The 56,380-nt window shown below is 64.7% G+C and carries 52 protein-coding genes and 1 tRNA gene; 26 read left to right on the plus strand and 27 right to left on the minus strand.

What is annotated here, in order from left to right; all coding sequences use genetic code 11:
• Positions 1-182 precede the first annotated feature (182 nt).
• Positions 183-1,271 carry a TRAP transporter substrate-binding protein gene (locus J2R76_RS32460; protein ID WP_076827474.1) on the minus strand — a complete coding sequence of 363 codons (1,089 nt, stop codon included), beginning with the start codon at positions 1,269-1,271 and terminating at the stop codon, positions 183-185.
• Between the two features lie 308 nt (positions 1,272-1,579).
• Between J2R76_RS32460 and J2R76_RS32465 the strand changes: the two genes are divergently transcribed.
• Positions 1,580-2,665 carry an NAD-dependent epimerase/dehydratase family protein gene (locus tag J2R76_RS32465; RefSeq protein ID WP_253625372.1) on the plus strand — a complete coding sequence of 362 codons (1,086 nt, stop codon included), beginning with the start codon at positions 1,580-1,582 and terminating at the stop codon, positions 2,663-2,665.
• 212 nt (positions 2,666-2,877) lie between these two features.
• On the opposite strand, the gene J2R76_RS32470 is transcribed toward J2R76_RS32465, so the two are convergent.
• From J2R76_RS32470 to J2R76_RS32490, 5 genes are all read right to left on the minus strand, one after another.
• Positions 2,878-4,185 (minus strand): NAD(P)H-dependent oxidoreductase, encoded by a 1,308-nt coding sequence (locus J2R76_RS32470; protein WP_253625373.1) that lies wholly within the window; start codon positions 4,183-4,185, stop codon positions 2,878-2,880.
• 127 nt (positions 4,186-4,312) lie between these two features.
• Complete coding sequence (locus J2R76_RS32475; protein ID WP_050425629.1) at positions 4,313-5,113, minus strand: phytanoyl-CoA dioxygenase family protein; 801 nt, start codon at positions 5,111-5,113, stop codon at positions 4,313-4,315.
• Between the two features lie 47 nt (positions 5,114-5,160).
• Positions 5,161-5,835: a GntR family transcriptional regulator gene (locus tag J2R76_RS32480; RefSeq protein ID WP_057017850.1), complete on the minus strand. Its 675-nt coding sequence runs from the start codon at positions 5,833-5,835 to the stop codon at positions 5,161-5,163.
• A gap of 258 nt (positions 5,836-6,093) precedes the next feature.
• Positions 6,094-7,344: a M20/M25/M40 family metallo-hydrolase gene (locus J2R76_RS32485; protein WP_253625374.1), complete on the minus strand. Its 1,251-nt coding sequence runs from the start codon at positions 7,342-7,344 to the stop codon at positions 6,094-6,096.
• Between the two features lie 64 nt (positions 7,345-7,408).
• Entirely contained in the window at positions 7,409-8,275 is an 867-nt protein-coding gene (locus tag J2R76_RS32490; protein ID WP_253625375.1) for a sigma-70 family RNA polymerase sigma factor, read from the minus strand.
• A gap of 110 nt (positions 8,276-8,385) precedes the next feature.
• On the opposite strand from J2R76_RS32490, the gene J2R76_RS32495 reads away from it, so the two are divergent.
• Positions 8,386-8,841 (plus strand): carboxymuconolactone decarboxylase family protein, encoded by a 456-nt coding sequence (locus tag J2R76_RS32495; RefSeq protein ID WP_028341912.1) that lies wholly within the window; start codon positions 8,386-8,388, stop codon positions 8,839-8,841.
• 169 nt (positions 8,842-9,010) lie between these two features.
• On the opposite strand, the gene J2R76_RS32500 is transcribed toward J2R76_RS32495, so the two are convergent.
• On the minus strand, positions 9,011-9,820 hold the full coding sequence (locus J2R76_RS32500) for an alpha/beta fold hydrolase (RefSeq protein ID WP_253625376.1): 810 nt from the start codon (positions 9,818-9,820) through the stop codon (positions 9,011-9,013).
• A gap of 144 nt (positions 9,821-9,964) precedes the next feature.
• On the opposite strand from J2R76_RS32500, the gene J2R76_RS32505 reads away from it, so the two are divergent.
• A complete protein-coding gene (locus tag J2R76_RS32505) occupies positions 9,965-10,507 on the plus strand; it encodes a methylated-DNA--[protein]-cysteine S-methyltransferase (RefSeq protein WP_057017846.1) in 543 nt (180 codons plus the stop codon).
• A gap of 230 nt (positions 10,508-10,737) precedes the next feature.
• Here the strand turns inward: J2R76_RS32505 and J2R76_RS32510 are convergent, their stop codons facing one another.
• The 5 genes from J2R76_RS32510 to J2R76_RS32530 all read right to left on the minus strand — a co-directional run bounded on the left by J2R76_RS32510 (position 10,738) and on the right by J2R76_RS32530 (position 14,491).
• A complete protein-coding gene (locus tag J2R76_RS32510) occupies positions 10,738-11,607 on the minus strand; it encodes an MBL fold metallo-hydrolase (protein WP_057017845.1) in 870 nt (289 codons plus the stop codon).
• A 72-nt stretch (positions 11,608-11,679) separates the two neighbouring features.
• Positions 11,680-11,853 carry a hypothetical protein gene (locus tag J2R76_RS32515; protein ID WP_156436273.1) on the minus strand — a complete coding sequence of 58 codons (174 nt, stop codon included), beginning with the start codon at positions 11,851-11,853 and terminating at the stop codon, positions 11,680-11,682.
• Positions 11,854-11,886: 33 nt separating this feature from the next.
• Positions 11,887-12,501, minus strand: a complete 615-nt coding sequence (locus tag J2R76_RS32520) for a glutathione S-transferase family protein (RefSeq protein ID WP_057017844.1) — start codon at positions 12,499-12,501, stop codon at positions 11,887-11,889.
• Positions 12,502-12,659: 158 nt separating this feature from the next.
• The gene (locus J2R76_RS32525) at positions 12,660-13,502 is read right to left on the minus strand and encodes a fumarylacetoacetate hydrolase family protein (RefSeq protein WP_057017882.1); all 843 of its coding nucleotides are present in this window, start codon (positions 13,500-13,502) and stop codon (positions 12,660-12,662) included.
• Between the two features lie 140 nt (positions 13,503-13,642).
• A complete protein-coding gene (locus tag J2R76_RS32530; protein ID WP_253625377.1) occupies positions 13,643-14,491 on the minus strand; it encodes an MBL fold metallo-hydrolase in 849 nt (282 codons plus the stop codon).
• Between the two features lie 118 nt (positions 14,492-14,609).
• Between J2R76_RS32530 and J2R76_RS32535 the strand changes: the two genes are divergently transcribed.
• Entirely contained in the window at positions 14,610-15,023 is a 414-nt protein-coding gene (locus J2R76_RS32535; RefSeq protein ID WP_253625378.1) for a DUF3775 domain-containing protein, read from the plus strand.
• 182 nt (positions 15,024-15,205) lie between these two features.
• On the opposite strand, the gene J2R76_RS32540 is transcribed toward J2R76_RS32535, so the two are convergent.
• From J2R76_RS32540 to J2R76_RS32550, 3 genes are all read right to left on the minus strand, one after another.
• Positions 15,206-16,195: an NADPH:quinone reductase gene (locus J2R76_RS32540; RefSeq protein ID WP_076828120.1), complete on the minus strand. Its 990-nt coding sequence runs from the start codon at positions 16,193-16,195 to the stop codon at positions 15,206-15,208.
• Positions 16,192-16,974, minus strand: coding sequence for an SDR family oxidoreductase (locus J2R76_RS32545; protein ID WP_057017840.1), 783 nt, complete (start codon positions 16,972-16,974; stop codon positions 16,192-16,194). Before J2R76_RS32545 ends, J2R76_RS32540 begins: the two co-directional genes overlap by 4 nt.
• Before the next feature lie 133 nt (positions 16,975-17,107).
• Positions 17,108-17,623 carry a CvpA family protein gene (locus J2R76_RS32550; RefSeq protein WP_253625379.1) on the minus strand — a complete coding sequence of 172 codons (516 nt, stop codon included), beginning with the start codon at positions 17,621-17,623 and terminating at the stop codon, positions 17,108-17,110.
• A gap of 110 nt (positions 17,624-17,733) precedes the next feature.
• On the opposite strand from J2R76_RS32550, the gene J2R76_RS32555 reads away from it, so the two are divergent.
• A complete protein-coding gene (locus J2R76_RS32555; RefSeq protein ID WP_057017838.1) occupies positions 17,734-18,495 on the plus strand; it encodes an SDR family NAD(P)-dependent oxidoreductase in 762 nt (253 codons plus the stop codon).
• 312 nt (positions 18,496-18,807) lie between these two features.
• On the opposite strand, the gene J2R76_RS32560 is transcribed toward J2R76_RS32555, so the two are convergent.
• The gene (locus tag J2R76_RS32560; RefSeq protein ID WP_253625380.1) at positions 18,808-20,415 is read right to left on the minus strand and encodes a GMC family oxidoreductase; all 1,608 of its coding nucleotides are present in this window, start codon (positions 20,413-20,415) and stop codon (positions 18,808-18,810) included.
• A gap of 124 nt (positions 20,416-20,539) precedes the next feature.
• Entirely contained in the window at positions 20,540-21,973 is a 1,434-nt protein-coding gene (locus J2R76_RS32565) for a coniferyl aldehyde dehydrogenase (protein ID WP_253625381.1), read from the minus strand.
• Between the two features lie 318 nt (positions 21,974-22,291).
• Here J2R76_RS32565 and J2R76_RS32570 point away from each other — a divergent pair.
• A tRNA-Met gene (locus tag J2R76_RS32570) sits at positions 22,292-22,368 on the plus strand.
• Positions 22,369-22,501: 133 nt separating this feature from the next.
• Here the strand turns inward: J2R76_RS32570 and J2R76_RS32575 are convergent.
• Positions 22,502-23,104, minus strand: coding sequence for a hypothetical protein (locus tag J2R76_RS32575; RefSeq protein WP_253625382.1), 603 nt, complete (start codon positions 23,102-23,104; stop codon positions 22,502-22,504).
• Positions 23,105-23,110: 6 nt separating this feature from the next.
• Here J2R76_RS32575 and J2R76_RS32580 point away from each other — a divergent pair, with 6 nt between their 5' ends.
• Positions 23,111-23,980: a hypothetical protein gene (locus J2R76_RS32580; protein ID WP_076828113.1), complete on the plus strand. Its 870-nt coding sequence runs from the start codon at positions 23,111-23,113 to the stop codon at positions 23,978-23,980.
• 161 nt (positions 23,981-24,141) lie between these two features.
• On the opposite strand, the gene J2R76_RS32585 is transcribed toward J2R76_RS32580, so the two are convergent.
• The gene (locus J2R76_RS32585; protein ID WP_076828111.1) at positions 24,142-25,656 is read right to left on the minus strand and encodes an ATP-binding protein; all 1,515 of its coding nucleotides are present in this window, start codon (positions 25,654-25,656) and stop codon (positions 24,142-24,144) included.
• Positions 25,657-26,419: 763 nt separating this feature from the next.
• Here J2R76_RS32585 and J2R76_RS32590 point away from each other — a divergent pair.
• On the plus strand, positions 26,420-27,709 hold the full coding sequence (locus J2R76_RS32590) for an MFS transporter (RefSeq protein WP_076828109.1): 1,290 nt from the start codon (positions 26,420-26,422) through the stop codon (positions 27,707-27,709).
• 44 nt (positions 27,710-27,753) lie between these two features.
• On the opposite strand, the gene J2R76_RS32595 is transcribed toward J2R76_RS32590, so the two are convergent.
• The 3 genes from J2R76_RS32595 to J2R76_RS32605 all read right to left on the minus strand — a co-directional run bounded on the left by J2R76_RS32595 (position 27,754) and on the right by J2R76_RS32605 (position 31,171).
• Positions 27,754-28,944 carry an OpgC domain-containing protein gene (locus J2R76_RS32595; protein ID WP_076828107.1) on the minus strand — a complete coding sequence of 397 codons (1,191 nt, stop codon included), beginning with the start codon at positions 28,942-28,944 and terminating at the stop codon, positions 27,754-27,756.
• A 283-nt stretch (positions 28,945-29,227) separates the two neighbouring features.
• A complete protein-coding gene (locus J2R76_RS32600) occupies positions 29,228-29,842 on the minus strand; it encodes a TetR/AcrR family transcriptional regulator (protein WP_076828126.1) in 615 nt (204 codons plus the stop codon).
• A 156-nt stretch (positions 29,843-29,998) separates the two neighbouring features.
• The gene (locus tag J2R76_RS32605; protein WP_076828105.1) at positions 29,999-31,171 is read right to left on the minus strand and encodes an acyl-CoA dehydrogenase family protein; all 1,173 of its coding nucleotides are present in this window, start codon (positions 31,169-31,171) and stop codon (positions 29,999-30,001) included.
• A 222-nt stretch (positions 31,172-31,393) separates the two neighbouring features.
• On the opposite strand from J2R76_RS32605, the gene J2R76_RS32610 reads away from it, so the two are divergent.
• A complete protein-coding gene (locus J2R76_RS32610; protein WP_305884432.1) occupies positions 31,394-31,678 on the plus strand; it encodes an AMP-binding protein in 285 nt (94 codons plus the stop codon).
• Positions 31,679-31,790: 112 nt separating this feature from the next.
• Positions 31,791-32,885 (plus strand): asparaginase, encoded by a 1,095-nt coding sequence (locus tag J2R76_RS32615; RefSeq protein ID WP_194295354.1) that lies wholly within the window; start codon positions 31,791-31,793, stop codon positions 32,883-32,885.
• Here J2R76_RS32615 and J2R76_RS32620 read toward each other — a convergent pair.
• A complete protein-coding gene (locus J2R76_RS32620; protein ID WP_244558823.1) occupies positions 32,845-33,396 on the minus strand; it encodes a sigma factor-like helix-turn-helix DNA-binding protein in 552 nt (183 codons plus the stop codon). The genes J2R76_RS32615 and J2R76_RS32620 overlap by 41 nt on opposite strands.
• Positions 33,397-33,580: 184 nt before the next feature.
• Here J2R76_RS32620 and J2R76_RS32625 point away from each other — a divergent pair, with 184 nt between their 5' ends.
• The 5 genes from J2R76_RS32625 to J2R76_RS32645 all read left to right on the plus strand — a co-directional run bounded on the left by J2R76_RS32625 (position 33,581) and on the right by J2R76_RS32645 (position 40,169).
• Positions 33,581-34,561, plus strand: coding sequence for a helix-turn-helix domain-containing protein (locus J2R76_RS32625; RefSeq protein ID WP_076828101.1), 981 nt, complete (start codon positions 33,581-33,583; stop codon positions 34,559-34,561).
• Positions 34,562-34,621: 60 nt separating this feature from the next.
• Positions 34,622-35,428, plus strand: coding sequence for an MBL fold metallo-hydrolase (locus J2R76_RS32630; RefSeq protein ID WP_076828099.1), 807 nt, complete (start codon positions 34,622-34,624; stop codon positions 35,426-35,428).
• Between the two features lie 91 nt (positions 35,429-35,519).
• The gene (htpG, locus tag J2R76_RS32635; protein WP_076828097.1) at positions 35,520-37,382 is read left to right on the plus strand and encodes a molecular chaperone HtpG; all 1,863 of its coding nucleotides are present in this window, start codon (positions 35,520-35,522) and stop codon (positions 37,380-37,382) included.
• A gap of 261 nt (positions 37,383-37,643) precedes the next feature.
• The gene (gene zigA, locus J2R76_RS32640; protein ID WP_253625383.1) at positions 37,644-38,849 is read left to right on the plus strand and encodes a zinc metallochaperone GTPase ZigA; all 1,206 of its coding nucleotides are present in this window, start codon (positions 37,644-37,646) and stop codon (positions 38,847-38,849) included.
• A gap of 171 nt (positions 38,850-39,020) precedes the next feature.
• The gene (locus tag J2R76_RS32645; RefSeq protein ID WP_253625384.1) at positions 39,021-40,169 is read left to right on the plus strand and encodes a DUF3095 domain-containing protein; all 1,149 of its coding nucleotides are present in this window, start codon (positions 39,021-39,023) and stop codon (positions 40,167-40,169) included.
• 246 nt (positions 40,170-40,415) lie between these two features.
• On the opposite strand, the gene J2R76_RS32650 is transcribed toward J2R76_RS32645, so the two are convergent.
• The 3 genes from J2R76_RS32650 to J2R76_RS32660 all read right to left on the minus strand — a co-directional run bounded on the left by J2R76_RS32650 (position 40,416) and on the right by J2R76_RS32660 (position 43,171).
• Positions 40,416-40,859 (minus strand): DUF2147 domain-containing protein, encoded by a 444-nt coding sequence (locus J2R76_RS32650; protein ID WP_057018115.1) that lies wholly within the window; start codon positions 40,857-40,859, stop codon positions 40,416-40,418.
• A gap of 259 nt (positions 40,860-41,118) precedes the next feature.
• Positions 41,119-42,504, minus strand: a complete 1,386-nt coding sequence (locus J2R76_RS32655) for an MATE family efflux transporter (protein WP_253625385.1) — start codon at positions 42,502-42,504, stop codon at positions 41,119-41,121.
• A 136-nt stretch (positions 42,505-42,640) separates the two neighbouring features.
• A complete protein-coding gene (locus J2R76_RS32660; RefSeq protein ID WP_076828015.1) occupies positions 42,641-43,171 on the minus strand; it encodes a GNAT family N-acetyltransferase in 531 nt (176 codons plus the stop codon).
• A gap of 139 nt (positions 43,172-43,310) precedes the next feature.
• Here J2R76_RS32660 and J2R76_RS32665 point away from each other — a divergent pair, with 139 nt between their 5' ends.
• The 3 genes from J2R76_RS32665 to J2R76_RS32675 all read left to right on the plus strand — a co-directional run bounded on the left by J2R76_RS32665 (position 43,311) and on the right by J2R76_RS32675 (position 45,813).
• Positions 43,311-43,910 (plus strand): superoxide dismutase, encoded by a 600-nt coding sequence (locus tag J2R76_RS32665; protein ID WP_016846956.1) that lies wholly within the window; start codon positions 43,311-43,313, stop codon positions 43,908-43,910.
• Between the two features lie 241 nt (positions 43,911-44,151).
• Entirely contained in the window at positions 44,152-44,538 is a 387-nt protein-coding gene (crcB, locus tag J2R76_RS32670) for a fluoride efflux transporter CrcB (RefSeq protein WP_076828042.1), read from the plus strand.
• 171 nt (positions 44,539-44,709) lie between these two features.
• A complete protein-coding gene (locus J2R76_RS32675; protein ID WP_076824845.1) occupies positions 44,710-45,813 on the plus strand; it encodes an IS4 family transposase in 1,104 nt (367 codons plus the stop codon).
• Between the two features lie 313 nt (positions 45,814-46,126).
• On the opposite strand, the gene J2R76_RS32680 is transcribed toward J2R76_RS32675, so the two are convergent.
• A protein-coding gene (locus J2R76_RS32680; protein ID WP_139481326.1) for an IS5 family transposase occupies positions 46,127-46,890 on the minus strand; the annotation gives its coding sequence in 2 pieces (ribosomal slippage) (positions 46,127-46,552 and positions 46,555-46,890; 762 coding nt in all).
• A 419-nt stretch (positions 46,891-47,309) separates the two neighbouring features.
• Between J2R76_RS32680 and tolQ the strand changes: the two genes are divergently transcribed.
• From tolQ to ybgF, 8 genes are all read left to right on the plus strand, one after another.
• A complete protein-coding gene (gene tolQ, locus J2R76_RS32685; RefSeq protein WP_016846954.1) occupies positions 47,310-48,023 on the plus strand; it encodes a protein TolQ in 714 nt (237 codons plus the stop codon).
• 34 nt (positions 48,024-48,057) lie between these two features.
• Positions 48,058-48,525, plus strand: a complete 468-nt coding sequence (locus tag J2R76_RS32690; RefSeq protein WP_016846953.1) for a biopolymer transporter ExbD — start codon at positions 48,058-48,060, stop codon at positions 48,523-48,525.
• Between the two features lie 30 nt (positions 48,526-48,555).
• Positions 48,556-49,488 (plus strand): cell envelope integrity protein TolA, encoded by a 933-nt coding sequence (locus J2R76_RS32695; RefSeq protein ID WP_057018118.1) that lies wholly within the window; start codon positions 48,556-48,558, stop codon positions 49,486-49,488.
• Positions 49,489-49,560: 72 nt separating this feature from the next.
• Positions 49,561-50,886 (plus strand): Tol-Pal system beta propeller repeat protein TolB, encoded by a 1,326-nt coding sequence (gene tolB, locus J2R76_RS32700; RefSeq protein ID WP_028340643.1) that lies wholly within the window; start codon positions 49,561-49,563, stop codon positions 50,884-50,886.
• A gap of 184 nt (positions 50,887-51,070) precedes the next feature.
• Positions 51,071-53,395, plus strand: a complete 2,325-nt coding sequence (locus J2R76_RS32705; RefSeq protein WP_253625386.1) for a bifunctional diguanylate cyclase/phosphodiesterase — start codon at positions 51,071-51,073, stop codon at positions 53,393-53,395.
• 172 nt (positions 53,396-53,567) lie between these two features.
• Complete coding sequence (locus J2R76_RS32710; RefSeq protein ID WP_057018120.1) at positions 53,568-54,302, plus strand: hypothetical protein; 735 nt, start codon at positions 53,568-53,570, stop codon at positions 54,300-54,302.
• Between the two features lie 272 nt (positions 54,303-54,574).
• Positions 54,575-55,057 (plus strand): peptidoglycan-associated lipoprotein Pal, encoded by a 483-nt coding sequence (gene pal, locus J2R76_RS32715; protein WP_016846948.1) that lies wholly within the window; start codon positions 54,575-54,577, stop codon positions 55,055-55,057.
• Between the two features lie 250 nt (positions 55,058-55,307).
• Positions 55,308-56,348 carry a tol-pal system protein YbgF gene (gene ybgF, locus J2R76_RS32720; RefSeq protein ID WP_168855424.1) on the plus strand — a complete coding sequence of 347 codons (1,041 nt, stop codon included), beginning with the start codon at positions 55,308-55,310 and terminating at the stop codon, positions 56,346-56,348.
• Positions 56,349-56,380 lie beyond the last annotated feature (32 nt).

The raw sequence follows: 56,380 nt of genomic DNA on the forward strand, positions 1-56,380 counted from the left end.
GGCACAAGATGAACGAAATAATAAGCGCTGCTCCAGCCCCGTCATTGCGAGCCAACGGGTCGCGCGAACGCGCGCCCGATGACAGGCTCCGCGAAGCAATCCATCTCATCGCAAGCGGAGAAATGGATTGCTTCGTCGCTATCGCTCCTCGCAATGACGGCAGTGTAAAGCCATCGTCCGGTTCAGGTGCGCGTGCGCATCCGCATCATGAAGCTGTCGAACGAGAGCTCGGCGACCTGCATCCAGGCCAGCGATTCGTTGCGGTAAGCGGCCAGGCTCGCATGCATCCTGCCGAAATGCGGATTGCTCTTGGAAAGATCCGCGTAGATCTCGTTGGCCGCGTTGTAGCAGGCTTCCAGCACCTCCTGCGGGAATGGCCGCAACTGCGCGCCGGCCACGATCAGGCGCTTCAGCGCCGGCGGGTTGACCGCATCATATTTGCCGGTCACCCAGGTGAAGGTGTCCTCGGAGGCGGCCTGGATCGCGGCCTGATAGTGCTTCGGCAGCGCGTTCCACTTGTCCTTGTTCATCACATTGTGGCCCTGGCCGGTACCTTCCCACCAGCCGGGGTAGTAGTAGAACTTCGCGACCTTGACGAAGCCGAGCTTCTCGTCGTCATACGGCCCGACCCATTCAGCGGCGTCGATGGTGCCTTTTTCCAGCGCCGGATAGATGTCGCCGCCGGCGATCTGCTGCGGCACCCCGCCGACCTTGGCGATGATGGTGCCGGCGAAGCCGCCGACCCGGAATTTCAAGCCCTGGAAATCCGCCATCGACTTGATCTCCTTCCTGAACCAGCCGCCCATCTGGGCGCCGGTCGAGCCGGTCGGAATGCCGATGCAGTTGAATTCTGCGAGCAGATTGTTGAGCAGGTCGGTGCCGCCGCCCCATTGCAGCCAGGAAATGTGCTGGCGCGTGTTGAGGCCGAACGGCAGCGACGTGCCGAAGGTGAAGGCGGGATTCTTGCCCCAGTAGTAATACAGCGCGGTGTTGCCCATCTCGACCGTGCCGTTGGAGACGGCGTCCAGCACCTGCAGGCCGGGGACGATCTCGCCGGCGGCGAACGGCTGGATCTGGAAGCGGTTGTCGGTGATCTCGGCGACGCGCTTGCAGAAGAATTCACAGCCGCCATAGAGCGTATCGAGCGCCTTCGGCCAGCTCGCCGCGAGCCGCCACCTGACCTCCGGCATCGATTGCGCGACCGCGGGCGCGGCGACCGCCGTCGCAGCCAGCCCGACGCCGCCTGCCTTCAAGAATTCACGACGTTTCATGCGTATCCCTCCTGTGTGCCGATACCTCGACAAGGGGAACGATCTTGGTGCCGTCTTTCTTCGCCGATCGATCGACATTCTGTGATGAATGTGTCCGGTGGCCCTCGACGGGCTCTTGTTGTGGAAATCCGAGTTTCCGGTTCCGCCGGTCAGGATGATCGTTTGCCGGAGGAAATCAAGCGCCTGCCTTCGTTGCAGGTGCGAAGGACAATCGGCGCTGTCGGTCTCATCCGATACCCGCCGCGATGGCTGCCGGCCCTGCCGCGATCTGCTACGCAGGGCGGGTGGGTTGATGGGAGTTCAAGGACATGGCCAACAAGAAAATCGTGGTTGCCGGCGCAACCGGCCTCGTGGGCAACGCCGCCTTGCGACACTTCGGCGCATCCGACGATTGCGAGCGCATTGCGCTGTCGCGCCGCAAGCCACGCGATCTCTATGGCGCGCGGCATGTGCGAATCGATCTCACCAGCGCGGAGGATTGCCGTCGCGCCGCGGCGGAGCTCGGCGGCGCAACGCACCTGATCTACGCCGCGCTCTATGAGGCGCCCAGCCTGGTTGATGGCTGGCGCGATGCCGGCCAGATCGAAACCAACGACCGGATGCTGCGCAATTTGATGGGCGTGCTCGAACCCGTCGCGCCCGATCTCAAGCATGTCGCGCTGCTGCAGGGCACCAAGGCCTATGGCGTGCATGTCCGGCCGCTCACGGTGCCGGCGCGCGAGGGCCGTTCCGAGATGTACGAGCAGCCGAATTTTTATTGGGCGCAGGAGAATTTCCTGCGCGAGCTGCAGCGGGGCAAGAGCTGGCACTGGAGCATCCTGCGCCCGGTCCTGATCATCGGCGAAGCCATGGGCGGAGCGATGGATCTGATCCCGCCGCTCGGCGTCTATGCGGCGGTGCTGCGCGCGCAGGGCAGGCCGCTGGATTATCCCGGCGGCGCGCCGCGCGTCGCGCAGGCGGTCGATGTCGATCTGCTGGCACGCGCGATCGCCTGGTCGGGCGGCGCCGAGGCCGCGCGCAATGAAGCCTTCAACGTCACCAATGGCGACGTCTTCACCTGGGAAAATATCTGGCCGGCGGTATCGGATGCGCTCGAGATGACGCCGGGCCGGCACGTGCCGCTGTCGCTGGCGCAGGAATATCCGAAATGGATCGCGCCGTGGGACGAATTGCGCAGGACGCACGACCTGATCGCGCCCGGCCTGGAGGAGTTCGTCGGCCTGTCCTTCCAATATGCCGATTACAGCATGCGCTACGGACAGACTGAATCGGGTCCGCCGTCGATCGTCTCGACGGTGAAGATCAACCAGGCCGGCTTCACCGAGATGATGGATACGGAAGCGATGTTCCGGAAGTGGTTCAGGCTGGCGAAGGCGAGCCGGCTGCTGCCGTAGTCATTGAGCCGCGCTCCATCTTCTCCCTCTTCCCGTTCTTACGGGGAGAGGGTTGGGGTGAGGGGCATCCATCCGGCGAGCACTTCGCCGCTTGTTGAGCAGTTTGCCTCGCCCCTCACCCGGATCACACCGGACGATGCTTCGCATCGCCGGGGCGACCCGACCTCTCCCCGCAAAGGGGGAGAGGTGATGGACGTCCCGTCGTTCGAGCGTCAGCGCGAAAACGCCTGCTCCATCGCCTTGCGCGTCTTGATCGTATCGTTGCTCTCGTCGACCTCGACATCGCTCCAGCGCACGACAGCGCCATAGGCGACGTCGTTCTTCAGCTTCACCCGATGCGCAAGCCCGATCGGCAATGCGCCGGCGGCGAGGCTGGCGGCGGCCGGCATCAGCTTGCCCCACACGGTGTAGCCGCCTTCGCCGTCGAGCATCTCGCCGGCGCGCAGATTGCGCTTGGCCACCGCTGCGACGTCGCCGCGGAAGCCGCGCGGTTGCCCGGTCGGCTCGTTGCGCAGCGCTGCCGACAGCACGGAGATGTTCAGCTCGAGTCCGATCAGATGATACGGCTTGTACATCGCCGCATAGCGGCCGGAGGCGTCGGTCTTGAGGCCGTACTGCTTGAAGCAATCGGCGGCATAATCGTTGGGCGCCTCCAGCACCACATAGACGCCCCAGCGCAGATCACGGAACACCGGACGGCCGTCGCGCTCCAGCGACGACACCACTTCGACGATGCCGGATTTCTCCAGCACGCCGCCCTTGTCGCGCGGCCGCATCACATGCGGCAGGTCGTCGACGCCGCAGGGCGGAAACAGCAATCCCTCCGACGGCACGTCGAGGGTGCAGGCGTTGGCGATCGCCGCCATCTCGATCGCGGATTTGGTGCCGTCGAGGAAGGAGTTGAACATCTGGGGATTCATGCCGGCGGATTGCGCCTCGCCGGCGGTGAGCCCGTAATGCTGCCACACACCGTCCGGCGTGACGTCGTGATAGGCCGGCAGGTACTTTGTGCCCTTGCCGGCGGCGACGACGCGGAAGCCTGTCGCGCGGGCCCAGTCGACCATCTCGGCTGTCAGCGCCGGCTGGTCGCCATAGGCCAGCGAATAGACCACGCCGGCCTTGCGTGCCTCCTCGGCGAGCAGCGGCCCCGCCAGCACATCGGCCTCGACATTGACCATCACGACATGTTTGCCGGCGGCAATCGCCGCGCGGGCATGGCGGATGCCGACGGCGGGATTGCCGGTCGCTTCCACCACGACATCGAATGCGCCGCCGGCGATCGCACGCGCGCCGTCGTCGGTGAAGGTGGTGGCGCTGATCCGCGCGTCGTCCCAGCCGACCGTGCGGCACGCCTCGCGGGCCCGGTCACGGTCGAGATCGACGATCACGGGCACCTCAAGCCCCGGCGTGTGCGGCACCTGCGACAGGAACATCGAGCCGAATTTTCCGGCGCCGATCAGGACGACGCGCACCGGCTTGCCGGCGGCGGCGCGGGTTTTGAGGAGGTGATGCAGGTTCATGATGCTTTCCAAAGGGTCGTTCCGGGGCGCGTGAAACGCGAACCCGGAACCTCGAGATTCCCCGATGCGCAATTGCGCATCTGCGGTTCGACGCTAACGCACCGCCCCGGAATGACGGTCGAAGACTTTACTCCGCCGCCTGCCGCGGTGCACGAGCGAGCCGCAGCAGCGCGTCGTCGGCGACGGTCTGGATCGGCGTGAAGTCGCGGTGCGCGATGTAGTCGGGCCGCGTCGGGGTGCGGATGTAATTCGAGACCGCGTTCAGCGTCAGGTAGACGATCTTGCGCGGGTAGGGCGTGATGTTGCCGCTCGATCCGTGCACCAGATTGCCGTGGAACATCAGCATGCCGCCGGGCTTGCCGGTCGGCGCGACGATGCCGCCCTGCTTCACCAGGCGGGTCACGGTTTCCTCGTCCAGCGTCCACAGCGGATAGGATGTGGTTTCGAGATCGTGCGAGGCTTTCAGATCGCCCGCGGTCTGGCTCTGCGGCACCAGCATCAAGGGGCCGTTGATCGGCATCACCTCGTCGAGGAAGATCGCGATGTTCATCGCGCGCGGCTCCGGCATGCCGTCATCGCGCTTCCAGGTGCCGTAGTCCTGGTGCCACTGCCAGACGTCGCCGGTGAAGGCCGCCTTCGCGTTGATCTTGAACTGATGCATGTAGACCTTCTCGCCGAACAGCTGCTCGATGGGATCGATCATGCGCGGATGCGCGCCGAGGGTGCCGAACGCCTCATTGTAGAGATGCGCGGCGAAGGCCGTGCGCGGCGCGCCGCTCTTCTCGCGCCACACCTCGGGGCGGTTGGCGTCATAGATCGAGACTGCTTCGCGCGCGAGGAAGTCGACCTCTTCCTGGCTGAACAGCTCGGGCAGGAACAGCCAGCCTTCGCGATGGAAAAATTCGACCTGCTCTTGGGTCAGTTTCATGGTGCTTTCCTCCTGTTGTTATTGTCATCCGGGGCGATGCGTGAACGTCACGCCGCCACGTCGATTGCCCTCAGCTTCTCCTCGGTCATCCGTCCTGCCGTCTGCGCATGCGCCAGCGCCGCGGCTTCTGCCGCTGCGGCATTGCCGGAAAAAACATGCGCGGCGATGGTCTCGTGCTCGGTCCAGGCGCTGCCGCGGTAATCGAGCTCGGCGAGCACGGTCGCCATCGAGCGGCGCATATGCGGCCATTGCGGCGCGATCATCTCCTCGATCGCGGAATTGCCGGCGAGGCGATAGATCGCGCTGTGGAAATCGACGTCGAGTGCGATCAGGCGCGCCAGCGGCGTGCCGTCGTCGATCGCGCGTCCGGCTTCGAGCGCGGCTTCGAGTTGCGCGCGTGCCGCGGCATCTTCCTTTACACGCGTAGCGGCAAGCCGTGCCGCCAGCGCATCGATGGCGCCGCGGACTTCATAGAGTTCGCGGATGCGCTGCGGATCGAGCTGCGTCACCTCGAAGCCGCGTTTGCCGCTCTCCGCGACAAGGCCCTGGCGATGCAACAGATGCAGGGCGTGCGAAATCGGCTGGCGCGAGACGCCGAGCCGATCGGCAAGTTCGTTCTGGGTGATGCGCTGGCCAGGCAGCAGCGTGCGGTCGATGATCGCTTCGAGCAATCGTCCGTAGACCTGGTCGATGAGGTTTGGAAGCGGGTCCAACGGGATCATACCGACTGTTCAGTTTGGAATACGGAATTCCGTGTTCGAAAATGAGGTTACTGCGGGTTGGGGGAGCGGTCAAGGCTCCGGTTTGCGACCACGCTAAGCGATTGAGAATGGGCCGGTTTTTGACCGGGCCGCGCTGCGACAGCCGTCCCAACGTCGTGATGGCCGGGCTTGGGTCGGCCGTCCGCGTCCTTCTTGATGCCGGGACCAGAGCGGCGGATGCCCGGGACAAGCCCGGGCATGACGAGTTTTTCGGAAACGCTACTTCGCCTTGCCCAGCTCCATCAGCGTCCGCGTCATCAGATAGAGCCGCGGCACGATCGAGTTGGTGTCGATGTATTCGTCGCGCGCGTGATAGCCCCAGCCGGCGAGGCCGAAGCTTTCGACCACGACGGCCTTGCCGCTGCGCGCGGCGTAGCCGGCGTCGGTCGCGCCGCCGGTCATTTCCGCGATGTCGAGCGTGCGCCCGAGCTCGGTGTAGATCGCCTGTCCCTGCCTGGCGAGCGCGCGGCCGCGATCATCGGCGACGAACGGCGGACGGCCCGCGACGACCTTCACGGTCACCTCGGTGTCCGCGATCAGTCTGTTCTTCACCTTCTCGTCGAGCGCGGCCTGCAGCTTTTGCACGCCGTCGGGAATGGTGAGGCGGATGTCGGCGCCGGCGGTGGCATGATCGGGGATCTGGTTGCGCACAGTGCCGGCCTTCGCGGTGGTCCAGTTCAGCTGCGTGCCCGGAATCGATTTCGCGATGTCCTGGGTCTGCAGCAATTGATGCGCGAGCTCGATCAGCGCGTTGCGGCCGAGCTGCGGCGCCGCGCCGGCATGCGAGGCCTTGCCTTTCACATCGATCGTGCCGGTGGCGGTGCCGCTGGCGCCGAGCAGCAGGCTCTCGTTCTTGGCCACCGGCGGCGCCACCGTCGGCTCGCAGGACAGCACCACGTCGTGCTGGTCGGCGAGCTCGGCGATGATCTCGCCGGAGCCGATCGAGCCGACCTCCTCATCCGGATTGAACGACACCGTGAGCTTGGCGTAATCGCGCCAGCCCGCATCGTTCAGGATCTTGAGCGCATGCAGGATGACGGCGATGCCGCCCTTGTCGTCGGCAATGCCGGGTCCGTAGATCCTGTTGCCGTCGACCTTGTAGGGCTGGGTGTCGAGGATGCCGTGCTCATACACCGTATCCATATGCGCGATCAGCATCAGCTTCTTCGTGCCGCTGCCCTCAAAGCTGCCGATCACCATGTCGGCGCCGGCGCCCTTCGTGGTCTTGCGCCGCTCGGTCTTGGCGCCGAGCGCCTTCAGCCGTGCCTCGGTGTAGTCGGCCATCTTCTTCAGGCCTTCGACATCGCCGGAGCCCGACTCGATCAGCACCATGTCGTGCAGGCTCTCGATCACGGCCGGCTGGGCCTGCTCGGCGGCCGCACGCAGCTTCTCGTCTGCGGCGGCAAAGGCGGAGGAGGAGGCAAGGGCGAGCAGGCCGGCCGACGCGAGCAATTTGATGGATAGTTTCATGATTGTCCTCCCTGCGCAGATGCAGGGAGACACTAGCATTGCGACTTTGCTGCCTCCAGCTGTGTCAGCTGCGCTCAAGCACCTCGACATCGAAGGTCTCGATCTCCGAGACGTCGGCGGTCGCATCGATCGCCGCGATCCGGTCACCTGAGATCGTGACCTGCAGCACGACGCGGAGCGCGCCGCCGAAGATGACGGCAACGCCGATCCCGCCGTCGACCAGCGCGGGCCTCGCCGCCTGCGCGCGTCCCTTGAAGCTTTCGGCAACCGCTGCGGCGCCGCGGATGACGGGCAGCGAGCCGAGCCGCTGCGCAGCCTGATCGGCGCGCACCACGACGTCGGGCGCCAGCACGGCCAGCAGTCCTTCGAAATCGCCGTTGCGGGACGCCGCAAGAAAGGCCTCGACGATGCCGCGCTGCCGGCTGAGATCGGCATCCGGTGCGGGCGGCGTGCCCTGCACGCGACGCCTGGCGCGGCTGGCGAGCTGCCGCGCGGCGGCCGGCGTGCGCCCGACGATCGGCGCGATCTCCTCGAACGGTACCGCGAACATGTCGTGCAGCACGAAAGCCAGCCGCTCGGCCGGCGCCAGCGTTTCCAGCACCACGAGTAGCGCGGCGCCGACGGAATCGGCCATCTCGGTCTCGCGCTCGGACGGATTGTCCGCGATCGGCTCCGGCACATGTGGGCCGATCGGCTCCTCGCGGCGCGATTTGCGCGAGCGCAGCATGTCGAGACAGATGCGCGCGATCACCGTGGTCAGCCAGCCCCCGAGATTGTCGACCGCCGCCGTGTCGGTGCGGCCGAGCCGCAGCCAGGTTTCCTGCACGGCATCGTCGACTTCGGCGGTCGAGCCCAGCATGCGATAGGCCACCGCCCGCAGGCGCGGCCGGTTGGCCTCGAACTGCTCGGTGAGAGAATTTTTCTCGTCCATCGGTCACATTCCCTTTGTCCGCTCCGTCATGGCCATGACGAACGAAACTGCGCCGATGTGACAACAGATCGGCACGGCGCCGTCAAAAGGCAATTCAGGAGAATGACATGATGAAAGCCCGCATGAACCACCCGGTGATGGTTGTTCCCGAGGCCATGAAGGCGCTGCAGGCGCTGAGCGAGAGCACCAAGCCAGCTCTGCCGGAAAAGCTGCTGGAACTGGTGCATCTGCGCGCCAGCCAGATCAATGGCTGCAGCGTCTGCGTCGATATGCACCCAAAGCTCGCCCGGCGTGCCGGCGAGACCGACGAGCGGCTGTTCGCGGTCGGTGCCTGGCGCGACGCGCCGTATTTCACCGAGGCCGAGCGCGCCGCGCTGGCGCTGACCGAAGCGGTGACCCGGCTCAGCGACCGCGAGGATCCGGTGACGGACGCGGTGTGGGACGAGGCCGCCAAGCACTTCGACGAGCAGCAGCTCGCGTCCCTGGTGCTGGGTATCGCGGCGATCAACGTCTGGAACCGGCTCAACGTCGCGGTGCGCCAGCCGGTCGGCGCCTGGAAGGTGTGAGAGAGTAGCTTTCTTACTTCGCCTCTCCCCTTGTGGGAGAGGCCGCCACCGATGCGTCGCATCGGTGGCGGGTGAGGGGTCTGCCTCCGCGGAGAGAACCCCTCACCCGGCACGATGCCGCTGCGCACCATCGCGCCACCCTCTCCCACAAGGGGAAAGGGTGCACCGCTTACGCGGAGAGAAACTCCAGCACGATCTCGCAGTAGCGCTGCGGGGCCTGCTCGAACATCGGATGGGTGGTGCCCGGGATCATCTCGGTGCGCGAACCCTTCACATTGGCGGCGAGCGCGTGCAGCACCTTCGGCAGCACGCCCTTGGTGTTGGCGCCGCCGATGAACAGCGTCGGCGTCTTGATCGCTTCCGCGTCCGCCTTCGAGAATGGCGGGCGTTGGTCGCGGGTCTGGCCGATCAGCGTGGTCGCATTGTCGCGCAACAGCTGCTTGGAGGTTGCCGGAATCCGCTTCCACGCGCCGGGGCCTTCGAGCGCGTCCATGAAGATCTGCAAGCCGCCGTCGATGTCGCCCTTGGCGATTTCCGCCGCGCATGCCGCGAAGCGTGCTGCCAGCGGCGAGGGGCCCGGCTTGAAATCGGGATCGAGGGTCTCGTCGAGCTCGCCGCCCGGCTCGGCGAGGATCAGCTTGCGCAACAGGTCGGGCCGCCGCTGCGCGGCACGGAAGCAGATATGGCCGCCGCGGGAATGCCCCATCAGGTCGACCGGTCTGGTGTCGAATTTTTCGATAAAGGCGATCACGTCGTCGACGTGCTGCGCGATCGAATAGGTGTCGCCGATGCCGTCCCAATGCGCCGGGAAGAAATGCCGCAGGCTGACCGCGATCACGCGGTGCCGCCGCGTCAGCGGGCCGAGCACCGCCGACCAGATCCGGAAGTCGCACAGCGAGCCGTGCACGCAGATCAGCGGCGGGCCCTCTCCGACATCGAGATAGGGCATGTCGAAACCGTTGACGTGGAGGCTGTGCATTTTGGGCTCGCGGAGAGGCAGGAGATGTTGTTGATTTGGCCGAAGTTCCCACGGAATTCGGGTGGATAGCAACATTCTCCAAGCCTAGATTCCGGATCAACGGCAGGCTCACGCGAGAGCTGAAGGGAACATCTGGAGCGAGCCATGACCGGCCAGCATTTTGCAATCTTCGAGACCATGATCGGCGCCTGTGGCGTCGTCTGGGGCGAGCACGGCGTTACCGGGGTGCAGCTGCCGATGGGCACCGAGGAGAAGACCCGCAAGCGGATCTTCCAGCGCAACGGCGAGGTCACCGAGGCGGCGCCGCCGGCCGAGGTGCAGCACGCGATCGACGGCATGATCGAGCTGCTCGCCGGCAAGCCGAACGACCTTGCCGACATTGTGCTCGATCTCGACGGCGTGCCGGAATTCAACCGCGGCGTCTACGACATCGCGCGGAAGATCCCGCCGGGCAAGACCGTAACCTATGGCGATATCGCCAAGCAGCTCGGCGGGGTCGAGCTGTCACGCGATGTCGGCCAGGCGCTCGGCCGCAACCCGTGCCCGATCGTGGTGCCTTGCCACCGCGTGCTGGCGGCGGGCAACAAGCCGGGCGGCTTCTCGGCCAATGGCGGCGTCGTCACCAAGCTGAAGATGCTGCAGATCGAAGGCGCGATCGTGAACCACACGCCGAGCTTGTTTGATTGAGGTGCACGCTCTTCTTATCCTCCCCTGGAGGGGAGGATCGGTTCGCATGAAATGCGAACCGAGGTGGGGTGAAGGTCTCTCGTAACGGGCGCTGCCCGCGTTGAGAGATCACCCCACCCCGTCTCACATTGCGCTGCGCCTGATGTGAGCCACCCAGAGAGCGAGCTACGCTCGTCTCGACCCCTCCAGGGGAGGGTGGCAGGGTGCGACTATCGCGAGTTTGGCTCACGTCACACCGTTTCGCACACAAACCCGCTGCCCTTCCGCCTGATCTTGCCAATCGACGGCGAGGGGAAATGCGCGGGGCAGCACAGCGTGTCGGTGTCGCAATAACGCTCCAGGAAGCCGCGCCGCGTCTTCGCGGCTTGCGCCTGGTCGACATCGAACTTCGCCGACAGCTCCGGATAATGCGTCTGGATCGGCGAGTGCATCAGATCGCCCGAAAAGACCGCAGCGTCCTTGCCGCGGCCGAAGGCGAAGGCGACGTGGCCCGGCGTGTGGCCGGGCGTCGGCAGGATGCGAGCATGGTCGCCGATCGCAAAGTCATGGCCGACGATCTCGGCGCGCTTGGCCTCGACCACCGGCAGCACGCTGTCCACGAAAGGCGGGACTTCCGCCTTCGCGTTGCTCTCGGTCCAGTAGTCGAACTCGGCCTTGTCGAACACGTAGCGCGCGTTTGGAAAGGTCGGCACCCAGCGGCCGTTCTCCAGCCGCGTGTTCCAGCCGACGTGATCGACATGCAGATGCGTGCACATCACATAGTCGATGTCAGCGACGGAGAAGCCGGCTGACGCCAGACTGCGCAGATAGTTGTCGTCGGTCTTCATATTCCATTTCGGCCGCGCCGGCCGCGGCTTGTCGTTGCCGATGCAGCTGTCGATCAGGATGGTATGGTGCGGTGTCTTCACGACGTAGGACTGGAACGCCAGGATCAAGGTGTCGCTGTCGTCGAGCGCACCGGTGGCCTGCATCCAGCCGCGGTTCTCGGCGAGCACGTCCGGCGTCAGTCCGGGCAGCATGTCGTGCGCGGGCAGGAACGTGGTCTCCTGCTCGACGATGCGATGAATGGTGAGATCGCCGGCGGCAAACTTCAGGCTCATGGTGATTCCTTGGCGTTGGCGCTTTCGAGCGAGGTGGAGTCCGGTTCGCGTGAAGAAGCGCGCAGGAAAGTTCTAGTGCGCGTCGCGCACGGCGGGAATGATGATGTTGGCAAGGATATCCATCGCCGCAAGGCCTTCCTTCGGCTGGCCGTACCGGGCTGCCGCCGTCATCATCACAAGGTCGAGATCGGAGCCGGGCCGGCGATGCACAAGACCTGCGCCGGGAGGTGAGAGGCGGGGAGGCATTCGCGCGTCACATGCTCCCCGCTGTTGCCGTGGTCACGCCGCCGGCGGCGCCGAGATCTTCACCGACGGCCGCTCCAGCATTTTCTGGTAGAACGCGTCGAGCTTGGGATAGGCCTTGCGCCAGCCGCAATCGGCGAAGCGGAAATCGGCATAGCCGAGCACACAAACGAGGCCGATCTGCGCGATGTCGAACGACGCGCCATCGAGAACATCCGGCCGGTTCTCGAACCGCGCCATGCCGGCCCAGGCCCTGTTCCAGTGATCGTCGTGCCAGGCCTGCCACAGCGAGCCCTGCGGCCGCACCATTTTCTCGTAGCGGCACAGCAGCATGGAATCGAGCATGCCGTTGAGCAGGGAGTGATCGGTCTTCAGCTTCCAGCGCCGCGGGCCGTAGCCCGGGATCAGTCGGCCGCCGCCGAGCTCGTTGAGATATTCGACGATGACGTAGGAATCGAGGATGACGTCGCCATGGTCGAGGATCAGCACCGGCAGTTTCTTCAGCGGCGAGATCTTGGAGTATTCGTCGTTGGCCGTGCCGGGCGCGACGGTCGCCGGCACCAGCTCGATCTTGTCGATCAGGCCAAGCTCGATCGCCGCGATGCGCACCTTGCGGGCGAACGGGGAGGCGGGAGAGAAGGTGAGTTTCATGGAGATGACCTCTTTACGAACACACAGTCGTCATCCTGAGAGACCGTGAATGTATGACTCTCGATGACGCAACATACTCGATGTCGTCCCGGCCTAGTGCGCAATTGCGCACGGGAGCCGGGACGACGAGGGGAGAGATTGCGCTGTATCCCCGAAAACTACGCCCCAACGATTTCCTGGCGCTGCTCGCCGAGGCCTTCGATGCCGAGCGTCACGACGTCGCCGACGTTGAGATATTGCGGCGGTTTCATGCCGGTGCCGACGCCGGGCGGGGTGCCGGTCGTGACGATGTCGCCGGGCAGCAGCGTCATGAACTGCGAGACGTAGGAGATGCACTTCGCCATCGTGAAGATCATGGTCGAGGTCGTGCCGGTCTGGCGGCGCTGGCCGTTGACGTCGAGCCACATCGACAGCTTCTGCACGTCGGCGATTTCATCCTTGGTGACGAGCCACGGGCCGACCGGGCCGAACGTGTCGTGCGACTTGCCCTTGGTCCACTGTCCGAGGCGCTCGATCTGGAAGTTGCGCTCGGAGACGTCGTTGCAGATGCAGTAGCCGGCGACGTGGTTCAGCGCGTCGGCCTCCGAGACATATTTGGCGCGGGTGCCGATGATGGCGGCGATCTCGACTTCCCAGTCGAGCTTGGTCGAACCGCGCGGCTTCTCGACCGGATCGTTGGGACCGGACAGCGCGGTGTTGGCCTTCAGGAAGAAGATCGGCTCGGACGGGATCGGGTTGCCGGTTTCCTTGGCGTGGTCGGAATAATTCAGGCCGATCGCGACGAATTTGGAGATGCCGGTGACGGGGGCGCCCAAGCGCGGCTTGCCGGCGACGGCGGGCAGGGAGGCGGGATCGAGGGCAGCAAGCTTCTTCAGCGATTCCGGCGTGTAGGCATCGCCGGTCAGGTCCTTCAGATGGGCCGAGAGGTCGCGGAGCTGGCCGGATTTGTCGATCAGACCGGGCTTTTCCGCACCCTTTTCGCCATAACGAACAAGCTTCATGTTGATCACTCCCTACGATGTCCTGAGGATTGTTACTGGTATACCTCGACACGCTTCATGGAACAGCGCGCCGGGAAATTCAACCGCCCTGAGCGCGCTGCATTGCTGCCAAGCCTTATTTCAAGGCCATTTCGGTCCAATCAGCCCAGCGCGATAAACCTGAACGCGTCGCCGTCGCGCTTGATGTGGCCGGCATTGAAATGCCCGCCGATCACCAGCGTCGACGTATCGGCAAAGCGCGCGAACAATTCGCGCCGCGTCGCGGCCGATTGCTGCTGGTCGGAGTCCGCGGTCGACGACCAGTCGAGGTGGTACATCTGGCAGGGATGATGCGCGACATCGCCGGTTAGCAGCCCTTCCTCGCCGCCGGACCTGATGTGGATGCTCATATGGCCGGGGCTGTGTCCGGGCGTCGGGATCAGCGTGATCTCCTCGGTCAGCCGGTGATCGCTCGGCACCAGTTCGGCCTTGCCGGCATCCGCGATCGGCTTCACGGAATCGGCGAACACGGCGGCATGCGCGGGATCGTCGCTATGGTCGCGCCAGTGCTCGTATTCGGTCTTGCCGAACACGTAGCGCGCCTTGGCGAAGGTCGGGACCCATTTACCGCCGACGAGTTTGGTGTTCCAGCCGACATGGTCGACATGCAGATGCGTGCACAGCACGGTGTCGATGCTGTCTGGGGCAAATCCGGCTGTGGTCAGTTTTTCCAGGAACGGATCGCTGCGGTTGTTCCAGGTCGGCACGTTGCGGCCCTGTTTGTCGTTGCCGAGCCCGGTGTCGACGATGATGCGGTGCTCCGGCGTTTCCACCAGCAGCGAATGGATCGACATCTTCAGCCGGCCGTCCTCGTTGGCGAAATGCGGGATCAGCCAGGGCAGGCTCTGGATCTCTTCCCGGCCGGCCAGCGGCAGGATGAAGCGGGTGCTGCCGACCGTCTCGAGCTCGACGACTTTCGTGATCCTGACCTTGCCTACGGTCCAGTGCATGCGGCGTGTCCTCTATTTTTTTGTTGCTCTTGCCGGACCATGCGGGTTTCCGCACGCCGGCGCAATGGATCAAGTCGGCGCCTCCTGCGTTACCGCCTCGTTGACGAAGGAGTGTGCAATGCCGGAACTCGCAATCTCCCCTGAAAAGGTCGGCTTCTTGATCGAGAAGGCGCGGGAATTCGACGTCAAGGAGGGGCTCGTCGATCCCGACTCCGGCTCGAACGGCGCCGACGACGACATGATCGATGTGCTGGAGGATGACGGCACCGATCCGGTGGCGCGCGAGATCACCGGCTTCATCAACGCGCTCAGCGAGGACGAGCAGGTCGACCTCGTCGCCCTGATGCGGCTCGGCCGCGGCGACGGCACGATCGAGGAATGGGCCGATCTGCGCCGCGAGGCGGCGCGCGGACGCACCGGCCATGTCGCCAACTATCTGTTGGGCGAGCCGATGCTCGGCGATCTCCTGGCTGAAGGACTCGACGAGTTTGGCCTGGGGCCGAGCGGCGAACGCATCACGCCGATCCACTAAGGATGCGGCTCCTTGCTTACCTCGCCCCGCTTGCGGGGAGAGGTCGGAATTCAAGCGTAGCTTGAATTCCGGGTGAGGGGGGCCTCCGCAATCTTTGCCTTCACCGTCTTTGCGGTGACAGCCCCTCACCCCAACCCTCTCCCCGTAAGAACGGGGAGAGGGAGCAGGAAGGAGAAACCGTGCTAACGCGCGCAGTCGACGATCACGGTGCCGATCTTGTCGCCCTTCTCGACGGCGAGATGGGCGTCGGCGGTCTCGGCGAGCGCGAATTGCCCGGCGATATTGTGCACGCGGGTGCCCGACGCCAGCCATTTGGTGATGTCGGCCTGCGCGGCCGCGAGCAGCGGCGGCGGCAGCGCGAACAGCACCAGCGAGCGCACGGTGATGCATTTCTCCATTAATTCGCGCACCGGCAGCGTGGGGGTGCGGTTGCCGTTGGTGGCGTAGACCGCGATCGTCGAGTTCATGGCCATGATCTTCAGCGTGGTCGCGAGATTGCCGCCGAAATCGACGTCGATCACGCGGTCGACACCGCGGTTCTCGGTGAAGGCCATCACCTTCGAGACGACGTCCTCGGTCCGGTAGTTGACGACGGTGTCCGCGCCGGCGAGCCGTGCCTCGACGTCCTTGACCTGCGAACTGACGGTCGCAATCACGCGCGCGCCGCCCCATTTTGCCAATTGCACGGCGTAGTGGCCGACCGCGCCGGCGCCGCCGGTAACCAGCACCGTCTGCCCCGAGATCGGGCCGTCGGCGAACAGCGCGCACCACGCCGTCATGCAGGGGATGCCGAGCGTAGCTCCAGCTGCGAACGACACGTCCTGCGGCAGCGGCGTCACCAGGTAATCGGCCAGCGTGATGTATTCGGCCGCGGTGCCGAAGGCGCGGCCGTTGCGCTGGCCGTTGAACAGCCAGACGCGGTCGCCGACGGCAAAGCGCGTGACGCCTTCACCGACCTGGTCGATGATCCCGGCACCGTCGCTGTTCGGGATCACGCGCGGGAACTCCATCGCGCGATAGTTGCCGCTGCGGCGGCCGACATCGGCCGGGTTGACGCCGGACGCCTCGAGGCGAACCCGGACTTCACCGGGACCAGCCTCGGGCGTCGGCATCTCGCCGACGGTAAGCACCGTCGGCGCCGCGCCGGTCCGTTCGTACCAAACAGCTCTCACAACGTGCCTGGGAAGGCGCCGCCATCGAGCAGCAGGTTCTGCCCGGTGATGAAGCCGGCCTTGGCCCCGCACAGGAATGCGCAGGCATAGCCGAATTCGTCGGGATCGCCGAAGCGGCCGGCAGGGTTCAGCTTGGCACGCTCGGCCAGCACCTGCTCGGCCGAGATGCCGCGCTTCTCGGCCTCGGGCTTCGCGGTGCCGCGCAGGCGGTCGGTCTCGAACGGGCCCGGCAGCAGGCCGTTGATGGTGACGTTGTTGATCACGGTCTTGCGCGACAGGCCGGCGACGAAGCCGGTGAGGCCGGCGCGGGCGCCGTTGGACAGGCCGAGGATCTCGATCGGCGCCTTCACCGCCGCCGAGGTGATGTTGACGATGCGGCCGAACTTGCGCGCCATCATGCCGTCGACGGTCGCCTTGATCAGCTCGATCGGCGTCAGCATGTTGGCGTCGATCGCCTTGATCCAGTCGTCGCGGGTCCAGTTGCGGAAATCGCCCGGCGGCGGGCCGCCGGCATTGTTGATCAGGATGTCGGGCTCGGGGCAGGCCTTGAGCACGGCTTCGCGTCCCGCCGCCGTCGTGATGTCGCCGACGATCTCGGTGACGGTGACGCCGGGGTGCGCCTTGCGGATTTCGTCGGCGGTCTGCTTCAGCGCCTCGGCGCCGCGCGCCGTCAGGGTAACGTGCACCCCCTCATTGGCGAGCGCGATCGCGCAGGCGCGGCCCAGTCCCTTGCTCGATGCGCAGACGATGGCACGGCGGCCTTTGATTCCAAGATCCACGGTTCACTCCCTGTGATGTCGGTCGGTTTGTAAAGGTTTGATGGCACCAGTCTAGCGAAGCTCGGCGGCGCCGATAAGGGACGTGCAATGCATAAGTGCATGCCGGGCAGGAACAGTGCGGTGGGCCGGCGCCCTAGATGCGTTGCTCGCGCCGCAGCCGCTCGATCGCCATGGTGGCCTCGGGCGGCAGCGAGCGGAATCCGGCCTGTCCGGCCGCGGAGAACAACGGCCGCAATTGCGATCCGTTGAGGAATTGCGGCTGTCTGGCGAGCGGCACCAGCTGATCGAACACCAGCACCAGCGTGGTCACGACGAGGCCGACCCTGATGGCGCCGAGCAGCGCGCCGCCGAGGCGGTCGCCGATCCCGATCTCCGCGCCGATGGTGTCGTCGAGCATCGTCCGCGCCATCTTTCCGAGGATGACGCCAATCAGGAGAAAGAGGCCGAACAGCAGCACGCCATTGGGCGGAAACGGCGACGACGGCAGCGTCGCGATGTGGGGCCCGATCATCGCCAACGCGGCGACTGCAAGCGGCATGGCGACGAGATAGGCCAGGATAGTGACCGCGCTGCGCAACAGGCCGGTCGTGAAGCCGGTCACCACTGCGAACACCGATCCGAGGATGACGGCAAGGTCGAAGAGATTCATGGATGAGGAATTCCTGCCCCAATCTCCTACTGTCCCCTGGTTGATCAAGCCTGCTTACATCAGGGACAATTGTCGCTATCACTCGTCCGCTTCAATCCGGGAACCTGTCGATGTCCGACCTATTCGATGTCAGTAAAGAAATCATCCTCATCACCGGCGCCTCGCAGGGGCTCGGGCGGCAATTCGCCCGCGTGCTGGCGGCACATGGCGCCGCGGTGGTGCTGGCCGCGCGCCAGACCGCGAAGCTGAAAAGCCTCGAGGAGGAGATCAAGGCTAAGGGCGGCCGCGCTGCCGCGGTGCAGATGGACGTCGCGGATATTTCCGGCATCGCGCAAGCGCTCGACGCCGCGGAAGCCGCGCTCGGTCCGGTCACGGTCCTGATCAACAATGCCGGCATCGCGATCGAGAAGCTGTCGACCGAGCAGACCGAGGCGGATTGGGACGCCGTGATCAGCGCTAATCTGAAGGGCGCCTACTTCCTCGCGACCGAACTTGCGCGGCGCATGATGGCGCGCAAGCAGCCGGGCAATATCATCAACGTCGCGTCCGTGCTCGGACAAGGCGTGCTCAAGGCCGTGTCGCCCTATGCGATCTCCAAAGCCGGTATGATCCAGGGCACCAAGGCGATGGCGCTGGAGCTTGCCGGCAACAACATCCGGGTCAACGCGCTGGCGCCGGGCTATATCGATACCGAGATGAACCATGATTTCTGGTCGACGCCGGCGGGCGAGCGGCTTGCCAAGCGCATTCCACAGCGCCGGGTCGGCGCCGAGTCCGATCTCGACGGCGCGATCATGCTGCTGGCCTCGAACGCCTCGCGCTACATGACCGGGACGGTGGTGACGGTGGATGGCGGGTTCTTGCTGAACTAACTTTGTAGCCCGGATGAAGCGCAGCGAAATCCGGGGAGCATGCGTGAAGGTCCCGGATTACGCTTCGCTTCATCCGGGCTACGATTGCAACGCATCAGGTCACGAGCACGGCCCGAGGCAGTCGGGCGCGGTTTCTGGATAATAGAAGAATGCCGCTGATTTGCCCGACGAGTCAAGTCGCCGTGTCGAAGCCGGCAGCCCCCCGGCTCCTTTGCATGGGGTTGTTTTCGATATTTTGGCAATGCGGCCCTGCGACGGCAGCCTCATAGGGGGGCAAAGGCGCTCTTGCGCCGTGCCCACCCTACGCATTGGTCACCCCGCCCGCATCTCCGCCCTGATCATGTCGGCCGCCTTCTCGCCGATCATGATGGTCGGTGCATTGGTGTTGCCGCCTATCAGGGTCGGCATGATCGAGGCGTCGACTACGCGCAGGCCTTCGAGCCCGTGCACGCGCAGCTTCGGATCGACCACCGCGAGCGGATCGCCGGTGCCCATCTTGCAGGTGCCGACCGGGTGATAGACTGTGTCGACGCGCTCGCGCAGGATGCTGCGGATATCGTCGTCGGTGCGCACGTTGGATGTGAAGACGTCCTTCTGCTGCAGGGCGCGCAGCGCCGGCGCCTCCATCAGCCGTCGTGTGGTCTTGTAGCCCTCGACCATCGATTCGAGATCGGCCTCCTCGCCGAGGAAGTTGGGGTCGATCAGCGGCGCCTGCATCGGGTCGCTGCCGGCTAGCGCGACGCTGCCGCGGCTCTTCGGCCGCAGCAGGCAGACATGGCAGGAGAAGCCGGTGCCGCCGTGGCGCTTGCGGCCGTGGTCGTCGACCATCGCCATGCCGAAATGCAGCTGGATGTCGGGGATGTCGAGATCGGGCCGCGTCTTCAGGAAGCCGCCGCATTCGGCGAAGTTCGAGGTGAGGGGGCCGCGGCGCTCGCGCCGATATTGCATGATGGCGCGGACGAGCCGCGGCATGCCCTTCAGCGAGATGCCGGCGAAGTTCGGATTGTCGGACATGTAGCCGAAGATGAAATCGGGATGGTCCTGCAGGTTTTGGCCGACGCCGGGCAGATGATGCACGCTGGCGAGGCCGTGCTTGCCGAGCGCTGCGGCATCGCCGACGCCCGACAGCATCAACAGCTGCGGCGACTGGAACGCGCCGGCGGCAAGCAGGACTTCGCGCCGCGCGCGGATTTGCTTCAGCTCCTTGCCCTGGCGGTATTCGACGCCGACCGCGCGCTTGCCCTCGAACAGGATGCGCGTTGCGTGCGCATTGGTCTCGACGCGAAGGTTGGGACGCCTGCCGATATGCGGATGCACATAGGCGCGTGCCGCGCTCCAGCGCTCGCCGTTGCGTTGCGTCACCTGGTAGATGCCGAGGCCCTCATGGTCCTCGGCATTGAAATCCTCGCGGATGCGGAATTGCGCCTCCTGCGCCGCCTGCAGGAAGGTCTGCTGGATCGGATTGCCGGAGCGCAGCTTGTTGACGGCGAGCGGGCCGCCCTTGCCGTGATACTCGCCGTCGAAATCGGAATTGTCTTCCGAGCGCTTGAAATAGGGCAGCACGTCGGCGAACGCCCAGCCGGCATTGCCGAGCGCGGCCCAGTGGTCGTAATCGGCGCGATGGCCGCGAATGTAGACCATGGCGTTGATCGCCGAGGAGCCGCCGAGCCCCTTGCCGCGCGGCTGATAGCCGATGCGGCCGTTGAGGCCTTTCTGCGGCACGGTGTTGAAGGCCCAGTTGTTGACGGTGCCCGCGACCATCAGCACCAGGGCGCCCGGCGTGGTGACGACCCAATTGTCATTGGTGCCGCCGGCGTCGAGCAGCGCCACCGACGTCGCCGGATCCTCCGACAGCCGCCCCGCCACCGCGCAGCCGCCGGAGCCCGCGCCCACCACCACGAAATCGAATGTGTCAGTCACGTTTCCCCCATTCCTTATTTGTCATTCCGGGGCGATGCGTTAGCATCGAACCCGGAATCTCGAGGTTCCCCGATGCGCAATTGCGCATCTGTGGTTCGCTTCGCGCCCCGGAACGACAGCACTTCTACGACAACATCCGCATCAGCTTCTCCAGCCGCGCGACCTTCGCGCCATAGGGCGGATAGAGATCGGCAAGCCGGTTGAAGCGCGAGCGGTAGAACACCGGCTTGAACTTGGTCAGCGTCTTAAACCCCCACTCGCCGTGATAGGCGCCGGTGCCGGAGGCGCCGACGCCGCCCATCGGTTGATAGGCCTGCGCGAAGTGGAACAGGCAGTCATTGACGGTGACGCCGCCGGACACCGTGCGCGCCAGCACCGCATCGCGGGCGGCGCTGTCGGTGCCGAACCAGTACAGCGCCAGCGGGCGATCGCGGCTGTTGACGAAGGCGATCGCTTCCGTCGCATCGCGCACGCCGATGACCGGCAACAGCGGCCCGAAGATCTCCTCCTGCATCACCATCATGTCCGGCGTCGCGTCAACGATCACGGTCGGCGGAAATTTGCGCCTCGCCTTCCACTCGCGGTCGTTCGGCGCTGCCGGCTGCATGATGGTCGCGCCTTTCGCGGCGGCGTCGGCGACCAGCCCCTCGAGGCGTGCATAGTGCCGATCCGAGACGATCGACGTGTAATCGGCGTTATCGGGATCGGTACCGAACATGTGCTGCATGTGACCCTGTAGCCGCATCGCGAAGGGTTGCACCGAGGCCTGCGGCACCAGCGCGTAATCGGGCGCGATGCAGGTTTGGCCGGCATTGAGCAGCTTGCCATAGGCGATGCGCTGCGCGGCTTCGTCGATGTCGGCGGAGCCGTCGACGATCACGGGCGACTTGCCGCCGAGCTCGAGCGTCACCGGCGTCAAATTGCGGCCACAGGCTTCGGCCACCAGCTGGCCGACGCGGGTCGAGCCGGTGAAAATCAGATGATCGAACGGCAGCGCGGCAAACGCCCTTGCGATTTCGTCGTCGATATCGGTGACCGCGAGCTCGGTGACATCGAATTTTTTTGCGATCGTCTCCATCAGCAACCCGGCAAAGCGCGGCACCAGCTCGCTCGGCTTGATGATGGCGCGGTTGCCGGCCGCGATCGCGGCGACCGCGGGCGCCAGGGTCAGCTGCAGCGGATAATTCCACGGCGCGATGATGCCGACCACGCCGAGCGGCTGCGGCATCAGCCGGTTCTTGGCCGGCGCGAACTGCACCGTGGTCGGGACCTTCCGCGGCGCCATCCAGCCCTTGAGGTGCCTGGCCGCGTGCCTGATCTCGCCGAGCACCAGCATGGTCTCGGCGATCGCGGTCTCGACGGTAGAGCGGTGGCCGAAATCGGCCGAGATCGCCGCCTCGAATCGCGTCTCATTCTCGGTCAGCGCGGCGCGCAGGCGGCGCAGCCGGTCGAGCCGTGCCTGCAATGTCGGCGCCGGCTCGCTGCGCGACAGCTCGAACTGGCGATGAAAGGCCTCCTCAAGCGCATGCAGCCCCGGGCTCTTCAATGGCCGGTCCATGGCATTTCCCCCTCGGATGACGCATTCTTGACTGATTTGTTGCGCGCCAAGCTCCGCTTTTGCGCGCGGTCTGGCAAGGCCCGGTTCCCGGCAGCAAATCCTGCCGGGATAAGCCGGCGATTTCGACGTCACAAAATCCTCAAAAACCCGCATCCGGGGCTTTCCAAACCGGGCTCACGTTGATACATACGCCCCGCACCCGATGGCCTCGGCCCGGGTCGCCTTCTCAGGAAGCCCCCGGACGGATCGATCGGCGCCGTTGAAAAGCGTTGGCCGGCCGGCTCAGGCACCCTTTCTGCAAGGCACGCAACGGTTTAACGCGGGGTGGAGCAGCCCGGTAGCTCGTCAGGCTCATAACCTGAAGGTCATAGGTTCAAATCCTATCCCCGCAACCAAAGTCCGGACCAACCGGTTCCGATAAAATGGCCCGCATCTCGCGGGCCATTTTTGCTTTAGGAGGACGATCGGGCCGCGTGTCGTCGACCGATTAGGCGCAGATCACGGCATTTCCGCAACACGGGCCGCTCCCTAGACGATGAAATGGAATTCGTGCCACGCACTCCAGCTGATGCCATCGCTGGCGCGAACCCAGAGGTCGTCAGGCACGGTGCCGCCCTGGAATGTCGTGCTCGCAATTTGAGCCGCGCTGACGTTGATGGCGGTGCCGGTGGGCTGCGCATTCCCGCCAATGCTCCAGTGGCCGCTGCTTGCCGACGGCGTCGAATCCCAGAGTTGATATTGTGCGATACTGTCGCCGTCGGCATCCGCGACTGAAAACAGGGTTAAGGCGGCCACGCTCTGGTTGGCCGTCGCGTGGAAGTCGGACGCGGTCACCAACGGAGCGCTGTCAACCGGCGCGGTGACGTGAAACTCCTTCCACGCGCCCCAGGCAAAGCCGTCGTAAGCCCTCACCCAGAGATCGTCCGAACCCGAGCCGCTTTGAAAGCTTGTGCTCGAAAGCTGGGCTGCCGTGACATTGATGGCGGCATTGGTGCCTTGGGCGACTCCTCCGACAACCCAGTGCCCGCTGCTCGCATCCGCCGTCGAATCCCACACCTGATAGTTTGTGATGGTGTCGGCAGCGATACGATCACCCAGTACGCCTTCTGGGACACCGGCGGGAACGGCCATTGGGTTGTGAACGGTGTCGCCCAGGCCGCCAACTCCGAGATCGATGTGAGCGCGGCCAACCTGTCACAGGTGAGCTACGTCTTCGGCCCCGGTGGCTCGCCATCGGATACGCTCTGGGTTAAGGCCAATGACGGCAGCATGTGGAGCGCCTGGAAGAGCTTCACGGCCACCGCAACGAACCAGGCGCCGACAGTCTCGGTCTCGAACGTGACGACAGTCTCGGGGCAGGTCTTCGCGGCTTCGAGCCTGGTCAGCGCGACGGACGCGGATGGCGATACCATCACGAAATATGCGTTGTGGGATTCCAACACGAACGGGCGTTGGAATGTCAACGGCGTGAACCAGTCTGCGAATACAGAGATCGACGTCACTTCGGCACAACTTGCCCAGACGACCTATCAGGCCGGTTCCGGCACCGACCAGCTCTGGATCCGGGCCTATGATGGCAGTGCGTGGGGTGTCTGGCAGCCTTTCAACGTAACGGGAGAGAGCCCCAGCACTGCCACCATCGCAGCGGGTACCACCCTGGAATTGACGGGGGCTTCGAACGCCGCCGTTACGTTCCTGGGCAGCACGGGGACGCTGAAGCTCGACAATTCCGCGAGCTTCACCGGAACTGTCGCCGGGATGTCCGGTTCGGACACGATCGATTTCGCGAATATCAATTTCGCGAACGTTCAAACGCCGACCTTCAGCGGAAACGCCTCGGGCGGAACGCTCACGGTGACGGACGGCACTGTCACCGCCAGCATTGCGCTGCTGGGCAACTACATGGCTTCCACATTCACGGCCTCGAGCGACGGCCATGGCGGTACCTCGGTTGTCGATCCGCCGGCGATGCAGGTCAGTCAGCTTGCGCAGCCGCAGCATGCGTAAGGGCTTGAGATAGGCGGCTGTGGAGGGCCTGTTGCGGGCCCTCCGCGACCAAGATCCCTCAACCGGCAAAGATGAAAAGGCCCGCCTCCTGGCGGGCCTTTTTCCAGTCTTGCAGCGCTTCCGCGATGCCGCTCAACACTTAACGCCTGCTCAGCACCTGATCACAGCGACGAGCCGTTACAGGCTGCTTCGACCGCCTGGTCGTCCACATTCGGGTCGGCCGCGGCGGTGGCCCAGGCGAGCTCGACGAGGGTCACGATCCGCCGGCCGGCACCGTCGAGCTGGCAGACGATCAGGCCTTGTTCTTCGATGTAGGTCAGAAGATGCCGGGCACGGCGCAGCGAATGCGTGCCGTAGGCGCGGGCGATCGCGGCATCGCTCGGGCACGGCCAGCCCTCTTTCGCGGCGCGCGCGATCATCATGAAGACGCCCTGCATGTCCTCGGGCAGCAACGCGGCGCGCAGCGAGACGTCCTGCCAGGCGTCGTCCTCCGCGACATCGGCGCCGAGCCCGGCGCGGGCCCGCGTCAGCATCCGGCGGAAATCGGTCAGCTCCGGCACAACGGCACCGAGACCCTCGATCCGGCAGCGGACCACGAACTCCTGATAGAGCACGCCGATGGCGCGAAAGCCTGCGTCGGGCTCGGCGAGGATAGCGCGCAGGATACGGTCCAACCGTTCACGCCGCTCGGCCAATTGCTCGGCGCTCGGCGGCGGCTCCGCAGCTTCGGGATCTGGCTCCGGTGCCGGCTGCTTGGCGGCCATCAACTGGCTGAGCAGGTCCGGCGACGGCGTCCGGCGCTGCGGCCGCACCGCTTCCGGCGGCGGAGCGGCGAGGATGATCGCGCGTGCGTCCTCCAGTGCCGCTTCAGGCAGCGGCATCAACCGCGGCGCTGCGTTGCGCGGCTGGGTGTCGGTCGGACCGATGCGCAAGCCCAGCGGACGGCGGGAGAGCGCAGGTCCCAGCGCCATGAATTGTCCGCGCTCGAGGTCGCGGAAGGCTTCCGCCTGCCGCCGTTCCATGCCGAGCAGGTCGGCGGCGCGCGCCATGTCGATATCGAGGAAGGTACGGCCCATCAGGAAGTTCGACGCTTCGGCCGCAACATTCTTGGCGAGCTTCGCCAGCCGCTGGGTTGCGATGATCCCGGCGAGCCCGCGCTTGCGACCGCGGCACATCAAATTGGTCATTGCACCGAGCGAAAGCTTGCGCGCCTCGTCGGACACCTCGCCCGCGACCGCCGGCGCGAACAGCTGCGCCTCGTCCACCACCACCAGCATCGGATACCAGTGGTCGCGGGCGACGTCGAACAGCCCGCCGAGGAAGGCCGCGGCGCGCCGCATCTGGTTCTCGGCGTCGAGTCCTTCGAGATTGAGCACCGTGGAGACGCGATGGATGCGCACGCGCTCGCCGGCGACCTGCAGGCTGCGCTCGGTGTGGTCCTCGGCGTCGATGACGAGGTGGCCAAATCGTTCGGCCAGGGTGACGAAATCACCTTCAGGATCGATGATGGTCTGCTGCACCCAGGGGGCGCTCTGTTCCAATAGCCGGCGCAGCAGATGGGATTTGCCGGAACCCGAATTGCCTTGTACCAAGAGGCGCGTCGCCAATAGCTCCTCGAGGTCGATGGCCGCCGAAGTGCCGGCCGTCGTTTGTCCCATCTCGATCGCTACGGTCATGTCCCGACTCAAATTGCCCTTGCGGAGAGGCGGCTTAACAAGCTGATCGCGCCGCGTCGAGCGAACCGCACCATCATCCCCAGGCGCGGCCGGGAGGCGGACGGTGTTGATGCTCGCCGGACGAGACGAAGATTGATCGAGCCACTACAACGTGTTTAGCTTGCATGTCTGATGTAGATTTTTTCGAACCAGTCCCTGTTCAGCTGCGCGATCCGGCCCGGTTCGGACCCGCTCTTATTCAATCAGCCCGTCGAACTCTCAGCCCGTCGAACTCAATATCTGAGTTCAACTACGACGCATTCATTTCCTACATTCTTCCCGCTCCAAACGGGATTGATCCCAGCTTGCAAGGCTCGCGTTGTCGAAGGCATCCGCCAAAAATCGAAGGTTTCACGGATCTTATCCCCGCTCACGCGCGCATGTGGCGGAGCGATCCTGATGTCGGGAGCGAGATCGCGTAAATCTTTCCGGCGTCGGTATTGATCTTTGCCGTTATCGCGTTCGGGCAGGTCTCGGCGCCCCTCGGCGACGGGATCTGGGACCAGGCCTCCTGGCTCGCACTTGCCGTGCCGCTGGTCATCATCGCTTTCTACATTTTCCGGCGTTCCGTGCGTCCTTCGTAGAAGGAGCGGGCGTTCGCGGTGACGTCGATGTGATCGGCGTCGCTATTCTCATGCCGGATACCTCCGTCCCGTTTGCCGGTGGTGTCTCGGCGCGCAAACCTCGTCATAGTCCGCCGCACAAAAGAAACGTGCGAGGAAACATGACTGAGAGCATCGTTGATGCCGTAGCGCCGTCGGTCGCGGCGCCTGGCGCAGTGTCGCCGCGAAAAGTGTTTTGGGCGACCTGGTTCGGCTGGATGCTCGATGGCTTCGATTCGTCGATGTACGCCTACATCCTGGTCGGCGCGTTGAGCGAATTGCTGCCGGCCAGCGGCATTGAGCCGAGCAAGGCCAATATCGGCATCTATGGCGGGCTCTTGTTCTCGATCTTCATGCTGGGCTGGGCCTGCTCGATGGTCTGGGGCTGGGCCGCGGACCGTTACGGACGGGTCCGGATCATGTGCTGGACGGTGCTGGTCTACTCGCTGTTCACGGCGCTGTGCGGGCTTGCGACCGGTATCGTGATGTTCGCATTGTTTCGCTTTGTTGCCGGCTTCGGAATCGGCGGCGAATGGGCCGCGGGCACGCCGCTGCTGCAGGAATCCGTGCCGGAGAATACGCGGGTGCGGCTCGCCGGATGGCTGCACACGGCGACGCCGACCGGGCTATTCCTCGCCGCCGCCGTCACGCTTGCGATTGGCAGCACGCTGGGCTGGCGCGGCATGTTCCTGCTCGGCATTCTGCCCGCGCTGCTGATCGCGTATCTGCGCAGCAACATTCCCGAACCCGAGCGCAGGGCTGCGCACGAGCAGCCGTCGGTCGCGGCCTTGTTTGCCGGCGACCAGGCGCGCACCACCTGGGCCGCGGCGCTGATGATGGCCTGCATCATCTTCGGCCTTTGGTCGTCGAACTTCTGGGCCCCGACCGTGATCTCGACCAAGCTGGTCGCCGCGGGCGCGACGCCGGCGCACGCGCAGGAGATGGGCGCGGTGGCCGGCCTGATCACCAATGTCGGCACGCTGATCGGCTGCCTCCTTGTACCATGGCTAACGACCTGGCTCGGCAGCCGGCGCCACACCGCGGTGCTGTTCTTCGTCGGCGGGCTGATCTCCGTCGTGGTCTCCTATGAGGTCGCGATCGAATGGCTCGACAGCCTGACGCTGTTCATGGTGCTGCTGCCGGTGCTCGGCTTCTTCACCAATGGTGTGTTCGGCCTGTTCACGATCTGGCTGCCGGAGATGTTTCCTTCGGCGCTGCGCGGCTCGGGCTCCGGCTTCGCCTTCAGCATGGGCCGCGTGCTCGGCGCCGCCGGCCCGACCCTGATCGGCGCGCTCGCCGCCCGCACCGGCAGCTTCCCGCTGGCGATTTCGATGCTGTCGCTGATCTATGTAGTCGGCCTGCCGCTGATCGCCCTGGCGCCGGAGACGGCCGGCAAGCCGCTGGCGAGATAGCAGGCTACTTTGCACGTTGCGCGCGGCTTCGGCCGCGCGCCGTCTTACTCCGCCGGCTTCGCGGTCGCTGGCGTCTGCGCGGCCACGGGCGTCTGCGCAGCTACGGGTACCTTCGCGGGCGCCTTGTCGACCTTCTTCGACCAGGAGCGGTAATAGGCGAGTGCGGTCATCAGCACGATGCCAACAATGCTGACCGCGATCTGCATCCAGATGCTGCCGGAGACCTCGACCAGCAGCACATGCGCGATGACCGCGAGGAAAACGCCGGTGCAGAACACTTCGAGCGACTGCTGGCCGCATTTGATGATCGGCTGGAAGATCGGCCATTCATATCCGGGCCATTCGCGCGGCAGGAAGCGGGTGACGAAGAAGGCGAGGACGATGAAGTGCAGCACGCGATAAGGCGCAAGGTTGGTCTTGTCGTTCGGATTGAAGGCGTCATAGAGCCAGGCCGGCATCGCCTGTCCGAGCTCCGGGAAGCGGCCCGCCAAGGTCATGACCAGCGCGAACAGCAGATAGGCGCCGCCGAGCCAAAGGAAGGCGCGCGAGCGGATGAACGCGATCGATTCGCTCGCGCCGCCGAGCGCGAACCAGCCGCCGAACACGAACAGGAACTGCCAGCAGAACGGATTGAAATACCATGAGCCGGACGGATAGGCCGGCAGGTTCCAGCCGAATTGCCGCGCCGCGAGATAGAGCAGGAACGAGGCCAGCAGCGTCAGATTGAGCTTGCGCAGCATCGCCCACAGCACCAGCGGATAGCACAGCATCAGCGCGATATAGAGCGGCAGCACATCCATGTTGACCGGTTTGAACGCCAGGATCAGGCCCTGATAGAGCGTCTCGGCCGGATTGTGCATGAAGCCCGCGACGTTGAATTCGTCCTGCAGGTTCGGGTCGTGGTAGCGCTGGGAGAGATAGCCGATCTCGGCGATATAGATCACGAACAGCAGGACGTGGGCGACATAGATCTGCCAAGCGCGCTTGATCAGGCGGGTGGCGCCGATCACGGTGCCGCGCTCGAGCATCATGCGCGCATAGACGAAGGATGCGGTGTAGCCGGAGATGAACACGAACAGATCGGCCGCGTCGCTGAAGCCGAAATTCTTCTGCGTGATCCAGTTCACCGCGTTGTTCGGGATGTGATCGAGATAGATCGCCCAGTTGGCGAAGCCGCGCAGCAGATCGAGGCGATAGTCGCGGCCACGCGGCGGCAGAACAGCCTTGACGTCCATCGGTACGCTCCCATCCCGAGTGCCCGCGTGTCCGGTCGCGGGTCGCCCACGACGTCATACTAGAACAGGATTTCGACGGTTGTGTATTGGTTTTCCGGAAACGGATCGCCGCCACAGCCGGCCAAACAGCGATGAATTTGGATCAAATCGTTCGCGCCGCGAACCACGCGGTGCGTAGGATGGGTAGAGCGAAGCGAAACCCATCGCTCCGTGTCGACCTGACGAATGATGGGTTTCGCTTCGCTCTACCCATTCTACGAGAGCCGGCCGCGCACCGGCGCGGCTAACGCTGCACAAACCCGTTATGCAGCGTGGTGAACAGCGCCTTGCCCTTCTTCACCAGATCGTATTTGCGGCCGTAAAGCAGCCAGACGGCGGTGAGGTGGCACATCCCGCCCATCATCAGCGACATCGCGGTGTAGGGATCGAGATTGCGGCGATAGGTGCCGGCGCGGCTCGCCTGCCTGATCAACTGCACATAGCGCAGCGCGTATCTGTCGACCGCCTTCTTGATCCGCGGTTCGGCGGCAAGCACGCTCGGCCAGATCTCGAGGAAGAACACCCGGCCCCAGCTCGGGTTGTCCTTGATGTACTGGAAGTTGGTGAGGAAGATGATGCGGAGCTGGTCGACGGGATCGCCACCCTTGACCAGCAGCGGCTCGGTCTTCTGATACAGCGCCTCGAAATTGCCTTCGGGCACATCGAGCACCAGCGCGCGCTTGTCCTCGAAATAATCATAGATGCTGGAGAGCGGTACTTTCGCCGCGGCGGCGACCTCGGTGAGCGAGGTTCCGTCGATGCCTTTTTCGCCAAACAGCTTGGTGGCCGCCGTGAGGATCTGCTCGCGCCGGTCGCGGCTGCGTTGCTGCTTGAGCTTGAGTGTCGTCCCCGAAGCCACGGTGGTCTCCAAGAGCGTTTTCGCGCGAAGTGGATACCGGTTCGCGCAAGGAAGACGCGTCAAAGCAGGAATCTCATCCCCGTAAAAAAAACAGTAAGGCAGCGGGATCGGAACACAAGTGCTATTGCGACGGGATACAGCGGTAAAGCCTGCGGGTCAGACCGGCGCGTTCCGCCGTTCATGTGTGCGGAACGCGTTGCGGGCAATGATCTGGCGCATGATCTCGGAGGTGCCGTCTAGAATGCGGACCACCCGCGTTTCCCGCCAGATGCGCTCGATCGGCAGGTCTCTTGAATAACCGGCACCGCCGAACAGCTGCATGGTCGTGTCGGCGACGCGCTGCACCATGTCGGCGCCGGTATATTTGGAGAGCGCTGCCGCGGCGGTGCGGGCGGCGGCATCGCCCCGGTCGTAACGCCAGGCTGCCTCATAGGCGACAAGCCGCGCGGCATGCAGCGAACTCGCCATGTCGGCGATCTGCCACTCGAGGCCCTGATGGTCGCGCAGCTTGCGTCCGAACGTCTCGCGCTCCGAGACATGGTCGAGAGCGTAGTCCAGCAGCTGGCTCGCCGCGCCGACGCAATAGGCGCCCCAATGGGTGCGCCCGGCATCCAGGCACCGCATCGCGATGGCGAATCCTTCGCCCTCCTGTCCCAGCAGATTCTCGCGCGGAATACGGCAATCCTCGAAGATCACTTCGGCGTGCTCCGAGCCGCGTCCGGCAGCCATCTCGACCAGGCGGCCGATGGCAAGGCCCGGCGTCTTTGCGTCGACGACAAAGGCCGCGATGCCCTTGGCGCCGGCGGAGGGATCGAGCGTGGCGAACACCGTGAAGACGCCGGCCGCGGGCGCATTGGTGATATAGGTCTTGCGGCCGTCGAGCACGTAATGATCGCCGTCCCGCCGCGCCCGGGTCTGGATCCGGGCGGCATCGGATCCGGCATTCGGTTCGGTCAGCGCGAACGCGCCGATCACCCGTCCGCTTGCGAGCTCCGGCAGCCATCGGTCGCGAACCGCCGGCTGCGCGTAGAGCTCGATCGCCTTCGAGCCGATGTGAACGTTGACCCCGCTCAGATAGTAGAAGGCGGTGTGGGCCTTCGCGAGCTCCTCGATCGCGATGCAGCTGCCCAGCATCGTGAGGCCGAGGCCGCCGAATTGCTTCGGCGTGTTGGTGCCGAACAATCCCATCCTGCGCAGGCCGGCCATGGCGCTGTCCGGCACCTTGCCGGTCGCCTCGATCGCGGCATCGTGCGGCTGTAGCTCGCTGCGCACGAATTCACGCATCCGGCCTTGCAGAACGCGGAGGTCGTCGGGAAGCTCAAAATGCATCGCAGGCACCAAAAGTCGAATAATCTTCGAAAAATGTTGCGCCGCCTTCCGGCAGATGTCAAGGTTTTGCGGAAGTTCCGGAGAATACGGCATGCTCGCAGGCTTGATGCAGCAGGTCCCGCTCACCCTCAATCTGGTGAGGGACGTGTCGCGGATCTCTATCCGAACAAGACGGTGACGACGCGGTATTGCGACCGCGTCCATGTCATCAGCTATGCGTAGCTGCTCGGCCGCGCGGGCCAGCTCGCCAACTTCCTCGCCGAGATCGGCGTCGAGCGCGGCATGCGCGTTGCCACGCTGGCCTGGAACTCGCGCCGTCACCTCGAGCTTTATCTCGCCGTGCCCTGCATGGGCGCGGTGCTGCACACCATCAATGCGCGCCTGCACGCGCTTGATATCGCAAGACTGCTCGCCCACGCCGAGGATCGGGTGCTGTTCGTCGATCGTTCGATCTGGCGAACCGTCGGGACGGAGATCGAGCTGCGCAACACGTTTGAAGCTCACTAAACGCTTCAACCCATCTTCCGACCATCGCATCTTCCGCCGCAACTTTGTCCACTTGTTACGGGACAAAACCACGAGTTGTGGACTGGCGACCTGTCGCTTTGGGGAGAAGATCATGCCACGTTCGTTTCAATCCAATTATTCCGTTCGGCTCTTCCTCGGCCTCGCCGCCGCCCTCACGATCGGGCTTGCCTCGCCGGTATCAGCGCAACAGGCCTCCGGCACCGCGCTGGCCCGCGTGCTCGTGCTCGGTACCGGCGGCACCATCGCGGGGCAGGCCAGCGCACGCGCCGGCAACGCCTATGACTCAGGCAAGGTCAGCGCAGCCAACCTGGTCGCGGCGATCCCGGGCATCGACAAGCTCGCCCAGATGTCGGCCGAGCAGATTTCGTCGATCGGCTCGCAGGACATGAACGACAACGTGTGGTTCGACCTCGTCAAGCGCATCCGCGCGGCCATTGACGACAAGGAGGTCGACGGCGTCGTCATCACCCATGGCACCGACACGATGGAGGAGACCGCGTTCTTCCTGCAAAACGTACTCGACACCGACGTCCCGATCGTGCTGGTCGGATCGATGCGGCCCTCGACCGCGATCGGCGCCGACGGTCCGGCCAATCTCTACGAGGCGATGCGGGTCGCATCGGCCCCGGAATCCCGCGGCCGCGGCGTGCTCGTGGTGCTCAACGACACCATCCATGCCGCGCGCTGGGTGCAGAAGACCAACACCACCAGCGTCGAGACGTTCCGCTCGCTCGAAGCCGGCCCGGTCGGCTATGTCGACACCGGCTCGCTGCGCTTCCTGCAGCCGGCCGCACCCGTCAAGGCTGCCAGGTTGAAGCTGCCGGATGCGCCGCCCTTGCCGCGGGTCGACATCATCTATTCGCACGCCAACATGGACGCCGCTGAGGTCGAGGATGCGGTCAGGCGCGGCGCCAAGGGCATCGTGCTGGCCGGCGTCGGCGACGGCAATTCATCGAAGGGCGCGATCGATGCGCTGGCCGCCGCGGCGAAGCAGGGCGTCGTGGTGGTGCGTTCGACCCGGGTCGGCTCAGGCTTCGTCAACCGCAACGTCGAGGTCGAGGACGACAAGCTCGGCTTCGCGGTCTCGCTCGATCTCAACCCGCAGAAGGCGCGGGTATTGCTCGAGCTCCTGATCGCGAACGGCATCACCGAGCCGTCGGCGGTTCAACAGGCGTTCGCGCGGTAGACCACCGGTTTTGAGGCGCCGTCGGCTTCGCCTGCGCGGCCTTGTTCGCCGCGCGCCACGCTGGGAGCAGCAGGGCGCGCGCTTCCGCGATGCGCGACATCACGGTGGTGACGGGAATGCCGGTGACTTCGGCGATCTCCTTGTAGGAGAGATCGATCATCTCGCGCAGCGCGATGACCTCGCCGAGCGGGGCGGGCAGGTCATGGATGAGTTGCCGGATGGTCGGGGTGTCGCGCCGTTCCGGCGTTACATTGTTGCCGGAGGGTTTCCGGTCGAGTTTCTCTTGGCAGACGGCTTTGAGGATCGCGAGCAGCCACGGCCTGATGGCCGGGCCGCGAACGCCGTCGAACCGGCGCAGTGCGCGCCGATAGCATTCCTGCACGGCCAGTTCGGCGTCCGCCTCGGTCCGCATCAGGACCTGGGCGAACGCGTAGGCATCGTCGAGACACGGCAATGCCGCGTCGCGAAACTGCTGCGCCGTTTTATTCCCGGCTTTCGCACTTCGCATCATAGGGTTGCATCTCGTGAATAGCTTTACCGGCAATCGGCGCAGTGGTATCAGGCTCCGCGCCGGAGTCGTGGACCGTCGCGCCAAGCGTAGGGACAGGAACGACGTGCGCACACGACATGCGCGCGGCGGACAGCAAGCGATCGATCGTGTCAGCCCTGATCGATCGAGCGTCGGAGCGCGGATCATGTCCGAGACACAGGTGCCCAACCGGTTCTCGATTTTCCATCATGGGCTGGCCAAAGGGCCGGCCTATGAGGCTTGGCGCGAAGGGATTTGCCGCGGCTTCTGCCGGCTCGACGTCGGACCGACCGACGACAACCGCATCGACTGCCACAACGAGTTTACGCTGCTGCATACGGTCGCCATCGCGACGCCGCGCGGCGGCTCGGCCCGCTTCGCCCGCACCCGCGCGCTTCTGAATGACGGCTGCGACGACCTCGTCCTGATCTCTGCGACGCGCGGCACGGTGCAGGTCACGCAGGCAGGCAAGGCGATCGAGCTTCAGCGCGGCCAGATGTGCCTCACCGAAATGAATATCGTCGGCACCGCCGACCTCACCCGGTCGGGCAGCTTTACGACGACGCGGTTTCCGCGGCGCCTGCTGCTCCAGGTCGCACCATTGGTGGAAACGCAGCTGGCGCGGGTACTCGGGCGCGAGCCGGCCCTGGGCGCGATGATCGAGCGCTATTCCGTGCTCTGCACCGAGCTTGCCGGCGATCTGGACGTGCCCGGCCAGCGGGCGGCGGCGCACCATCTCGCCGACCTGGCGGGTCTCGTTCTCGGCAGCAGCGCCGAGACAAAGCAGCTGTCGGCACGCGACGGCGTGGCGAAGGCGCGGCTCGATCTGATGAAGGCCGATGTTCTCAAAAATCTCGACAACGGTAAGCTCACGATCGAAGCCATAGCAAAGGCGAATGCGCTGAGCACCCGCCAGGCGCAGCGCCTGTTCGCGTCCGCAGGAACGACATTCTCGGAGTTCGTCCTCGAGCAGCGCCTGCTGCGGGCGCGCCGGCTACTGCTGCACGAAGAGGGCGCCGGCCGCAAGGTCAGCGACATCGCCTATACGGTCGGCTTCAACGACTTGTCCTATTTCCATCGCGCGTTCCGCCGGAAGTTCGGCATAGCACCGGCGGAGATGCAGATGGAACTGGGGCGGCGGCATTGAACGCCTCCTGCCGCGGCGCTAGATCAGCAGACCAGCTTCATCGCAACGAGGGCGCTGCCAATGCCTCTGTGGACCTGCGAACAATGCGGCGCGCAATTTCCTGAGACCGCTGCGCCGCCGCCGGCTTGCCCGATCTGCGAGGACGAGCGGCAATATGTGAACTGGAAGGGGCAGGCGTGGCTGACGCGCGAGGAGCTCGCAGAGCGGCACAAACTGGTCTGTCGCGACGATCTTGGCCTCGTCGGGATCGCGCTCGAGCCGTCCTTTGCGATCGGGCAGCGCGCGCTGCTGGTGCCGGACCGCGGCGGCTGCGTGATGTGGGACTGCGTGCCGCTGGCAACCGCCGAGGCGATCGCCCATGTCAGATCGCTCGGCGGGCTGAAGGCGATTGCGATCTCGCATCCGCATTATTATGGCGCGGTCGCCGACTGGAGCGCGGCGTTCGACAATGCCCCGGTCTATCTGCACGGCGACGATGCACAATGGGTGACGCGGCCTTATCCGTCGATCGTGCCGTGGCAGGGCGACAGCCATCGCATCTCCGACGACATCCTGCTGGTGCGCGGCGGCGGGCATTTCGCCGGCGCCACCATGCTGCATTGGCGCAAGGGCGCCGACGGGCGCGGCGCGCTTCTGACCGGGGATATCGCGATGGTGGCGATGGACCGCCGCTCGGTCAGCTTCATGTATTCCTACCCGAACTATATCCCGCTCAATGCATCGGCGGTCCGCCGCGTCGCGCGGGTGGTCGAGCCGCTGGCCTATGATCGGATCTACGGCGCCTGGTGGGGCAAGAACATCGCCTCCGACGCCAGGGCGGCGTTCGACCGCTCGGTGCAGCGCTATATTGCGGCGATCTCGGACTGACGGTTCCGGCCGCTTTTGGCAACCTTGCCACGCGGCGCGATCGCGCTATATCAGGGCTTTCCCGCCCCTTACCGATTGTCCGAGTTTCCGCATGACCACAACTGCCGCTGCCGAATCCCAGCCGTTCCAGGCCGAGGTTGCCGAATTGCTGCACCTGATGGTGCATTCGGTCTATTCCGAGACCGATATCTTCCTGCGCGAGTTGATCTCGAACGCGTCGGATGCCTGCGACAAGCTGCGCTACGAGGCGATCGCCAATCCGTCCCTGATCACGGACGGCACGCCGCCGGAGATCAGGATCGTCCCGAACAAGGCGGCCAACACGCTTGCCGTGGTTGATACCGGCATCGGCATGGAGCGCCAGGAGCTGATCGACAATCTCGGCACCATCGCGCGCTCCGGCACCAGATCGTTCCTGTCGAAGCTCACCGAGGCCAAGGACGGCGCCAACCTTATCGGCCAGTTCGGCGTCGGCTTCTATGCCGCCTTCATGGTCGCCGAAAAGATCGTCGTCACCAGCCGCCGCGCCGGCTCGGACGAGGTGTGGGTGTGGACGTCGGAAGGCGGCAGCGGCTTCGAGATCGCACCGGCGGGCGAAGAGGCCGCCCAGCGTGTCGCGCGCGGCACCGAGATCGTGCTGCATCTGAAGAAGGACGCCGCCAAGTATCTCGAGGCCTACGAGATCGAGCGCATCGTCCGCGAATATTCCGACAACATCCAGTTTCCGATCCTGCTGGTGCCGGAAGAGGGCGAGCCGCGCCAGATCAACTCGGCGAGCGCGCTGTGGCAGCGCTCGAAATCCGAGCTCAAGCCGGAGGATTACGCCCAGGCCTACAAGCAGATCGCCGGCGCGTTCGACGAGCCGGCGATGACGCTGCATTACCGTGCCGAGGGCCGGCAGTCCTACGCCGTGCTGCTGTTCGCGCCGTCGCAAAAGCCGTTCGACCTGTTCCAGGTCGAGCGCAAGGGTAAGGTCAAGCTCTACGTCCGCCGCGTCTTCATCGCCGACGATGCCGAGCTGCTGCCGGCTTACTTGCGCTTCATCCGCGGCGTGATCGACAGTGAGGATCTGCCGCTCAACATCTCGCGCGAGATGCTGCAGAACAATCCGCAGCTCGCGCAGATCCGCAAGGCCGTCACCGGCCGCGTGATCGGCGAGTTGGAGACGCTCGGCGAGAAGGAGCCGGAGACCTTCGCAAAGATCTGGAACGCGTTCGGCCCGGTGATCAAGGAAGGCCTGTGGGAGGATTTCGAGCGCCGCGACAAGCTGCTGGCACTGGCGCGCTTCACCACGACGTCGGGCGAGAACCGCTCGCTGAAGCAGGTTGTCGACGACTTCAAGCCGAACCAGACCGAGATCTATTATCTGGTCGGCGACAGCGTCGAGCGGCTGAAGTCGAACCCGAAGCTGGAATCGGCGCGCGCCCGCGGCATCGAGGTGCTGCTCCTGACCGATCCGGTCGATGCGTTCTGGACCTCGGCGCCGCTCGATTTCGGCGGCAAGCCGCTGAAGTCGCTGAGTCAGGGCGATGTCGATTTCGGCCTGATCCCGCTTGCCGATGACAAGGACGATAAGAAGGACGAACCCGCGGCCGACGCGGCGACCACGATCGCCGTGATCAAGGACGCGCTCGGCGAGCGCGTCTCCGACGTCCGCGCCTCGCAGCGGCTGACCGCGAGCGCGTCGTGCCTCGTTGCCGGCGGCGATGCGCGCGACCGCGCGCTGGAGCGGCTGCTCGCCCAGCAGAACCGCGGCGCGATCACAAAGCCGGTGCTCGAGATCAATCTGCGCCACCCGCTGGTCGCGGCGCTCGCGACCGATACCGCGCAGGCGAAGGACCTGTCGCTGCTGCTGTTCGAGCAGGCGCAGATCCTCGACGGCGAGATGCCCGACGACCCCGCCGCGTTCGCTGGGCGCATGAACCAGCTCGTGCTGCGCGGATTGGGGAAGTAGAGCGCGAACTCTGAACCCGTCATCCTGAGCCCGTAGCCCGGATGGAGCGAAGCGCAATCCGGGACAGGTCCATCCGCGGATAGCGCGGCCCCGGATTTCGCTGCGCTCCATCCGGGCTACGCATTCCTAAAACTGGCAGGCTGACTGCGCCGCCCAGGCGCTTGACAGGCCGCGCCTCATTGATGTTATGTTATAACATAACATCAAGCGAATGCCCCATGTCCCGCCGCCGCCGATCCCTCCAGCAACTGTTTGATCTCGATGCAAAAACTCCCCGTCACCATCTTGTCCGGCTTCCTCGGGGCTGGAAAGACCACTTTGCTGAACCACGTCCTGAACAACCGTCGCGGTCTGAAGGTTGCGGTGATTGTGAACGATATGAGCGAGGTGAACATCGACGCCGACCTCGTTCGCGATGGCGGTGCGAACCTGTCCCGGACTGACGAAAAACTGGTCGAGATGAGCAATGGCTGCATCTGCTGCACCCTGCGCGACGATCTGCTGAAGGAGGTGCGCGCGCTCGCCGAGAGCGGCCGTTTCGATTATCTCCTGATCGAATCGACCGGCATTTCCGAGCCGCTGCCGGTCGCCGCGACTTTCGAGTTTCGCGATGAAGATGGCCAGAGCCTCTCCGACATCGCGCGGCTCGACACCATGGTCACGGTGGTCGATGCCGCCAATCTCCTGAAAGACTACGCCTCGACCGATTTCCTCGCCCAGCGCGGCGAGGCGCTCGACGGCGACAAGCGCACGCTGGTCGATCTGCTGGTCGAGCAGATCGAGTTCGCCGATGTCGTGGTGCTGAACAAGATCGATGCCGCGACGCCTGCGCAGCGCGAGGCCGCCCGTACCATCGTGCGTGCGCTCAATCCCGAGGCCGACCTCGTCGAAGCGAATTTTGCGCAAGTCCCGTTCGACCGCGTGCTCGACACCGGCCGCTTTGCCTATGAGCGCGCGCAGCAGCATCCGCTCTGGCACAAGGAACTCTATGGCTTTGCCGGGCACGTGCCGGAGACCGAGGAATACGGCATCACGAGCTTCGTCTACCGGGCGCGGCGCCCGTTCGATCCGCTGCGCTTCCACGCCTTCCTGCGCGAGAGCTGGCAAGGCGTGATCCGCGCCAAGGGCCATTTCTGGATCGCGACGCGCCCGGATTGGTGCGGCGAGCTGAGCCAGGCCGGCGCCATCGTGCGGACCGAAGGGCTCGGTTCGTGGTGGGCCGCGATCCCGCGCGAGCGCTGGCCGGATCATCCGGACTGGCGGCTGATGATGCAGCGGAGCTGGAACGATCTCTACGGCGATCGCCGGCAGGAGCTGGTCTTCATCGGCTCCGGCATGAACGAGGACTACATCCGCCGCAGGCTCGATGCCTGCCTCGTCACCGGCAGACCGGGCATGGACCCGCAAGCCTGGGCCGGGCTGCGCGATCCGTTTCCGCCGTGGAGCAGGACAGGCGAGGCGGCGTGAGACAGTCACCGTAGCCCGGATGGAGCGAAGCGCAATCCGGGGTCTCCCGCCGCTTGAGAGGTCCCCGGATTTCGCTGCGCTCCATCCGGGCTACGCTTCTAAAACCGGTCCCAACCCGCGCCGTATCTGCTAGAGAATTCCGCATCAGGGCGGAAACGGCGCGGCGTTGCGATGGCTGGCGGCAGCGATATCTTCTACGGCGGCATTCCGGTGTTTCGCGGCTTCGCGCGGCTGATGGACCCCGCGCTGTATGCGCCGTTGCCGGATGACTGGACGGTCGGCGTCGCCGATATCGTGGAATCGACCAAGGCGATCGCGGCGCAGCGCTACAAGGCGGTCAACATGGCCGGCGCCGCGGTGGTCGCCGCCGTCACCAATGCGCTGGAGGGCCGCGAATTCCCCTTCGTGTTCGGCGGCGACGGTGCGAGTTTTGCAGTCGCGCCCGCCGATCTCGACAAGGCGCGCGAAGCCCTGGCCGCGACCGCGCGCTGGGTGCACGACGACCTCGATCTGGTGCTGCGGGTGGCGCTGGTGCCGATGGCGGCGATCCGCGCCGCGGGCGCCGATGTCCGCGTCGCGCGCTTCGGGCCGTCGGCCAATCTGTCCTATGCGATGTTCTCAGGCGGCGGTCTTGCTTACGCCGATGCCGCGATGAAGCGCGCCGAGTTCGCGGTCGATCCGGCGCCTCAGGGCACGCAACCCGATTTGTCCGGCCTGTCCTGCCGCTTCGAGGTGATGCCGTCCGCGCGCGGCGTCATTCTGTCGGTGCTGGTGCTGCCGGCGAAGAACGCCGATCCCGCGTCCTTCCGCAAGGTGATCGAGGATATCGTCGTCCGCGTCGAGAAGAGTCCCGACGCCGGCCGGCCGGTGCCCGCCAGTGGCCCGCCGCTGCACTGGCCGCCGCAGGGAATGGAGTACGAGGCGCGCGCACGGCGCAGCGGCCCGCTTGCGCTGCGGCGCGCCATGGTGCTCACATTCGCGCTGTGGGCCTATACGCTGATGCGGTTCAACGTCCCAGTCGGCAAGTTCGCGCCGAAACGTTATCTGCAGCAGGTGGTCGAGAATTCAGACTTCCGCAAGTTCGACGACGGCCTGCGCATGATCCTGGATTGCACGCCGGAGCTCGCTTCCGACATCGAGCAACGCCTCGCCGCCGCGGCCGCGCAGGGCATCGTGCGCTATGGCCTGCACGAGCAGGATGCCGCGATGATGACCTGTTTCACTCCGTCGGTGATGCGCGCCGACCACGTTCACTTCATTGACGGCGCCCGCGGCGGCTACGCGTCGGCTGCGACGGTGCTGAAGGCGCGCGCGGTGTAGCAATTTTTCTAACCTCTCCCCGCTCTTTTGCGGGGAGAGGTCGGAAGCCACGCCTCGCGTGGCTTCCGGGTGAGGGGCAGGGCAATGCGTGGCCGCAAGGAGATATTCATCCGACTCGCGAGATCGACGGTGAGCTGACTAGAATTCAGATATGGCTACGCGGATAGAGCCCCTCACCCCAACCCTCTCCCCGCAAGAGCGGGGCGAGGGAGCACGGTCCCGTCGCGGTTGCCGCTCGGCTCAGAATTACCGCCCCACCCGCGTCCAGGTCTCGCCGCCGCACAGCGCGCCGACGCAGCCTTCGACGCGCAGCGTGCTCTCGCCGGTCACCGAGATGCTGCTCGCATAGGTGCCGCCGTCGTCGGCGTTGTAGATCTGGCCCGACCATTTGCCCGCGGCGACCGGATGCATGCCGGAAAACAGCGGCAGCCCGATGATCGGCCGGCTGGACAGCGACGGATTCGGATTCTTGTTGTCTACCTGGGGCTTGCCGGTCATCGGATCGATCGGGTCGCGCAGGCTCACCACCACGCCGCAGATGCCGCCGCCGCATTTGCTGATCTTGACGCGGGCATCGCCGGCCTGGGTCTGCCAGACGCCGACCGGCTCAGGCGCGCCTTGCGCATGCGCGGCGGGCACGGCAAGCGCCGTCGCAATGATTGCGATCATGAATTCGAATCTGCAGGCCATGGCTCATTCCCCCAGAGCATGATCCGGAAAAGTGCGAAGCGGCTTTCCGAAAAGATCATGATCAAACAAAGAGCTAAAGCGCGATGACGATTCGACCCAATCTCATCGCGCTTTAGAGGTCGGCCTGCATAACAAGTCGAAGAATTTCTGCAATGTCATATTCGCGCGATCAGGTGAGCGCGCTCCCAAAAAATTTGGTGCCTGTTTCCGGAGCAGTCATGCTTAGGCAACGCTCCGGTGCGAGGGCGCTGTGTCGTATTTATCCCCAGCGGGTCAGCCGGATCGAAATGATGGTGGCGAGGCCGAACGCCACCATTGCACCGCCGACCAGCGCAAACAGCGTCCACGCCGGGGCGCTCACGGTAGCGAGCCACCAGCCGCCGATGCCGACCAGCAGCAGGCGGATGGTGCCGGCCAGCACCGGTCCGCCGACCTTGGCCGCGCCCTGCGAGGAGAAATAGAGACAGACGCCGACGCCGAAGAAGCCGAAGCCCGGGCCGGCCAGCGCGAAATAGGACGAAGCCGCGGCGGTCACGCCGGGATCGGTGGTGAACAGCGCAATCCACAGCGTCGGCTTGAGCGCGACCACAAGTCCGACGAAGCCAACGACAAGTCCGGCGACGGTGCCGGCGGTCCACGCCACCTTGCGGGCGCGCGTCACGAGTCCCGCGCCGATCGCCATGCCGACCATCGGCACCGAGGCGACGCCGACCGCGAACGCGATCGGGATCAGCAAAAACTCCAACCGCGAGCCCATGCCGTAACCGGCCAGCGTCTCGGTGCCGAAGCTGGCCAGGATCTTGGTGAAGATCAGGATGGTCAGCACGCTCTGCAGCGGCGACAGGCAGGAGATCGCGCCGACCTTGAGAATGTCGAGGAACATCGCGCGCTGGAAGCTGAAGGCGGCGAAGTCGAGTTTCAACCGGCTGCGGCCAGAGGCGAGATACCAGGCGAGGAAGATCGCACCACACGTGAAGGCCGTGAGCTGTCCGGCGGCGACGCCGCGCATGCCGAGACCGGGCATGCCGAACAACCCGAGACCCAGCACGCCGCCGACCGCGATCTGGATCATCGAGACCGTGATCAGCGTCATCGAGGGAATTCGCATATCGCCGGTGCCGCGCACCACGGAGGCGAGCGTGTTGACCAGCCAGATCGAGATCGCGCCGGAGAACAGCACCTGCGAGTAATGCATCGACTGCTCGAGCACGCCGCCATGTCCGCCGAGCAGCGCATAGAAGTTGCGGCCGAAACCCAGCATCATCACGGTGAAGAACAGTCCGGCGCATCCGCCGATGATCGCCGCATGCAGCGCCAGATCGGCGGCGCGGTCGCGGTCGCCGGCGCCGAGCGCGCGGCTGATCGCCGACGAGACGCCGCCGCCCATCGCGCCGGCCGACATCATCTGCGTCAGCATCGCGAACGGAAACACCAGCGCAATGCCGGCCAGCGGCTCGGTGCCGAGCCGGCCGATGTAAGAGGTCTCGGCCACCGCGACCAGCGTCGAGCCGAACATGGCGATGGTGTTCGGGATCGCGAGGCGAAGCAGCGTCGGCAGGATCGGCGCGGTCAGCAGGTCATTGACCGGCGTGGCGGGCGCGGCCGTGGCCGGCTGCACGTCGTCGATCGAGGCATCAATGGTCATGCGTCACGGCTCACTTCGCAAGCGGGAGAGGGGCGCACTGCAATCCAACGCCAGTGAACCGGGCTCGCAATCAATAAATGATGATCGACATGTTACGAGGTTGCACCGTTGATCGCCACCGCCGCCGATGCAGGGGTCACCACGGCAGGCCGCATAGGTCGATCTTGCCCTGGCGCGGCGCGCGGACGATGTCGTTGACGAACGGCGCCATCGCCTCGAAGCGGATCTGCCCGGAAGGCTGCTCGCAATAAACTTCGCCGCTGAAGGGATGCCAGCCGCGCGCCTGGTAGAACGCGAAATTGTGCGGCTCGCAGAATAAGATTGCAAATTTCACCGCGTCGTTGGCACGAATGGTGTGCACGGCAGCATCCAACGCGAGTGACGCATAGCCGCGCCGCCGGCAGTCCGCGCGGGTCGAGACTCCGCCGATGCCGCCGACATGCACCTTGTGGCCATTCCAGGTGATGGTCCGGAAATAGATACCGACATGGCAGGCCAGCCCGCTGTCGTCGGGCGCATCGAGCAGTACGCGCAAATCCGCGTGGGCCCATTTGATGTCCGCCCAGACCGGCTTCTCGGCGGCATCCGGGCTCCAGACCGCCTGGAGCAGCGGCTCGGCGCGCTTCCACGACGCATCTCCGTTGAGAATGTCGATTTCGATGCTCATCGTCTGGGTCCTTGGTCTTGGTTCGGGCTGTGCCGATCTGTCATGGGCGATCCGAAAATGCGGTGTTTCTCCGCCATGGAACCTTCTATAAGGGGGGCCCGTTAAGTGTAGTCTCCCACCCTCTGTTGGACATTACCCCATGACCTTCACGCTACCCGATCTGCCCTACGCCCACGACGCCCTTGCTCCCTACATGTCCAAGGAAACGCTGGAGTTTCACCACGACAAGCATCACCAAGCCTACGTCACCAACGGCAACAACGCGATCAAGGGGACCGAATTCGAAGGCAAGTCCCTCGAGGAGATCGTGAAGGGTTCGTTCGGCAAGAACGCGGCCGTCTTCAACAATGCCGGTCAGCACTACAACCACATCCATTTCTGGAAGTGGATGAAGCCGAATGGCGGCGGCAGCAAGCTGCCCGGCCGGCTCGAGAAGAAAATCAACGAGGACCTCGGCGGCTTCGACAAGTTCAAGGCCGACTTCGCTGCTGCCGGCGCCGGTCAGTTCGGCTCCGGCTGGGCCTGGCTGCAGGTCAAGGGCGGCAAGCTCGAGGTCGCCAAGACTCCGAACGGCGAGAACCCGCTGGTCCACGGCGCGGTGCCGATCCTCGGCGTCGACGTCTGGGAGCACTCCTACTACATCGACTACCGCAACCGCCGTCCGGACTATCTGAAGGCGTTCGTCGAAAACCTCGTCAACTGGGACTATGTCGACGAGCTGTTCGGCAAGGCCGGCTAAGCGCGGCTTCGACCGTCGCATATTTCTTCACCCTCCCCTGAAGGGGAGGGTCGTTTCGCATGCAGCGAAGCGAAATGCGAAACGGGGAGGGTCATCTCTCAGCACGAGCAGTCTCTCAATGGAGAGACTGTGACCCCGCCCCGCCGCTCATTTCATTCGCGTCGACCCTCCCCTTTCAGGGGTGGGTGATTTGAGTGTGCGGCAAGATGCGCCCTCACTCGACACACCAGCGGGGGCATTGGTGGGTAACGCGGCAAGCTATCTCCTCGTCTTCTTCGGCGGCGGTCTCGGCGCGACGTTGCGGCATTTGATCAACGTCACCTGCGCGCGCTGCATCGGCACCGCGTTTCCCTACGGCACCTTCATCATCAACATCACGGGCTCGACCGTGATGGGCCTGATCGCCGGCTATCTCGCCTTCAAGGGCGACGCCTCGCAGCCCTGGCGGCTATTTTTGATGACCGGCATCCTCGGCGGCTACACCACCTTCTCCGCCTTCTCGCTCGACACCGCGCTGCTCTACGAGCGCGGCGAGCTCGGCCTTGCGGTGTTGTATGTCGCGGGCTCGGTCGCTCTCTCGATCGCCGGCCTGTTCGCCGGGCTCGCGATCATCAGGCATTTGACGTGAGATGCACTCGGCACCGCCATCTCTGGAATACTGGATCACCCGCATGCGGGTGATGACACCGCGTGGTGTGGCAACTTGAATCGAGAACCATCCTTCCCGTCGTCCCGGCGAAGGCCCAAAGGCGCTAAAATAGGATTTGCGCCTTGGATTCGCTTGTGATTCCAAGATGGAATGGCACACGAATCGCTTGTGAACAAAGATTGGGCGCGCGTTGTCGCCCGACTTGGCGGAGCCGAGGCTCTGAACATTAGCGCGCGCAAGACGAAGGCGTTTGTCCGTCCGCGGGAGATCAGCAATGCGGTCGACTTGCTGCGCCTGATCTTGGCTTATTGCCTTGGTGAGAAAGGGCTGCGGTTGACGGCGGCATGGGCCACGTCGGTTGGGCTTGTCGATATCTCCAACGTGGCTCTGTTGTATCGCTTACGTCAGTGCGGAGATTGGCTGGCAATCTTGGTCGAGCAGGCGCTTGCCGCCGCGGCGCCGAAGGCGAGCCGCGGTCGTCTGATCCGTATTGTTGACGCCACGACGGTCCCCAAGGCTGGGACGAGCGGCAGGAACAAGAACGCAGTGTGGCGTATCCATAGCGCGTTCGATCTTCCGCAGGAGCGCTTTGGTCACTTCGAACTGACCGATCAGCGAGCGGGCGAGACGCTGGATCGGATACCGGCGGTTGCCGGTGAGATCCGTCTTGCCGATCGCGCCTATCTGCAACCGGAGCGCATGGCGCATCTCGTCGATGCCGATGCGGACTTCGTGATCCGGGCCGGCTGGAAGAGCGCGCGCTGGCTCGATGCCGAAGGTAATCTTGTTGACCTCACTGCCGAACTGCGCAACGCCTCGGCGCGTGGCCTGATCGATCGGCCGATTTGGATAAAGCGCAAGTCAGGTGCGCCGCCGCTCGCAGTGCGTCTGGTTGCCGCGAAGAAGCCGGCGCAAGCTGCTGCGGCTGCGCGACGCAAGGCGCGCCGGACTGCACAAAAGGGAGGTCATCAGCTCTCCAGGCAAACACTTGACGCCGCAGATTGGGTGATCCTGGTGACCTCACTCAGGCCAGAGGACTTCACGACTGCAGATATCCTCGCCCTCTATCGGCTGCGATGGCGCATTGAGCTCGGCTTCAAGCGGCTGAAAAGCCTGATTGGCCTGAAGGGACCTCCCGGAACCGACGAGCGGTCCGCCAGACCCCATATCCTCGCTCATCTGCTGATCATTCTATTGCTCGAGCCGCTCGTCGACGAACTCGAAGACTCTCCCCGCTTGGCCGACGCCGCCTGACCCACCCAGTGACGTGGCGTCTGCTGCGCCAGCTCGTCGCTTCGCTACGGCAAGCGATCATTCCACAGCCCGCAATCGCTCTACTCTGCAGAGCCAGTCACGCTCTCCGGCGACATCTACGCGAGCCACCCAGACATAAGCGCCACTATCAGACTATGATCAAACTATCTTAGCGCCTATGGGCGAAGGCCGGGATCCATTACCCCAAGTCTCAAATGTTGCGCGCGCTGGGGCCGCGATCCCGTTCATCACTGAGTGCGGTGGTTTGGATCCCGGCCCCCGTGCGCAATTGCGCACTAGGTGGTGTGGACATTTATCGCATCCATAAGACGATGGCTGCGAGAGTAACGACGGCCAGGTAATTTCGGGCGGTCTTTTCGAAGCGGGTTGCGACGCGGCGGAACTGCTTGAGTTTTGAGAAGCAGCATTCGACGAGATGACGCTGGGCATAGAGATGCTTGTCCAGCGGATATTTGAGCGCACGTGACGGGTTGTTGGGGATGACGGCGAGCGCGCCTTTGGCAGCGATCGCCTGGCGCAAGTGATCGGCGTCATAAGCCGTATCCGCCATGACGACCTGGGCAGGTAATCCCTCGATCAATTCGGCGGCTTGCGGTACGTCGCTCTTCTGACCTGCGGTGAGCTTGAACCGTACGGGACATCCCAGGCCGCGAACGGCCATATGTATCTTGGTGCTCAGGCCACCGCGCGAGCGACCGATCGCCTGATCTTCAGACCCCCTTTTTTCGCCCCAGCGGCGTGCTGGTGCGCCCGGACGATGGTGGAGTCGACGATCAGATACTCGAAGTCCGGATCACCGGACATCGCTTCGAATATGCGCCACCAGACCCCCTTGATGCTCCATCGACTGAAGCGCCGAAACACGCTGTTCCAGTCTCCAAACACCTCCGGAAGATCACGCCAGGGAGAGCCAGTGCGCACGATCCAAAGTACGCCCTCCACAAACATCCGGTTGTCCCGTCCGGTCGAACCCTTCTGGTCAGGCCGGCCGATGATCAGCGGCGCCATCCGCTCCCATGTCGCGTCGCTCAATACCAAGCGGTCCATCACACCCAAGGCGGCCTCCCCAAAAGCAGCCTTGAATCTGATTTGCGCCTAAAAGGGAATCCTTAGAGTCCACACCACCTAGGCCGGGACGACGTGGGAAGGGGTCTCGTCACCTTCCATCCCGCGGAAACTGTTCATCTGTGGAACCCGCCAACCTCCCCGGCCGGCGGCATTTCCCGCCTCCAAATTTCCCTTTGGTAACCTCGCCTTAACCATGATTAGCGTTTGGTTAGGGTCGGAATGACGCGTGAAAAGCCCTCGTTTTGACATGTTGGCAGGGGAAGCAGGGCGCGGCTTTGGACGGGCCCCCCATGCGACAGATGTAAGAGGCTCTCGCGCAGTTTTGCCGCGCCGGGCGCGCGGCCGTGGAAGGGGTGCCGATTGGCGGCCCGCCGAATTGGGACACTTGCGTTGAGAGGATATTGCCGATGAATCCCGCCGACGTGGCTCAGTCAACTCTGCCACTGGCATCGAGCGACGTGTCGCTGATCGCGCTGTTCTGGCAGGCCCATTGGGTCGTCAAATGCGTGATGTTGGGACTTCTGTCCTGCTCGGTGTGGGTCTGGGCGATCGCAATCGACAAGATCCTGCTCTACGCCCGCACCAAGCGGGCCATGGACAAGTTCGAGCAGGCGTTCTGGTCCGGCCAGTCGATCGAGGAACTCTACCGGGCCCTCTCGGCCAAGCCGACCCAGTCGATGGCGGCCTGTTTCGTCGCGGCGATGCGGGAGTGGAAGCGCTCCTTCGAGAGCCAGTCGCGGTCCTTTGCCGGCCTGCAGGCGCGGATCGAGAAGGTCATGAACGTCTCGATCGCCCGGGAGGTGGAGCGGCTGGAACGCCGGCTGCTGGTGCTCGCCACCGTGGGCTCGGCAGGCCCCTTTGTCGGCCTGTTCGGCACCGTCTGGGGCATCATGTCGAGCTTCCAGTCGATCGCGGCCTCCAAAAACACCTCTTTGGCGGTGGTGGCGCCCGGTATCGCGGAAGCGCTGTTTGCCACTGCAATCGGCCTGATTGCCGCAATTCCGGCGACTATTTTCTACAATAAGTTCACTTCGGAGGTGAACCGGCAGGCCGCGCGCCTGGAGGGCTTCGCCGACGAGTTCTCCGCCATCCTGTCCCGTCAGATCGACGAGCGGGGTTGAGTTAGATGATGGTCACTTTTGCGGGTGTGCGATCATGGCGATGAGCATGGCAGGGTCCGGCGGTGGCAGACGCCGCCGCGGCGGCCGCAAGCCGGTCATGGCCGAGATCAACGTCACGCCGATGGTCGACGTGATGCTGGTGCTGCTGATCATCTTCATGGTCGCGGCGCCGCTGATGACGTCGAACATCGACATCGACCTGCCGGTGGCGAGCGGCGGCAAGTCGATCTCGTCGAACCAGCCGCCGCTGACATTGTCGGTCAAGCGCACCGGCGGCGGCTGCAACTCGAATGTCGAGCTCTATCTGGGTGACGCGCCGGTCACGGCCGCCGATTTTCCGGCCAAGATCAAGGCGATCGGTGACGCCCGGTCGGATGCCGAAAAAGTGGTCTATCTGCGTGGCGACAAGGACGTCTGTTACACGGATATGATGAAACTGCTCGGGGAGGTCCGGGCCGCGGGATTCAAGGCGAATATCGTCATCATCCCGGAAGGCGGATAACCACCATGCCAAGGCACGGGGAAGCCTGATTTGAAGGTCAAGGTCGACAAGACTCTGGCGGCATCGATTGTCCTGCACGTCCTCGTGATCGGGTGGGGCCTCGTGTCGTGGTCGACCAAGGCGTACGTGATGCCCGAAGAGGAATCGGTTGCCGTCGACGTGATCTCGCCCGACCAGCTCTCGCATGTCATGGCCGGTCAGAAGGACGGCAAGAAGGAAAATCCCAAGCCGCTGGTCGACAAGGTCGCTGAAGCCAAGCCGGTCGACGACACCGTCGGCAAGGTCGAGGAGAAAAAGCCCCCTGTCGTGACCGACACCGCGCCGCAGCCGGCGCCGAAGGTGGAGAAGCCGGAAGACAAGAAGCCGGATCCGCCGAAGAAGGTCGAGAACAAGCCGAAGGAAGAGCCGAAGCCGGTCGAGAAGAAACCCGATCCGGTGAAGCCCGACCCGATCGCGGAAGCGATCAAGAAGGAAGAGAAGAAGCCGCCGCCGAAGCCGGTCGCACAGGCCGCCAAGCCGCCGCCGGAGCAGAAGCCGAAGGATCGCGTGTTCGACCAGAGCAAGATCGCAGCCCTCCTCGACAAGCGTGACCCGACGCGGGCCGCGGCGACCGGCGATACGCTCAATGCCAATGCGGCGCTCGGCACCGCGAAGGGCAAGGCTGCCGACAACTCCGCGACCTGGGGCGCGATGTTCAAGCAGCAGGTCGAGCGCTGCTGGAAGAAGCCCTATGGTGGCATCGAGGCGCAGCAGACCGAGGCGGTGTTCTCGATCAAGCTGAAGCGTGACGGCTCGCTCGAGGGCATGCCGGTGCCGGAAGGCACGCCGGCGACGCCCTATCTGCGCGTCTATCAGGAGAGCGCGCTGCGGGCGATCATCGAATGCCAGCCGTACAATCTGCCGGCGGCCTTCTTCGACGAATGGAAGTATTTTGCGCCGGTGTTCACAGAGCGAAAGACCTGAGGGCGACGGCGTCGCTTGGCCAATAGCAAACAAAGTCTACGGACAATGACCGACCAGAATGATTTGCGTACAATGACGTTTCGCCTCGACCGCCGACAGATGATCTCCGGAATGGCTGCCCTTGGCGTGCTGGCCGGAAGCCGCAGCGCCTTTGCACAGAAGCGCGTCGTCATTCCGGAAGGCGACTTCGCGCCGCTGCCGATCGCGATCCCGAACTTCGCCGCCGGTACGCCCGGGGACACCGAGGTCGGTGTCGGCGTGACGCAGGTGATCACCAACAATCTGAAGCGCAGCGGCCTGTTTGCGCCGATCGATCAGGCGGCCTATCTCGAGAAGCAGATCAACATCGACGCGGCGCCGAACTTCAACAACTGGAAGAGCATCAACGCGCAGGCGCTGGTGACCGGCCGCATGACGCGCCAGGGCAACGGGCGCGTCAAGGCGGAGTTCCGGCTCTGGGACGTCAACACCGGCCAGCAGCTCGCCGGCCAGCAGTACGACACCTCGGCCGAATACTGGCGGCGCATCGCCCACATCATCTCCGACCAGATCTACGAGCGGCTGACCGGCGAGAAGGGTTATTTCGATACCCGCGTCGTGTTCGTCGACGAGAGCGGCTCGGCGGATCGCCGCGTCAAGCGGCTCGCGCTGATGGACCAGGACGGCGCCAATGTGCGCTACCTGACCCGCGGCTCGGATCTCGTGCTGACGCCGCGCTTCTCGCCGTCGACCCAGGAAATCACCTACATGGAATTCGGGCAGGGCGACCCGCGCGTCTATCTGCTCAACATCGAGACCGGCCAGCGCGAGATCGTCGGCAACTTCCCGGGCATGTCGTTCTCGCCGCGCTTCTCGCCCGACGGCCAGCGCGTCATCATGAGCCTGCAGCAGGGCGGCAACTCCAACCTGTTCGTGATGGATCTCCGCTCGAAGTCGATGACGCGGCTGACCGACACGCCGGCGATCGACACCTCGCCGTCCTACGCGCCCGACGGCACGCGGCTGTGCTTCGAGTCGGATCGCGGTGGCAAGCCGCAGATCTACGTGATGCCGGCAACCGGCGGCGGTGCACAGCGCATCTCGTTCGGCGACGGCACCTATTCGACGCCGGTTTGGTCGCCGCGCGGCGACTACATCGCCTTCACCAAGCAGGGCGGCGGGCAGTTCGCGATCGGCATCATGAAACCCGACGGTTCGGGCGAGCGCATCCTGACCTCGGGCTTCCACAATGAAGGCCCGACCTTTGCGCCGAACGGGCGCGTCGTGATGTTTTTCCGCGATCCCGGCGGCAACAGCGGCCCGTCGCTGTTCACCATCGACGTCTCCGGCCGCAACGAGCTGCGGGTACCGACCCCGGGCTTTGCCTCCGACCCGGCCTGGTCGCCGCTGTTGTCGTGAGCCGGGTGCAGAGCTGCTCCGGGAACCTCGGCGGCGGTCAACACTTCTCACCTAGCGCACTGAATTTTATAGTGAATTCCGGTCGTCGCCTGGGCGCGGCAAGGACTTGCTAACGATGTTCGCTCAGAAAGACTTCACCTGCGATCAGTAAGAGTGCGAGCTGAAAAGGACGCGCGCTCTCACAATGCAGTTTGCAAGTCAGACGGGTGAACCGGACCGGTCGATGTCGCCGACGATTTCGGCGGCACTGGTCGATTCCCTGTTCATGAACCCAGCGCCCATGATTTTCGGCGCCTTCGGTCCCGCCATTGCGGGCGCCGTGATTGCGGCTGTCACGAGCAATCTGTTGTGCTGGCTATGCGTGCCGCTGTTCATCGTGGTGGGGCTGGCGCGCGCGCTGCAGATGTACCGCTACCAGCAGCGCAATTCCCGGCTCACCGTCGAAGAGTCCGTGACCTGGGAGAAGCGTTACCGGATCGGCACCATCGCCTACGGCATCTCGCTCGGCATCTGGGGCGTCACCGTGCTGCTCACGACCAATGATGCCGCCGCGCACATGCTGTGCGTGACCACGGTGGTCGCCTACACCTCGGCGGGGGTAGGGCGGACCTTCGGCCGGCCGCAGATCTTCCACCTGCATCTGTTGATGTCGATCGGTCCCCTGATCCTGGCGCTGATGTATGTCGGCGGCCCCTATCACATCGCCCTTGCACTGCTCAGCCTGGTGTTCTTCAGCGCCATCCGGCATCTGACCTCCAGCCTGCAGCGCATCTACGTCAACGCCTGGATCGCCAAGGAGCGCGAGGCCGCGCTGGCGGGCCAGTTCGATACCGCGCTGAACAACATGCCGCACGGCCTGTGCATGTTCAGCGCCGACGGCCGCGTTGCGGTGATGAACCACCGCTTCATCGAGATGATGCAGCTGTCGGACGATTTCGTGCAGCGCGGCGCCAGCGCGTCCGATATCTGCAACGCCTGCGTCCTGTCCGGCTCGATCTCGGCCGCGGCCGCGCAGCAGATCCTCTACGAGATCGAGAGCTCGCAGCGCGGCGATATCGTCACCAGCGATCCCGACCCAACCAAGAACCGCTCGCTCGACTGGACTTTCCAGCCGATGGCCGGCGGCGGCACCGTGGTGCTGGTCGAGGACATCACCGAGCGCAAGGACGCCGAGGCCCGGATCAGCCACCTCGCGCGCTACGACGAGCTGACCGCGCTGCCCAACCGCGTCAATTTCCGCGACGAAATCGGCCGGCTGCTCGCCATGCAGCACGGCGACCATCGCTCCGCATTGCTGTTCGTCGACCTCGACCAGTTCAAGCAGGTCAACGATACGCTCGGCCATCCCTGCGGCGACCAGCTGCTCTGCGCGGTCGCCGAGCGGCTGCGCGAGATGCTGCGGCCGGAGGATTTCGTGGCGCGGTTCGGCGGCGACGAGTTCGTGGTGTTCCAGCAGAACATCCACTCGCACGAGGACGCTGCGGCGCTGGCTCGGCGCATCGTCGACCGCCTCAGCGAGCGCTACAAGATCGACAACCATTTGGTCGAGATCGGCGCCAGCGTCGGCATCGCGATGACCGCGCCCGGCGTCGGCGCCGACACGCTGCTGAAGAACGCCGACATGGCGCTCTACCGCGCCAAGGCCGACGGCCGCGGCACCTTCTGCTTCTTCCGCGACGAGATGGCGCAAACCGTCGAGGCCCGCCGCATCCTCGAGCTCGACCTGCGCAAGGCGCTCGCCAACGAGGAATTCGAGCTGTTCTACCAGCCGCTGATCAACCTGAAGTCCGGCAAGGTGAGCACCTGCGAGGCGCTGCTACGCTGGAACCATCCGGCACGCGGCACAGTCTCTCCGGTCGACATCATTCCCGTTGCCGAGGACATGGGCCTGATTGTCGATCTCGGCCGCTGGATCCTGCGCAAGGCCTGCATGGAATGCATGAAGTGGCCCGAGGCGGTCAGCGTCGCGGTCAACTTCTCGCCGCAGCAGTTCCACCAGCGCGACGTGCTGAGCGAGGTTCGCTACGCGCTCGAGGTCTCCGGCCTGCCGGCGCACCGGCTCGAGATCGAGATCACCGAATCCTCGCTGCTGCACAACACCGAGCTGACCCACGACTTGCTGTCCCAGTTGCGCTCGCTCGGCGTGCGGATCTCGCTGGACGATTTCGGCACCGGCTACTCGTCGCTCAGCTACCTGCACAATTTCCCGCTGCAGAAGGTCAAGATCGACCGCTCCTTCCTCGAAGGCATCGACAGCGACCGTCCGCTGACCCTGCTGCGCGGGGTGGCGCGGCTGTCGGCGGATCTCGGCATGTCGGTCGTGGTCGAGGGCATCGAGACCAATGAGCAGCTCGAACTGATCAGCGCCGATGGCGCGGTGACCGAAGCACAGGGATACCTGTTCAGCCGGCCGGTTCCCTCCGTCCGCATCCGCCAGCTGCTCAATGCCTCGCACGGCCGGCGGACCGACGAGCAACTGCACGTGGTTCCCTCGCGCTCGATCGCTTGACCCGGCGCAATACCCTCAATCGATAGTTGTGAGAGCCTTCGGCTGCACCATTCGTAGTGTACCCTTGCGGCGAGAGGTTAACTGTATTGCCTCGATTGCTTTGACGGAAATTAAGAAGCTGTTAATCTTTTGGCCGCGCGTTGAAGTTGTTGCGTTGTTCAGGGAGTACCAAATGAGGTCCGCGGCCGAAGCCATCAAGCCCGCGACAGGAAGGCTTGCGGACCCTCTGGATCAAGTCGATTACCGCCTCGCTCAGACCCCGGAACAGAAAGACGAGATCTACCGGCTTCGCTATCGCGCCTATCTGCGCGAAGGCGCGATCCGGCCCTCGGCGGATGAGCGGGTCGTCGATCAGTTCGATGATGCGCCGAATGCCTGGGTGTTCGGTGTCTATCTGCAAGGCGAACTCTGCAGCTCGATCCGCATCACCGTGGTGACGCCGGAATGGCGTACCTCGCCGACGCTCGAGGTGTTCGGCGACGTGCTGCTGCCGAAGCTTGATCAGGGTCTGGTCTTCATCGACTCGACGCGCTTCGTCGCGGATCCCGAGAAGGCCCGGAACGTCCCGGAACTGCCCTATGTCACCGTGCGCCTCGGCTCGACCGCGGGCGTGCACTTCAACGCCGATTACGGCCTGGCGCCGGTCCGGCCCGAGCACATGGCGTTCTACCGGCGTGTGTTCCTGCACGAGACCTGGTCGGAGCCGCGGCTCTATCCCGGGCTGGTGAAGCCGGTCGGCTTGATGGCGTCGCATTTGCCGACGGTGCGGGAACGCGTGCTGGCCCGCTATCCCTTCCTGCGCTCCAGCGCCTTCGAGCGGCGCATGCTGTTCGACCGCGAAGGCCAGTTGCAGCCCGACGGCTTCGTGCAGCCGTTCGAGCGCGCTTCGATCGTGCCGAATCCCTGAGGGAATCGGCCATTCTCATCGAGTCAGTGTCGATCGACTGTTGCGCGCAGGCCAAATTGTCCTGCAAAAGCGGCCGGTTCCCGCGAACCTTGCCTTCCCTTCACCATCGCGCCACATTTGCCACCCATTAACCATCGGGGGCGCTTTTCGCCATTGCCTGGCATTTGATGGGGTTCAGCAAGGTCTCGTCAAGGTTGACGGAACGTTCGCTTAACCATCGCCCTGTAGACCGATTGGGTAGTACGAAGAGCGCGAGCGTGGAGGCTCCGGGAATGAATTATCTCCAGGGTATGAAGCTGGTTGCGGTTCTGGCGGTGGCGCTGTCGATGGGTGCCTGTGCCAACAAGAACCCGTTGGACGCCAATGGCGCGATTGGGGGCGCCGCGACCCCGGGCAGCCAGCAGGATTTCGTGGTCAATGTCGGCGACCGCGTGTTCTTTGAGAGCGATCAGACCGATCTCAGCCCGCAGGCGACGGCGACCCTCGACAAGCAGGCGCAGTGGCTGCAGACCTATAATCGTTACTCCTTCACCATCGAAGGTCATGCCGACGAGCGCGGCACGCGCGAATACAACATCGCGCTCGGTGCCCGGCGTGCCCAGTCGGTCCGCGCTTACCTCGCCTCGCGCGGCATCGATCCGAGCCGCATGCGCACCATTTCCTACGGCAAGGAGCGTCCGGTCGCGGTCTGTAACGACATCTCCTGCTGGTCGCAGAATCGTCGTGCCGTCACCGTGCTGAACGCCAGCTCCTGACGCGATCCTGAATGAGTGTTTTCAAGCCGGCGCCTTCGGGCGCCGGTTTTGTTTTTGCCGCATGAAGGCCCGGCCCGCCGTCATCAAGATGAACGAAGCTGCGCGCAATTGGCCGCTTGCTTGTTCCAGCGTCCGTACTAAACCGGTATCCCGCGACGCTGTCCCGGATTTGAAGTGCCAGTCACAATTCCGGCGTACTCCGTCTTTCAATGTCGCTCGCTTTTCACGTCGATCTCGTCGTCAGGGCAAAATGTCATCCAGGATTCATTTTCTTTCCTCCGCCGCGGCGATCGCGGCGTTGCTCGCCGTTTCCGCGCCAGTGTTTGCCCAATCCGACGATTCCGATGCTGAAATGCGGATCGAGCGGCTCGAGAACCAGCTGCGGCAGCTGACCGGCCAGAACGAGGAACTGCAATACCGTAACCGCCAGCTCGAGGAGCGGCTGCGGCAGCTTGGCGGGCAACCGCCCGGCCCAGCTGGACAGGCTCCGGCGGGCCAACCCGTTGCGGCGGCGCCACCGGCGCAGCCGCCGCAGGCCTACCCGCAAGCGCAGCCGGGCTACGCCCAGCCCCAGCAAGGCTACGGCCAGCCGCAGCAAGGATATGGCAGGCCGCCGCAGGGCGGCTATGACCAGCAGCAGCAGATCGCGGCGCCTGCGCCGATCGCGCAGGAGCCGGCGCCGGCGGCTTCCGGCCGCCGCGGCCGCGGCGATGCCTTCGATCCGAACCAGAACCCGAATGCCCCAGGGGCGCCGCGCGCACTTGGCGGCGGCGGGATGCCGATGCCCAGTGAGGCGGCGGTTGGTGCGCCCGGCGGCCGTGGCGCAGGCGAGCCGCTCAATCTCGGCAACACCAGCCCGCAGCGTGCGCCCGGCGCGAGCGCAGCCCTGACCACGCTGCCGCCGTCGGCGACGTCGAAGGACGAGTTCGACCTCGGCATCGGCTATATGCAGCGCAAGGACTATGCGCTCGCCGAAGAGACAATGAAGAACTTCGGCCAGAAGTATCCGAACGATCCCCTGGTGGCGGACTCGCAATACTGGCTCGGCGAAAGCTATTTCCAGCGCCAGCAATATCGCGATGCTGCGGAGACCTTCCTCGGCGTGACCACCAAGTTCGACAAGTCCGCGAAGGCGCCCGACGCCCTGCTGCGGCTCGGCCAGTCGCTGGCGGCGCTGAAGGAGAAGGAAGCGGCCTGCGCCGCGTTCGGCGAGATCACGCGGAAGTACCCGCGCGCGTCCGGCGGGGTCAAGGCTGCGGTTGACCGCGAGCAGAAGCGCGTGAAGTGCTAAACCAGATGTGGGAAGGCCGCTTCCGGCCTCTC

Source organism: Bradyrhizobium sp. USDA 4532, from assembly GCF_024171315.1.
Classification (GTDB): domain Bacteria; phylum Pseudomonadota; class Alphaproteobacteria; order Rhizobiales; family Xanthobacteraceae; genus Bradyrhizobium; species Bradyrhizobium australafricanum.

Coding starts and splice junctions, on each gene's coding strand:
- J2R76_RS32460 (WP_076827474.1), bottom strand. CDS start 1,271: ATGAAACGTCGTGAATTCTTGAAGGCAGGCGGCGTCGGGCTGGCTGCG.
- J2R76_RS32465 (WP_253625372.1), top strand. CDS start 1,580: ATGGCCAACAAGAAAATCGTGGTTGCCGGCGCAACCGGCCTCGTGGGC.
- J2R76_RS32470 (WP_253625373.1), bottom strand. CDS start 4,185: ATGAACCTGCATCACCTCCTCAAAACCCGCGCCGCCGCCGGCAAGCCG.
- J2R76_RS32475 (WP_050425629.1), bottom strand. CDS start 5,113: ATGAAACTGACCCAAGAGCAGGTCGAATTTTTCCATCGCGAAGGCTGG.
- J2R76_RS32480 (WP_057017850.1), bottom strand. CDS start 5,835: ATGATCCCGTTGGACCCGCTTCCAAACCTCATCGACCAGGTCTACGGA.
- J2R76_RS32485 (WP_253625374.1), bottom strand. CDS start 7,344: ATGAAACTATCCATCAAATTGCTCGCGTCGGCCGGCCTGCTCGCCCTT.
- J2R76_RS32490 (WP_253625375.1), bottom strand. CDS start 8,275: ATGGACGAGAAAAATTCTCTCACCGAGCAGTTCGAGGCCAACCGGCCG.
- J2R76_RS32495 (WP_028341912.1), top strand. CDS start 8,386: ATGAAAGCCCGCATGAACCACCCGGTGATGGTTGTTCCCGAGGCCATG.
- J2R76_RS32500 (WP_253625376.1), bottom strand. CDS start 9,820: ATGCACAGCCTCCACGTCAACGGTTTCGACATGCCCTATCTCGATGTC.
- J2R76_RS32505 (WP_057017846.1), top strand. CDS start 9,965: ATGACCGGCCAGCATTTTGCAATCTTCGAGACCATGATCGGCGCCTGT.
- J2R76_RS32510 (WP_057017845.1), bottom strand. CDS start 11,607: ATGAGCCTGAAGTTTGCCGCCGGCGATCTCACCATTCATCGCATCGTC.
- J2R76_RS32515 (WP_156436273.1), bottom strand. CDS start 11,853: ATGCCTCCCCGCCTCTCACCTCCCGGCGCAGGTCTTGTGCATCGCCGG.
- J2R76_RS32520 (WP_057017844.1), bottom strand. CDS start 12,501: ATGAAACTCACCTTCTCTCCCGCCTCCCCGTTCGCCCGCAAGGTGCGC.
- J2R76_RS32525 (WP_057017882.1), bottom strand. CDS start 13,502: ATGAAGCTTGTTCGTTATGGCGAAAAGGGTGCGGAAAAGCCCGGTCTG.
- J2R76_RS32530 (WP_253625377.1), bottom strand. CDS start 14,491: ATGCACTGGACCGTAGGCAAGGTCAGGATCACGAAAGTCGTCGAGCTC.
- J2R76_RS32535 (WP_253625378.1), top strand. CDS start 14,610: ATGCCGGAACTCGCAATCTCCCCTGAAAAGGTCGGCTTCTTGATCGAG.
- J2R76_RS32550 (WP_253625379.1), bottom strand. CDS start 17,623: ATGAATCTCTTCGACCTTGCCGTCATCCTCGGATCGGTGTTCGCAGTG.
- J2R76_RS32555 (WP_057017838.1), top strand. CDS start 17,734: ATGTCCGACCTATTCGATGTCAGTAAAGAAATCATCCTCATCACCGGC.
- J2R76_RS32565 (WP_253625381.1), bottom strand. CDS start 21,973: ATGGACCGGCCATTGAAGAGCCCGGGGCTGCATGCGCTTGAGGAGGCC.
- J2R76_RS32575 (WP_253625382.1), bottom strand. CDS start 23,104: ATGGCCGTTCCCGCCGGTGTCCCAGAAGGCGTACTGGGTGATCGTATC.
- J2R76_RS32585 (WP_076828111.1), bottom strand. CDS start 25,656: ATGACCGTAGCGATCGAGATGGGACAAACGACGGCCGGCACTTCGGCG.
- J2R76_RS32590 (WP_076828109.1), top strand. CDS start 26,420: ATGACTGAGAGCATCGTTGATGCCGTAGCGCCGTCGGTCGCGGCGCCT.
- J2R76_RS32595 (WP_076828107.1), bottom strand. CDS start 28,944: ATGGACGTCAAGGCTGTTCTGCCGCCGCGTGGCCGCGACTATCGCCTC.
- J2R76_RS32605 (WP_076828105.1), bottom strand. CDS start 31,171: ATGCATTTTGAGCTTCCCGACGACCTCCGCGTTCTGCAAGGCCGGATG.
- J2R76_RS32615 (WP_194295354.1), top strand. CDS start 31,791: ATGCCACGTTCGTTTCAATCCAATTATTCCGTTCGGCTCTTCCTCGGC.
- J2R76_RS32620 (WP_244558823.1), bottom strand. CDS start 33,396: ATGATGCGAAGTGCGAAAGCCGGGAATAAAACGGCGCAGCAGTTTCGC.
- J2R76_RS32625 (WP_076828101.1), top strand. CDS start 33,581: ATGTCCGAGACACAGGTGCCCAACCGGTTCTCGATTTTCCATCATGGG.
- J2R76_RS32630 (WP_076828099.1), top strand. CDS start 34,622: ATGCCTCTGTGGACCTGCGAACAATGCGGCGCGCAATTTCCTGAGACC.
- htpG (WP_076828097.1), top strand. CDS start 35,520: ATGACCACAACTGCCGCTGCCGAATCCCAGCCGTTCCAGGCCGAGGTT.
- zigA (WP_253625383.1), top strand. CDS start 37,644: ATGCAAAAACTCCCCGTCACCATCTTGTCCGGCTTCCTCGGGGCTGGA.
- J2R76_RS32645 (WP_253625384.1), top strand. CDS start 39,021: ATGGCTGGCGGCAGCGATATCTTCTACGGCGGCATTCCGGTGTTTCGC.
- J2R76_RS32650 (WP_057018115.1), bottom strand. CDS start 40,859: ATGGCCTGCAGATTCGAATTCATGATCGCAATCATTGCGACGGCGCTT.
- J2R76_RS32655 (WP_253625385.1), bottom strand. CDS start 42,504: ATGACCATTGATGCCTCGATCGACGACGTGCAGCCGGCCACGGCCGCG.
- J2R76_RS32660 (WP_076828015.1), bottom strand. CDS start 43,171: ATGAGCATCGAAATCGACATTCTCAACGGAGATGCGTCGTGGAAGCGC.
- J2R76_RS32665 (WP_016846956.1), top strand. CDS start 43,311: ATGACCTTCACGCTACCCGATCTGCCCTACGCCCACGACGCCCTTGCT.
- J2R76_RS32675 (WP_076824845.1), top strand. CDS start 44,710: ATGGCACACGAATCGCTTGTGAACAAAGATTGGGCGCGCGTTGTCGCC.
- tolQ (WP_016846954.1), top strand. CDS start 47,310: ATGAATCCCGCCGACGTGGCTCAGTCAACTCTGCCACTGGCATCGAGC.
- J2R76_RS32690 (WP_016846953.1), top strand. CDS start 48,058: ATGGCGATGAGCATGGCAGGGTCCGGCGGTGGCAGACGCCGCCGCGGC.
- tolB (WP_028340643.1), top strand. CDS start 49,561: ATGACGTTTCGCCTCGACCGCCGACAGATGATCTCCGGAATGGCTGCC.
- J2R76_RS32705 (WP_253625386.1), top strand. CDS start 51,071: ATGCAGTTTGCAAGTCAGACGGGTGAACCGGACCGGTCGATGTCGCCG.
- J2R76_RS32710 (WP_057018120.1), top strand. CDS start 53,568: ATGAGGTCCGCGGCCGAAGCCATCAAGCCCGCGACAGGAAGGCTTGCG.
- pal (WP_016846948.1), top strand. CDS start 54,575: ATGAATTATCTCCAGGGTATGAAGCTGGTTGCGGTTCTGGCGGTGGCG.
- ybgF (WP_168855424.1), top strand. CDS start 55,308: ATGTCATCCAGGATTCATTTTCTTTCCTCCGCCGCGGCGATCGCGGCG.